Below are 57,671 nucleotides of genomic sequence, written 5' to 3' on the forward strand. Positions count from 1 at the left end.
ACAAGGGCTTCAACACCATTTCTACCAACTATCGCAGGCATACTAAGTGAAATTCCATAAATTCCAAACTGTCCATCAAGGTAACTTGATACTGGAAGAATAGATTTTTCATCTCTGACAATGGCTTCGCATATACGCTTTACACTCATTGCTATTCCATAGTATGTTGCGCCTTTTCTATTTATGATTTCATATGCACTATTCTTAACCTGCTCTGCGATATCCTGCATTGCCTTTTCGTGGTTATAAAAACCTCTCATTTCACAGCACTGACTAAGTGGGATACCGGAAACATTTGCTGAGCTCCAGGCAGCTATCTCGCTGTCGCCATGCTCACCGATTATGAATGCGTGTATGCTTCGGCTGTCAATTTCTAAGTGCTCGCCAAGAAGGTATTTAAGTCTTGCTGTATCAAGTACTGTTCCTGAGCCGAATACTCTGCTCTTTGGAAGTCCTGATAATCTCTGTGCAACTGTTGTTAAGATATCAACTGGATTAGCTACAACTAAGATTACACCTTCTACATTTCTCTTTGCGATTTCGGGCATAATCTGGCCAAATATCGCAACATTCTTCTTTACAAGATCAAGTCTTGTTTCACCTGGCTTCTGATTAGCGCCAGCTGATATTATGATTATTGAGGCATCAACGATATCATCGTAGTCGCCTGCATATATTTTCATTGGTTTAGAAAATGGAAGTCCATGCGCGATATCAAGCGCTTCACCTTCCGCTTTTTCCTTGTTTGCATCAATAAGCACCATCTCTGAAAATAATCCACTTTCCATAATTGAAAAGCATGATGCTGCCCCAACAAAACCACAACCAATCATTGCTACTTTTCTAATATTCATATTTCTTCTCCTTTTAATCACGTATAAATTTTTAATTACATAAGTTATTATATCACAAAAAAGCATGTGAAAATTCAAACTGTAATTCTCACATGCTTTACATTCATCTATTATCTAATTCGAAGTCCAACAATCCTATAAACTCTCATGGAATGTTCTACTAATAACATCCATCTGCTGTTCCTTAGTTAAGTTAATAAACTTAACAGCGTAACCTGATACACGAATTGTGAAGTTAGCATACTTAGGATCATCAGGATTCTTCATAATATCAAGAAGTGTTTCCTTATCGAATACGTTAACATTTAAGTGATGAGCACCCTGGTCGAAGTAACCATCAAGTACATTAACAAGGTTGTTAACTCTTTCTTCTTCATCATGACCAAGTGCACTTGGATTCATAGACTGAGTATTTGAAATACCATCAAGAGCCCATGAATATGGAATCTTAGCAACTGAGTTAAGTGATGCTAAAAGACCACTTGTTTCTGCACCGTAACTTGGGTTTGCACCAGGTGCAAGTGGTGTCCAAGCTCTACGTCCATCAGGCATGTTACCTGTGTACTTACCATAAACAACGTTAGATGTAATAGTAAGAAGTGAAGTTGTAGGCTCAGAATTTCTATATGTATGACGCTTCTTAATATCCTTTAAGAATGTATTTAATACCCAGATACCGATGTTATCTGCTCTATCATCATCGTTACCATATTTAGGGAAATCGCCTTCAGTTTCAAAGTCAACTGCAAGACCTTCGCTATCACGGATAACTTTAACCTTAGCATACTTAATAGCTGAAAGTGAATCAATAACATGTGAGAAACCAGCAATACCTGTAGCAAATGTTCTTCTTACATTTGTATCAATAAGAGCCATTTCTGCTGCCTCATAGTAATACTTATCATGCATATAATGAATTAAGTTAAGTACATTTACATAGATTCCAGCAAGCCAATCCATCATGTCTGTAAATCTATCAACTACTTCATTATAATCAAGATATTCTGATGTAATTGGTCTAGTAGCAGGACCTACCTGTAAGTGTGACTTAACATCCACGCCACCGTTGATAGCGTATAATAAACACTTAGCAAGGTTTGCTCTAGCACCGAAGAACTGTATTTCTTTACCTGTCTGAGTAGCTGATACACAGCAGCAAATGCTGTAATCATCGCCCCAGATTGGCTTCATAATATCATCATTTTCGTACTGAATTGAACTTGTCTTAACAGAAATTCTTGAAGCATATCTCTTAAAGCCTTCTGGAAGCTGTGAAGAATAAAGAACTGTTAAGTTTGGTTCAGGTGATGGTCCCATGTTTTCAAGTGTATGTAAGAATCTGAAACAGTTCTTAGTAACAAGTGGACGTCCATCCATACCAATACCAGCAACTTCAAGTGTAGCCCAAACTGGGTCACCTGAGAAAAGTTCATTATATGACTGAATTCTTGCAAATTTAACCATTCTAAGTTTAAGAACAAGGTGATCAATTAATTCCTGTGCCTGCTTTTCAGTAATAACACCCTTCTTTAAATCTCTTTCAATATATATATCAAGGAAAGTACTAATACGTCCAATTGACATTGCAGCACCATTCTGTGTTTTAATAGCTGCAAGATATCCAAAGTATAACCACTGAACTGCTTCCTTAGCTGTAGCTGCTGGTCTACTAATATCAATACCATAAGCCATAGCCATAGTCTTCATACCTTCAAGAGCACGAATCTGTTCAGCAAGTTCTTCTCTCTGACGAATAACTTCATCTGTCATTGTTCCATCGCCACAGTTTCTCTTATCTTCTTTCTTCCATTCAATAAGCTGATCAATACCATAAAGAGCAACTCTTCTGTAGTCACCTACGATACGTCCTCTTCCGTATGTATCAGGAAGACCTGTAACAATATGACTCTTTCTAACAGCTCTCATTTCCTCTGTATATGCATCATAAACTGCCTGATTGTGAGTTTTATGATACTCAGTAAATACCTTATGAAGGTTCTTATTTGGTTCATAACCATACATCTTAATAGCTTCTTCAGCCATTCTTATACCACCATATGGCATAAACGCACGCTTAAGTGGCTTGTCTGTCTGAAGACCAACAATCTGTTCTAAATCCTTAAGTGCATCATCAATGTAGCCCGGACCATATGAAGTAAGACTAGAAACTACATCTACTTCCTCTTCAAGAACACCACCATTATCTCTTTCAGCTTTCTGAAGAACCTGAACCTTATTCCAAAGTCTATTAGTAGCATCTGTAGCATCTTCAAGAAAACTTTCATCACCTGTATAAGGTGTGTAGTTATAAGTAATAAACTCTCTTACATTACACTCTTCTTTCCAAAGTCTCCCCGTGAAACCTTCCCACTCTTCATAGTTAAGAACTACTTCTTTTTGCATCGTGCATCCTCCTTCATCGATACATGTCATTTGACATATTTTCCTCTAAGTTTTTCCTCATAAACCCGGGTATACGGGTTCAAATATTTATAAATGTTTAAAAAACATAACTAGCACTTTTTAAATCTATTTTGCTTTTCCGTCTCAAATTATAATCACATCACAAATTATAATCTTTGATTTAAATCAAGTTTTGCATATTTATTTTGATAGTAATTATCATCTATTTTCACAATTATTGATTCAAATCAAGTTTCGCAGCATAACTTTCTTGATTCAAATCAATAATAAATCACTCAATTTCTAACTATCTATCTCTTTCTTCCAATACATGTATTACTTCTTTGGAATTTAAAATCTCATCTATTCTTTCTCTTACAAAATCAGGTTTAATTACAACATTCTTTATGTCCTCTACCGAAACCCATGCAAGTTCCTCACCTTGATCTGTAATCTTCTTGCAATTCTTTATATCCTCGGGTGTAACCTTCATAACATAATAAAACTCTAAAACATGACAATCCTTAGCATCCATTATGCCTCCAACTCCCTTAAAGAAGTTTTCACAAACAACTGCTAGATGATCTGCTTTTAATTTCATGCCTGTTTCTTCAAAGATTTCTCTTTCTATACACTGCACTGAAGTTTCACCAAGTGTAACTCCACCGCCAACCATATAATAGTATCCACCCATAAATTCACTCTTAACAAAAAGCATTTTGCCATCACAAATAACAAATCCTCCTGTCCTATATCTAAACCAGTTATTCTCTTTAGTAAAACCACAATCGTATGACATAATGCCTCCTCCAAGATATTAATATTTCTCGACCCAATACAAATATCTATAATATATAATTTTTTAACCTTTATCTACTGACATAACAACTGAATCTTCTTATAATCAATTATTTCTAATTTACCCTTGCCAGCTCGTTTAATTAAACCTTCTCTTTCTAACTGTTTAAGCTTTCTACTTACGGTTTCCATACGAAGATTAATACTTGCAGCAATATCATCAAGTGTAAGTTCAAGATAATCCGTAGTTCTACGCTGCTCGCTATAAACTAAGAATCCTGCAAGTCTTGCAAGTGGATCTTCCATGGCAAGATAAATATTTCTAGCATTTGCATCATGAAGTTTTTGGCTTAATAAAACTATAACCTTCTTAGCGAAATGCTTCTTTCTAAGCATTTTCTCAAAATCCTCATTACTTATCTTGTAATACTTTCCCTTTGTAAGCCAAACGCCAGTATATGGATAAGTACTATTATTAAGCAAAAAACTTTCCCATAAAAACTCATGCTCCGAAAAGATACCAACTATACGCTCCCTGCCATTAGCATCGTATCTAGTAAGTTTTATACTGCCCTCATCAATTAAATATACACCTTCAACCTGATCGCCTTCATGAAATAGTGCGCTATTCTTTCTAGCCTTCTTATATATGGAATTTTCAAGAAGGGAAACTAATTCCTCACTATCACCGAATCCGGCAATATTCATGGTATTATATGCATTCATATCATTCACCTCGCAAGTGTTCTACTTGCATAAATCATTTCCATCCTGTCATAACTGCTAAAACAGTCCCTCATCCTAAATAACAAATCAAAACAAAACATTAAAACAAACAAACCATAATATGAAAAACAAAATACACCCCTACTTAGGGGTGTATTTGTAATAATCTAGAATAATCCAGAAATCTTTCCATTCTCATCTACGTCTATCTTAACTGCTGCTGGTACTTTTGGAAGTCCTGGCATTGTCATTATATCCCCTGTAAGTGCAACTATAAAACCTGCTCCTGCTGAAACCTTAAGATTTCTAACTGTAATTTCGAAATCCTTAGGTGCACCAAGCTTAGTCTGATCGTCTGTAAGAGAATACTGAGTTTTAGCTACACAGATTGGCATATTACCAAATCCCTGAGCAGTAAGCTGATCAGCCTGTTTCTTAGCCTGTGGTGTTAAAACCACACCCTTACCACCGTATACTCTCTTAACGATTGTATCAATCTTCTCCTCGATACTACCTTCAAGCTCATATGAGAAACTAAAGTCATTAGGTTCCTCAACTAAACGAAGTACTTCCTTAGCAAGAGTAATTCCGCCTTCGCCACCCTTAGCCCAAACTTCTGAAAGTGCAACATTAACACCTAACTCTTTACACTTATCTTCAACAAGTTTAAGTTCAGCTTCAGTATCTGTTGGGAATCTATTAATAGCCACAACACAAGGAAGTTTATATACATTTTTAATATTATCTACATGTTTAAGTAAGTTTGGAAGACCCTTTTCAAGTGCTTCAAGATTTTCAGCACCAAGATCTGCCTTAGCAACACCGCCGTTATACTTAAGTGCACGAACTGTTGCAACCACAACAACTGCATTTGGCTTAAGGTCTGCCATACGACACTTAATATCTAAGAACTTTTCAGCTCCAAGGTCAGCGCCGAAACCAGCCTCTGTAATAGCGATGTCTGCAAGCTTCATGGCCATCTTTGTAGCTGTAACTGAGTTACATCCATGTGCAATATTAGCAAATGGTCCGCCATGAATAATAGCTGGAGTATGTTCAAGTGTCTGAACAAGATTTGGCTTAAGTGCATCCTTAAGTAAAGCTGTCATAGCACCTTCTGCATGAAGGTCACCAGCTGTTACTGGCTTTTGTGTAGCAACTGGACCATAAGTATAACCGATAACCATACGGCTAAGTCTTTCCTTAAGGTCTGTGATGTCATTAGCTAAACAAAGAACTGCCATAACTTCTGATGCAACTGTGATATCATAACCATCCTCACGTGGAGTACCGTTAACTCTACCACCTAAACCATCTGTTACAAAACGAAGCTGTCTGTCGTTCATGTCAACACAGCGCTTCCATGTAATCTTTCTAGGATCTATATTAAGTTCATTACCTTGGTAAATGTGATTATCAATCATTGCTGCAAGTAAGTTGTTAGCAGCACCAATAGCATGGAAATCACCTGTAAAATGTAAGTTAATGTCTTCCATTGGAACAACCTGTGCATATCCGCCACCTGCTGCGCCACCCTTTACACCAAACACTGGTCCAAGTGATGGTTCACGAAGTGCAACACAAACATTCTCTCCAAGTCTTGAAAGTCCATCTGCAAGACCAATTGTAGTTGTTGTCTTACCTTCACCTGCTGGAGTTGGGTTAATAGCTGTAACTAATACAAGCTTTCCATTACCTCTGTTCGACTCCTTAAGAAGTGAATAATCAATCTTAGCCTTGTACTTACCGTACTGCTCTAAATACTTCTCATCAATGCCTGCTGTCTTTGCAACTTCTGTAATAGGTTGCATTTCTACTTCCTGTGCAATTTCGATATCACTTTTAAACTCCATTACATACCTCCGTTTACAACATATAGTGCTGTATGAATAACTATACCACTATATGGTGTTTTTTTCTACCGTTTTTTAAAAATAAAACTGTCTATTTTTTATCAATATATTAAAGGCTTTATTTTAAGCCATTTAATCAGTCACTTGTATATTATACTTGATTTTAATCAAATATCAAAGTTTAAATATATATAAATTTTCTATCATATATCATAGTTATACAGAATATTCAACATATCATCTATTATTGATCAATTTTTCTATATCTGCCTGTATAAGTCCTAGTTCTTCAATCATCTTAAAACCATGATACATGTTTGTATCAAGTCTTATTGGATGATGGGCATCCGTACCTAATACTACTTCTGCTCCCAGATCCGCTGCTATTTCCCAAAACTGTCTAATTGGATAGTTTAAGTTACTAGCTTCATCAGGATGAAGTGCAGTTTTACATATACCACTAACATTTAATTCAAGTGGTACATTGCATCCAACTGCAGTTTCTATAATGAACTTTGACATTGCGTATACTTCATCGTTCCAAGAAGGCATTTGCTGACCAAATAAATCTGGATGATTAACATATAAGAAATGTCCACTTTCAATTACATCCACAATGCTATTGGTATAACTTTTCATCATATCAGTATCCATGCTCTGTCCATGAACGCCTCGAAGACCACCTTCATATGGATAAACGTGAACGCTACCGGTTAAATACTCTATACCCTTTTCTCCTAAAAGAAAATCTCTATAATAACTATCAAATTCTTTAAAATAATCACATTCAAAACCTGTATATAGCTTAAGAGTTGGATAATCAATTCTTGCCTGATTAATGCTTGAAATATAGTCATCTAACTCACTAAAATCCATTCGAATACCAGGAATCGGCTCGTTATCTGGAAATGGATTGTGATCTGTAAATCCTAATGTATCAAACCCACGCTCTATTGCTCTTTCACAATAATCATACACATCACCCGTTGCATGATTACATCTATATGTATGAGTATGGAAATTTTTAAGATGTCCTCTATATGAATCTGGCAATTCAGGATTTCTTCTATAAAAATCATCATTATAATCAAAATCAAACAAATCGGCATCTTTAGGCTTATTTAATGTATTTATATACTTAGTCTTGTCCATATTTTTCTCCTGTCCTATTACATTAACCCTTCCCTAAATCCAAAACATCTTACTTCCCCATATAACGCATAAAAGATGGGAGAAAAATCTCCCATCTAATTAATACTTAATTTTTACAGCGATAGTATCTTTCCACTTAAAACCTTCTGTAAAGTCAAGTACAAATACCTGATCGCCTACTTTATATCCAAATTTAAATCCATAATAATCACTTCTTGTATCATCAACCTGTAATCTACCATGTAAGAATTTCATCTTTTCATTAGGTTCATAACCTGTAACAAATCCCTGTTTCCACACAAATCTGCCATCTTTGATAAACTTGATTCTTCTCATGTACATAAATACAATTGCTGCTGCTGAACCAATCACGATTGCAATCATAACAATTCTAAAAATTAATGCTACATGATTATTATTCCACATTGCTTCTAATATTCCTAATATGAAATATACAACTAAAAGCATCAAGCATCCAACAATTGATAATCGTTTAAATGCTAAATCTTTCTTAATAATCTTTTTCTCTTCCTCACCCATTAATTCGCCTTCTAACCAGCTATCCATGTGCGACCTCCTTAATTCCTATAATCCTTTTTTCTTTTTCTTTCTCTTATATAAACGCATTCAACAACTCTATTATAATACTTTATTAAAATAAATCAAGTTTATGTAACATTTTATTTTCCATCCATAAAATGAGTCCAATATTGAGACTCTACTTCAGGATATCCATATTTTTCTTTACCATCTTTTATGGCCTTAATTAAGAACGCCATGTTTCTTGCAAGATTTCTCATAGTCTGAAGGCCCTCTAGATCTTTCTTTACATCTTCAGCACTAAATCCATGAACCTGATTCCAATATGTACTTGCAGCTATCGGCATTCCACTTATTGGAAAATATTTATTTAAAACATCAAAAGTTGCTGTATTTCCTCCTCTTCTACAACTAACAACTGATGCTCCAACTTTCATTTGCTTAGAAAAATTCGTACTATAAAAAAGTCTATCCAAAAATGAAAGAAGTGTTCCATTAGGTGAGCCATAATATACAGGGCTTCCAATAACTAGTCCATCAGCTGCTTCAAACTTAACAGCAACTTCATTAACTAAATCATCAAAAACACATTTGCCCCTTTCTCCACAAGTATTACAGGATATACATCCTCTAATTTCTTTATTTCCAACATGCAATATTTCAGTTTCAATACCTTCCTTGTTAAGCTCATTTGCCACTTCCAAAAGAGCTGTATATGTACAACCATTTGAATGCGGACTACCATTAATCAATAATACTTTACTCATTTTACATACCTCCGTATCTTCTTACCTCTCGTTTAAACCTAATATTCATTATATAATACTATATCAAATAAAAAAAGGAGCTAATTAACTCCTTTTTAACAATTACAATGAGCCACTTTGCTAAATGCAAAGCGACTCATCTTAAAGCATGCAAGGTTTAATCCTCTCCTCTCGATGCTCTTCCAACCTCTGCGCCTGCATCTGTTAAACCTACCAATTGTGAAACAAATGGTGATAACAACACTGAAAGCACATAACTTAATATTAATGTTGGAATCAATAACTTTCCCCAGCTTCCTAACCACATAATCGGTAGTGGTGGCATATCAGCAACTGCTGATGCTGGAGCTTTACTTCGTCCCATAGCAACTCCAAAGAAACTAACCACCAAACTTACTATCAAGGTGTTACCTACTGAGAACGGAATTGCATTAAGAAGAGTAAACTTCATTGCTGGAGGTTTCGCATGAGCCTTTTGGGCAAGAGCTCTTCCCATTTTACCAAGTGGTAAACACAATGCAACGATAATACCCACGGTAACTGATAATAAGATATTTGATATGTACATCATTGGAACTGGCACAGACTTCATTGCCTTTGGATTTCCTTTCAATACGAGATATGCTGAAAGCGCTCCCATCGCTGCCGACATAATAATCGACATAACGAGCCCCATAGTACGTTCCTTCTTTTTCATATCTTTAACCTTCCTTTCGACTCTTGGTTCTTCACAATTAACCAATATTCTACAATCAGATTTTGGATATGTGCAACACGGATGTATATACCCTGTTAGCTTGTCATATTGTCTTCTTTTTTCAACCTTCTCCGGTATAAACACATCACCCAAAACAAGTTTCGATCTGCAAAAACCACATTCACCGCTTCTACACTTACTAGGCGCCTTTATTCCTGCGCGTTCCATAGCAACAAGAAGTGACTCTGTGGCCTTTGCATCTACAACCCTTTCCTTCCCGTCGTTAGTTACAACAGTTAACTTATATATACTTTCTTTAAATTCATTTATGAACTCGCTATCACGTTCTCCAAGTTCATATTCCCCATAAGCATCATATCTTATATATTTTTTCGCTATATTAAGTTTTATTAATTCTCCGTCTAGATAATCATACATAGCCTGACTTCCGCATACAAACACGGAATATTTTCCGTCGGCATTGTTAGTATCATTTTGATACTTTCTAATTATGTCAGCGGTTATAAACCCATGTTCAAATCCATCTTTTTCTTCATCCGACAGCACGTAAAAAACTTTAACTTTCCCATTACTTCTTTTTGAAAGTTCATCAAGTTTTTCTTTTAACAATATATTTTCACTATTCCTACTTCCATAGATTATAGTTAAATTAAAATCTTCCGTTCCATCACATATAGCTTCTGCCATAGAAACAAATGGTGAAATACCGCTACCACCTGCAAGACCATATACAAACTCTGCATCCCTAAGGCCCTCATAATAAAAGAAACCTTCAGGTCCAGATATTTCTAAACTATCGCCAACCTTTAATTCTTCGTTAATGTATTTGCTAGCGAATCCATCCGCCTTTGTTTTTACAAGTATTCTATATTTACCTTCAAAAGCTTCTCTTGGAGATGAGCATATTGAATAAGGCCTTGTTAAAACTGAACCATCTATTTTTAAAAACAAGCTTACGTACTGACCCGCTCTAAAATAAGCAAGTTTTTTAGTTCCTAAATCAGGGTTTGCACAAAGTGTATATATCTTTGCATCCGCCAAATCCTCAATGTCTGTTATTTTCACATGCTGTACTTTCGGATGCAAATTCTTTGCAAGAACATTTGCATTATATTCATACTTTGGCATGGAATCTGCCGCTTCACTAATTACCTTTTGTCTTTTAGATACAATATCTTTAACTTCAACGTCCGGTACATCATTTAAGTACTTATTTTCCATTTACACGCCACCTCCCATAACATATCCAAGCACCTGATAACCTACCCTGTTACCAGATGTATATGTTGGAAGGAATCCTGATAACATCTCTCCATGTGCACCTACAAAAAATAGTCCCGGAACCGTTCTTTCACTTCCCGCCGAAAGCATTCTTGAAGACATTCCATCCCATCTTTCAGAAACATAACCATATACAGAACCCTGTGGAGATTGCATATATCTAGCAAATGTCACAGGACTTGCTATTTCAATCTCTTCAATATGTTCACGAACATTAAAGCCCATAATACTTTCAAGTCGATCAATCATTTCACTTGCAACTTTTTCCTTAGTTCTTACATAATCTTCTTCGCTTATATTTGCCCATACATCCTTGGTATAAGACTTTGTAAGAATCATAATTGTTGTTCCCTTAGGTGAACAATCCGGAATTGCAATATTAGGACAACACACATCTATGGCATATTCATCACCATCAAAACTTCCCGCACTTTTATATAAAGCCTGTGTGTCCTTAGTTGTACTAATAAATATTGTATAATCCTTAATTCCAACTTCTTCAGGTGGAATATCCAGTCCTAAATAAACACTAAATGCTCTAAATCCATATTCACGTGCATTTGCTTTTTGTAGCTCTAGTTTTGGAATAAGCGATTTATCGTCTAGCATCTTTGAATAAACAACTTCAGGAAATGCATTCGATACAACGGCTGTTGCCTTAAATACTCTTCCATCATCAACTTCCACGCCACATACTGCACCATCTTTAGTTAAAACTTTTGTTACTTCCGTATCAAACAAAAATCTTGCTCCAAGTTCACATGCACGATTCATTATAGCTACTGATAGCTGATGAGATCTCATCTTTGGTATATGAGCCCCCTGTACAAAGAATCCGTAAATCATCAATATATATCTACTTGCATCTATTGTATAAATATCCGCTCCCTGATATGGCCAGTATGCAGACATTATATCAATGCACTTTTCACTCATGTTTATATATTTAAAAAACTCTCCCGTTGACATCGACATTATCTTAAGAAAGTTTGAATGTTCATTTTTTAAAACCTCAGGATCTGGATTTCCCCTTGATTTTCCTATATATTCCAAGCCTTTAGTAATATCATCGTACGCCAAAAAAAACTTTTCAAAAGCCTCTGAATCTTCAGGGCATACCTCATTCATATACTTTATAACTTTTTCTTTTCCATGTGGAATTGTTACATCGAGCGAACGCTCTTTGTCTTTTTCGATAATAAATCGGAATGCATCCTTTATGGTAACCATATCTACCTTAATTCCAAGTTCATCAAAAATCCGTCCCAAGTCTCCACGCATCTCACCTTCACCAAGATCTGGCATCTCATGCAAGGAAGCTTCAAACTCAAACCTCCCTCTTACGAAACTTGATGCAGCTCCACCAGGAAGATTATGTTTTTCGATAACCAAGGTTCTAAGACCCATTTTAGACGCTCGACAAGCCGCCATAAGTCCTCCATTACCAGCACCTATGACTAAAAGATCGTACTTGTCCTCCAAAAAACCACCCCCATTAGTCAAATATTTATACTTTCCCCTCAATATATAAATATTCTCACGACTTTTGGAGTTATTGCTAACTCATATATATAAAACCTTCATCTATTCTTCTTTTTTTCTTTTTTCGTGTAGCACTTAAAATATAAGGTTACTAGGTTTCAACACTAGTAACCTCCCCATTATTTTTTATACAAAGAAATAACCCCATCTTATTTCGATGTAATCTTAAAGTAAATAGTATAATATTTAATATGCGTTAACTATTACTATGAATATTGTACCATTTATTTTTCATAATTCCAACTACTTTTTTTCACAAAGTAAAAATAGTTTTCAAATCTCCTAAAAAACGCTTAAATTATAACCTTTAATTATCATTTTATCCATTTGACAACCCTTAGCAAATGCACTAAAATATTATTATTACGATTCGACGTAAAATATTTATAAACAAATTAAGAAAAGAGGTTAAAAACATGAATGATAATGAAAGAAAACCCCTTGTAACTAACATCTTCACAGCAGATCCATCTGCTCATGTATTTGATGGTAAAATTTACATCTATCCATCACACGATATGGATATCGATCACGAAGAAGATGATGACGGCGAACAGTACTGCATGGAGGATTATCACATCCTTTCAATGGACACTATCGATGGTCCTTGTAAAGATAATGGTTTAGCTCTTCATCAGGATGATATTCCTTGGGTTGGAAGACAGCTTTGGGCTCCAGATGCTGTTAAAGTTAATGGTAAATACTACCTTGTATTCCCTGCAAAGGATAAAGATGATGTATTCCGTATTGGTGTTGCAGAATCAGATTCACCTGTTGGCCCATTTAAACCACAGGATAATTACATCGAAGGAAGTTACAGTATTGATCCAGCAGTTTTACTTGATGATGACGGAAGAATCTACTGCTACAATGGTGGCCTTTGGGGAGGTCAGTTAGAAATGTGGCAGTCAGGAAGCTTTAATCCTGATGAACATCGTCCAGAAGGCGATGAAAAAGCTCTCGGCCCACTATTTGCTGAGTTTAAGCAGGATATGACAGGATTCGTTGCTGCACCTAAGATGATTGACATCTTAGACGAAAACGGCGAACCAATCAAAGCTGGCGATGAAGATAGAAGATATTTCGAAGGCCCTTGGATGCATAAATTCAATGGTAAGTACTATCTTTCATACTCAACTGGTACAACACACTATCTCTGCTACGCAGAAGGTGATAAGCCAGATGGTCCTTTCACATATAAAGGAAGAATCATGGAGCCAGTTATCGGATGGACAACACATCATTCAATCGTAGAAATTAACGGCGAGTGGTATTTATTCTATCATGATAGTGAATTCTCAGGCGGTGCATCTAACAAGAGATCAGTTAAGTATACAAAACTTAACATTGCAGAAGATGGAACAATTGAAACAATCCATCCATATGATCACCAGAAATAATATATAAGAAAACACCAGCCTAAATAGGCTGGTGTTTATTATATTACAAGCAAAAAATAATCTAACATATCCAAAATTTATTTCCTTCTTCACTTAAAAACCTAACTAAAAACTCATCAAAATCACTTGAAATTATTTCCCAATCAGATGGCAATTCTTCAAAATAACAATCAAGAATATCATAACCATATTCTTTTTTTCTGAATCCCAAATAATTATCCTCGCCTATAATTTTAGCAAAAATAATAATATCATCATCCCAATCTTCTTCATATGTATTTTTAGAATACTTCGTATATTTTTCTATCTCATCTAATCCCAACAATTTCAAGCCATCTATATTATCATAATTAAACAACTCTATCCCATCAGAAAAACACAATAAATCAACATACTGTCTAGGAAGCAAATCTATCAAACCATACTCTTTATCACTTATTTTAATACCATCTTTTTTAGTATTATATGTTATTATTTCATTTCCATTCGAATCTTTTATTTTTAACTCACAATTATTTTTTCCTTCAAATAATTTTATTAATAATTTTATCGATTTCATATTACATTTCCTTTCATGGATATGATCTCCACCAATTAGTAAAAGGTTGATGCTCCTCCGGTTGAACCAATGGTACTAAATTATCAAATGCATTTGTTCCACCTTTTGATAAAGGTTTTATATGATGAATATTAACATTTCCTTCCGGCCATTCTCTTCCTTGTCTTATCCACCACTCTTTAAATTCTTTTTTATATGCACTCGTAAACTTAACTCTCATCGTTTTTGAATTATTTGGAGTATATGGACCTTCCGGGAATGGAACCTCACCATAATCCTTTACGACTATTCTAGGATATTCTACGCCTTTTGAATTTAAAATTCTCTTTTCACCATTATTAGCATCAAAAATATCCTCTTCATTTGCAAATTCTCCTTTTGGCGATTTCTTGTCCACACTAACTAATCCTTCTTCATTAGCGAGCATTACTTCTCTAATTCTACCACTATTTCTAGCAACACAATCAACAACACCTTTAGCTCCAAGCATTACACCTGATACCATAAACATATCAGCTGCGCCGTTTAGCATACTATTTATAAATTCAGTTTTATCAAAATGGCCAGTTACTAATGAACTTACTCCATATATGGCTCCATTAAATATAGCTCCACTTATTGCACTCTTTGCCATTGTTGTGGCTACATATGTTGCTCCAACTCCTGTTGTTATGGCTATTGCTGCTCCAATTACACCAATTCCTACCTTTGCCCACGTAGGTAATCCTTCCACTTTTTCTGTAACATAATTAACTGTTTTAACAATAGGATCTACTATTGGTTTTACAACATTAGCAACCTTATCTGCAACATCGCTTATCTTTCCAACTAGCTCTGCAGCTTTTTTAAAGAATCTATTATTAGTTATTTCACAAGTAAAACTTCTTCCATCTCTATCAACATATGTTAATGGATTATCACCTGCATAAATGTAGCTGTTAACTCTACTTGGTTCATCAATACTTCCTACAACAGGATCTTTACTTATAAATCTCTTATCTATTGTACTATAGAATCTCTCGTATGCATACCATGTTGTATATTTATTATATCCTGTTTCATCTCCCAAGTCTTTTGATTCAGAATCACCATATACAGTACTACTTATCTTTTCATCCTGTAATGACTTTAATTCATCTGAATATACATATGAAGTATACGATGGTAGAATATCTGATGTTTTTAATTCTTCTGCTAGAATATCATCACTTTCTTTAATATCAATGTCTTCAACATTACCGAAGGATCCATATGATACTTCACCTGCTGTATTTCCAGATAAATCAAGTGCTTTTAATACACTACCCTTAGAATCTGTTATTAAAGTGTATTCAGTTGAATATTTATCAGAATTATTATCGCCATCTTCCTTTACAACTGTTTTTCCAAACAAACTAGTTGTTTTCTTGATAGTTTTTGTATTTATTTCTCCATCAACATTTAAAGAAACAGAAATTTTCTTATCGCCTTCATATACATAATTGCTATCTATCTTATATTGTTTATCAGTAGATGTAATTGTATTTTCGTCCGAATATTTCAATATTGATAAAATATTTTTTTCGTAGTAATAATCATCCTCATCTGTTGATGATACTGAAATTTCACTACTCAATACTGTTGGATTAGCATTAGTATAATCATATAAATATTGTTCATCTTTTATATAATTTTTTGTTTCTATATCCGATTTAACATATCCTAATGGATTATTTTTATACTTATAATCAGTTTTTCTACTTGATGTTTTTTCTATAAGTAATCCTAATGCATTATATAAATAAGTATTATCAATTTTTTCAGTAGTTTCTATATCAGTCTTATTACCTTTATCATTATTCTTAATATCCAATAATACATATGAACTAGTAAGTTTTCCGTCTGCATTATAACTATATGTCTTATTATAACTATCTGATTTTTCTGATAATAAATCACCTAATACATCATAATTATATTCAATTGTTTTTTTATTATTTGTACCAGTCTTTGAACTGCTTGTGGATTCTACTCGATTATTTAATCTATCACCATTATCATATGAGTATTCTACAACCTTGTTTCCTTTGGTTTCTTTAACAAGATTACTGTTAGTATCATATTGATACTTAGTTGTTGTTTTTTTATCTCCTTTTTCTGTTGTTTCAGTAGTTAATCTTCCATTTTTATCATAAGAATATTCAGTCTTTTTACTTGAAGAACCTTTATATTCTTCTTTAGATATTAGGTTATTTATAGTATCATATTTTAATGATTCTCTTAAGGCATCGCCTTCATATATTTTTATTAATCTACCTAATTTATCATATTCATACTTTTCATTTATATGGTTTGACTTTTTGGAGATTACCTCGTCAAATGAATTATACTCATATTCAAACTTGTCATTTAATGTTTTTATAGTTTTAATTTTGCCATTATTATATTCATAGCTTACTTTATCTCCATTTGGATAAACTACAGAAGTATTATTATTGTCTTTATCATAACCATACTTAACTGTTTTATTTCCATCACAAACAGAAACAATATTCGATAATGCATCTCGTGTGATGTTTACAGTATTATTCTTTGAATTTACATCGCTTGAAAATTCAATTAATTCATTATTATTATCATAAGAATAATTATAATTTTCTATATGTTTTCCTGTAATGATTGTTTTTCTAATATTGTTTCCATTTAAATCATAAGCATACGAAACACTACCAATGTCATTATTCTCTTTTGTAACATTTCCAAAGCAATCATAAGTATATTCTTTTTTATTTCCAAGTTCATCTGTTTCTAAAACTAAATTTTTGCATCCATCATATGTATACTTAATTGAACCATTATTTTTTATAATCTCACTTAGATTATCATTACAATCGTAAGAGTATTTAATTGAATTACCCATAGGTTCTGTAACTTTTATCAAATTACCCCTATAGTCATAATCATACTTTGTTTCATTATTTTTCGAATCTACTTTTGATGTTACTTTATCGAAAATATTATATTCATATTTTTCTGTTGATGCATCTGGATATGTAATCTTTATACATCTATCAAGATTATCATATTCATAAGATATGATTCTATTACCATCTTCCTTCTCATCAACTTCAATTTTCTTCGTAATATTATTATTTTCATCATATGAATATTCAGTAATACTTCCATTTGAATCTGTAACTTTTATAAGATTATTATTTTTGTCATAATCATATGATTCGTCAATCATACCTGATGATTTTTTTATCTTAAGATTATTGAACGCATCATAAGTAAACTCCGTATAATTACCGAGTGCATCTGTAATCTTTTTCGTATTATCTTTATCATTATATTCACATTTTGTTACATTACCATTTCCATCAGTGTACGAAACAAGATTTCCATATAAATCATAATCATATAAATATACTATTTTTGTGTTTTCTAATATAGCATCATCTATATCACCAGATCCTTCATCATCAGAATCATTTTCATCATCTGATGAATTAGTTTTATTTGATTTTTTAACTACTTTTCCGTCATAACTTATACATTTTTCAATTACGTTATTATCTACATCATATGTGTAACTAATCACTTTACCTGTACTGTATTTTTCCTTAGTTACATTGCCTCTTCCGTCATATTCATAAAAATACTTATTACCATTAGAATCTACCTTACGGATGACTCTTCCATTAACATCATATGTATACTTTATTTTATCCTTATATTCACCATTTATTTTTGTATAATCTGTTTCTGTTAAATTACCAAGTATATCATATGTATTTTTATATTTTTCAATCTTATTAGTATCACCATCTGCATCTTCGATGCTTTCTGTTAAAATTCTTCCAAGCTCATCTCTGGTATACTTAATTATATTTTCATTTGTTGTAACTGTTATAAGATTTCCAACAGAATCATATTCATAGTTTTCTTTCTTTCCTTCTGGATATGTTTTTTCTGTAACTCTTCCAGCATAATCATATGAATATCCATATTCGCGGTCACCATTTGTTTCCTTAATGAGTCTATCTTCTTTATCATACTCATATAAACAAACATTACCTTTTCTATCTTTTGTAGATGTAAGGTTTGAATTATCATCATATGTATATTCTACATATGTATCATCACAATAAATGATCTTAATTAAATTACCAACTTTATCATATTCATAAGTAGTTTTATTATTATGTTCATCTATATAAGACTTTACATTTCCTCTAAAGTCATATGTATATTCTTTTACGTGTTTTTCTGTTTTAAGATTTTCTCCGTCAAGATGTATCTTTGTGGCTGTTTCTTTCTTAACATTTCCATTTAAATCATATACATATGAATATGTCTTATCACCAGTTTTAGATTCAATAAGATTATTATTTTCATCATATGTGTTATATGTAGCTATGTTGTTTTCATCTATATAAACCGTAAGATTTCCATTAGCATCATATTCATATTTTTTAATGTTACCATTACCATCTTTTTCAGTTTTTATTCTTCCAACTTTATCGTATGAATATTCTTCTACATATGAATTTCCATTAGCATCCTCAATTAGATTTCCATCCTTATCAAGGTATTTTTTTGAAACAACGTTGCCATCAACATCATATTCATACTCTACCGTTAACCCTTGTGGATTGATTTCTTTTGATAATCTATTAGATTTATCATATGCATATTTCCATTTATTTTTATTCTCATCTGATTTAGATACCACATTACCATATGCATCGTATGATAACTCTACAATGCTCTCATCTGGATTAGTTGTTTTAACTAAATTTCCATAATCATCATATTCATATTTTGTTTTATTTCCAAGCTTACTAGTGTAAATAGTAGCATCACCAGCCACATTTAACTTCATGCTTTCTGTATTATCTCGTTTATCCTTAACATCAGTTACTTTACCATTCTTATCGAGTGTATATTCAATAGATTTTCCATATTCATCTTTTATCTCTTTTAAAACTCCTCGATAATCATATGTGTAATTAACACTTTCACCTTCGTTATTTGTACTAGATATAACATTTCCAAGTGCATCATAACTAAAGGATGTTATAAATCCTTCGCCATCCTTTATGTTCTTTATTCTTCCATCAGAATAATACTTGATTGTTTTAAGTGTATTTCCATCAACAATTTCACTTAGTAGTCTATTGCTACTATCATATTTATATAATGTTTTATACACATCTTTAGTATTCTCTGTATCTACAACTTTCTTCTCTGTTAATAGATTATTATCGTCATACGAATATTCTGTTTTTACACCATTTCTATCAGTTGAACTCATAAGTAAATAATCTTCGCTAGTATCATAAACAAATGATTCTGACGTTTTATCAGCATAAGCCACTTTACATATATCCTGTCGACTATTATATGCTATAACCCTTTTATTCTTATTATCCATATTATCGTTCTCTACGATAATTACAGGAAGTCCATCTGAATTATATTCATATGTTGTCTTGCTTCTTATATTTTCATCAACTTTTTCTAAATCACTAACAACCTGTTTTAAGTCATTATATTTAATCTCTCTCTTGCAATTTTTAAATCCAATCTGAGTATTTACCTTGTTAATCTCATCATAGATATATGAAAAAGTACCTTTTCCATTTACGACCTGACTTTTAACTCTTCTTTTATTGTCATATGAATTCTTAATTACAACATTTCCATTATAATCAGTTATAGTTTTAAGAAGCATTACTTTATCATTATTTTTAGTTGAATCACCAATAGTGAATTTTGATACTGACACTCCATTAACTACACTTTCTGATTTAGCATATTCTTTCTTATCACTGTTTTCTTCTGTATTATCTGTATCTTCATCTAATTCAATATATTCATATTTTTCCAAATCACCATTTGGATTCTTTTCAGAAATTAGATTATTATTCTCATATGCATACTCTATTTTTATGGTTTTACCATCTTTTGTAAAACATATTTCTGATATTCTGTCTATAACATAATTCCAAAATACTTCTATTTTTCCAGTATCGTTACTAATCTCCTTAAGAAGGCCTCCATCATATACAAGTTTTGTTTCAAATCCTTCAGAATCCTTAATGCTTATTAGTTTTTTATTACTGTTAAAAGTATAGACTACCCCCTTGTCATTCATAAGGATTTTATCTATTTTATCATTCTTCTTAATTACTTCTAAAGTTGAACCCTCTTTTGAGATATATTTTCCTTCGTCTAGTCCATTAAACTTCTTTTCATCATCAACTTTTCCATTTTTATCAAAAACATCATAATCATATGAACCATTTGATATTTTTTCAAAATTATATAATCTTCCATCTGGACATCTTATCTGAATACATGATTTTCTAGAGTCATTAGAATACTCATTATTATCAGTATTAACATTGCTGCCGTTCATTACAATCGGCAAATCTTCTATACCATAATCTTCAATCACATAGTCATAATTATGTCTCCATCCTCTACCAAAACTTTCATTATAATCATCCTGTGAATTATAAAATCTCTTAAAGTCTAAATATCTATATCCTGAAATTTTTAAATCATCAAATTCAGATTCAAAAGAACCTGTTAAAAGATTGATAGGATCACCACCAAATACATCCATGGAATTCTTTCTTGTGGCTTCTTCTATGTTCGCCGAATCTTTAGCTGTTGTTATAACACTAAAATATACATCCATAGATGCAGTGCTACCTTCTAATATTTTTAATCCATATGATGCAAGCTCTGTAATTACATCTTCTTCTTTTTCATTTAAAAAAGTAACTTGTGTCTTATATGTTACCCCAATAAATTCACCCGGTTTTAATTCATCAACATGTGCATTATCCACAGGCATACCTAATGGTAATGGAGTATCCGTAATATTATCTATGTCATCTACTTTCCCTATTGACAACAATCCTTTACCGTAAGTTGTATTTCCCGGTGATAACTGTATTTCTTCATCAATTGCAAAATTAAGATCATAAATACTTTTAGGAGATTTATTAAAATAATTAAATCTTATTGTATATGATCCTCCTGTTGCAGCCGTCTTTTCAAGTTCTATCAAAACACCAAGAGCTGACTGCATATAAACATTAACATATTCTTTTGACTGGAATAAATACTTAAATTCATAGTCAGCTATTTCAATTTCATTATCTTTTTCATCTGTCGATGTTTCATCTTTCTTATGCATCTTTCCTGTTACTTCTGCATTTATAAGATAACTTCCATCAATATCACCTCTTACATACCAAACTGTAGAAGCACTATTTTTAGTATCAATATCACCCAATGACTTATTTTTATCATTTCCACCATTGTTCATCTTTGCAAGAGATAATCCGTCTGGCAATTTAATTTCAGCATTAACATCTTTAGCGATCTCAACCTCTGAATTATTTACAACCATAAGTTCAACTTCAAACATGTCTTTAAGCCATGTATTAGTTCCTCTTATAATCATAAAGTATAAATTATGATTATATTCATCCACCCCCGGCTCTATACTAAAATCACCATATTTTGACCTATAATTACCCTCAACATCTATAACTTCATAATCTTTATTTACGAAGAATGAAAAACTCTCAGCCTTAACTGGACCTTTTATTTCAACAAATGTTAAATCTAATTCGTATTTTACAATTTGTCTATTTGATTCATCTTCAATATCAATACCAGCATTTTTTATTTCATCAAGTGTTAATTCTTTAACCTTAATATCACCTTTTATTGTGTCTCGAGTGCTTAAATAAATTACTGCTTTACCATTTTCCTTGCATACTGCTGATGTTGTTCTTAAATAATATCCATCAGCAGCCGCTGTTATATTTACTTTTCGATTTGGTGTAGTTAAAAACTCACAAATACCAATTGCAGAATTTTTCTCAGCAATTTTTTTATTATCCTCATCTGTAATATAAATATATGAATTTGGTATATATTCATCAGTATCTGTTGACTTAACCTCAACAGTAACAGAAACAAGGCCATCTCCACTTACATTTATTTCCAAGGTCTCTGTACTTGTTTTTCCGTCTTTATCCTTGACTGTTAATGTAACCATTCTCATTCCTGCTGATGTATATCTGTGCTTTACTGTTATACCATTAGCATAGTTTCCATCTCCATCACTACCTTCCCCAAAATCCCATGAATAACTAACAATTCCTGTATCATCAGTTGATTCACTTGCAGAGAATTCAATTTCTTCATATGCATTAATTTTATTTGCTTCCTTATCGATATTTATTTTCGCTACAGGAGCTTTATTTAATCTACCAACATTTATATTTAATTCTCTATCTTCATCTACTTCAAATTCTAATGTCTTTACATTTTTAATATTATAATCTGCAGGAAGTGATAAACATTTTAATGCATAATTGCCTTTTATCAACTTACCAACAAAAATCTTTCCGTCATCATCCGAAGCACCTGTGGTTGTTATGTATTTATATTTATTTCCTTCAATTTGTTTCCACAATTCAAAAACTGCGCCTGAAACATTTTTATTTGAATCATCAATTACTTTTAATGAAACATTACTATACTCGCTACACAAATATACTCTGTTTTCATCTGCAATAATATCTTTATTCTTTTCATCACTTACAGAAATAACATACCATACTCCATTATTAACAGCTTCATAAGACAAACCTTCTTTACCATCATAGTAAACAAAGTTATATTCCTCTATACTAATATCACTTTCAAAACCAATATTAATTTTATTTTTTGAATTATTATGATATTTAAATTCATCTTTAACCGTAATACTTTTATTATTTCCAAGCAATATATGAACATTATCATCATCTTCAAAGTGAATATTTTCCTTTAAAGTCAATTCACCATTACTATATATATCATCTCCATACTTTACCTTATTTAACTGTTTATTACTCGTATATAAACTTGCATTATTTCCTTTAAAACTAACATCATCAAGCTCAACGTATCCCTCATTATAAATAGCTGCACCTTTAGATGCATAATTATTCATCATATCCAAACAATTTGCATATAATTTTCCATTAGATGATACATTAATGCCTCTTTCACAACCATCAATTATATTTCTATCGGTTTCTATTTTCCCAAAGTATTCATCATCATATTCACCATTTTTTTCAAAATAAACACTACCAGAATTTACCTTAATACCATATGAAGGTTTACTTTCTTCTTTGCATTTATTTCCAATTTTCACACCATAGAAATATACATCTCCATTATCTACACTAACATTTCCACCGGTTCCATTTCTTGGTCCCCATGAACAATATCCACCTGTAATTTCACTATTATATATTTTTGATTCACCTTTACCAATAATATGAACTGCTGCAGAATTATACGGACATTGTGATCCTTCAATTTTACAATTATTCATATATAATCTTTCTGCTCTAATCAAACCACCACAATATACATACCCAAGATAGGTTTGTACATTATCCATTACAAGTATTCCAGATGACTTCACCAATCCACCAGAATTAAATGAAGATTGTGAATAAATTTCAGAAAAATATCCACCTGTAATATATGAAGTATTACTTGCATTTATGAAAGCTTTATCATTATTGCAATACAAATCACTAATTTTACTTCCGGTAAAATCCAATCTACCTCCATTGACATTTATTACTGGATTTTTCTTAAATACAAAACCTTTAATAATACCATTAGTGTATGAAAAATCACCTTCACAATTAATATTATATCTTTTCTCTGGTAAAGTACTTCGAACAGTATTATCCTTTTCATCTTTATAATATCCATCCATAGTAAAACCATCTAAAGTTAAACTAGCATCCTTTTCAACATTAAATAAATTAGCATTTGATGTTCCATCTTTATCTGGATTAAAATCACCATCTATAATAAATTTCTGTTTTTCATCCGATTCTATACTTTCTATAATTTCACCATTATCAGTTATTACTCCTGATTTGATAATTACTTTTTCACCATTTTTGATATCAATACCTTTAGTTAGTTTCAACTCACCACTAACTAATACTTCGATATTTTTATCACCTTTTTCTCTGGCTTCTTCAAGTACATCATAAATTGTTTCATATTTTTCTCCACAATAAAAAAAGTTTTTGCCATTATTTAATTCATCAGCAAAAACTTGTAAATCAAAAGATGTAAATAAAAGTGCACTTGATAAAAGTACAGCTACAAATCTCTTACCTATACCTAACTTCTTATTATTCTTAAAGTTTCCAATAATACGTCTCATTATTATGTAATTCCTTTCCATACGCAATTCTATCCGACATTTTATCACATTATAGCTATTAATACAATAAACATACCTTTACACAAACAAAAAAGTTCTAAGCTACATTTAACTTAGAACTTCTTTTATAATCATCTTTCCTATAACATCTATATCCTATGCTTTAATATCTTTCTTATTATACTTCACATAACCCACAACAATTCCAATAACCATAATTATCATACTAGGTATCAAATATTCTATCTTAAGTGCTTTATCATTTATTATGTCAGAGCCTTCCGTATAACCAAATGGTGTAAAGTATTTAAATACTTTTGCATCCTTTGAAATATTAGCTACAATATTAAGGAAATACATCATTGAAGCTATTCCTATGCCGATACCTATTCCTGATTTACTTAAGAACGCTGATATGCCAAAACATATACCTGCTATTTCAAACTGCATCAATAAGTATGCCAAATGGAATAATAATACCAACTTCCAATTTATGCTTTCACCTATTAACACTACAGAAATTGCAGAACAAGCAAAAACAATTGCATTTAAAATTATAATAATCGCAAAAACACTCATTAATTTTTCTGTTACTATTTTAGTTCTTGATACTGGATGTGTTAACAAAAATTCCGCTGTTCTATCTTTTTCTTCTTTTAAAAGTGATGTTACCGCCGTAATAGCTGCGAAAAATGCACCGCCTATTGCTAATATATTACCACCTTCAACAGCATAGAATCCTATTAATGTTCCAAAGTTTAATTTATCCATACCAAATGCAGAAGTAAAGCTTCCCATGGATGAAAAAATTTCATTTACATCATCCATCTCAGACTTCATGCTTGGGTACATAAATACGCACATTGCAATTAATAATCCTATCGAAAAACTCCATATAAGTATTGCTAATTTTTGCGATTTTATCTCCTGTTTTAATATCGTCATAATCCATACCTCATGTTTTCTATTAACCATTTACTATTCATAGTATTCCATAAATATCTCTTCTAAACTAGGTTCAGTTATTGATACATCAACCATGTTCTTTTTAGCTAATTCCCTAATAAGCTCATTAACTTCGCCTCTATATAAGTATTCTGAAATCTCTTCTTTTGTTTTTACAACAACTTTTTTAGTTCCTGTTTGTTCAAGATTTTCAACTTTATCAGACATTATGATTTTTCCATCTTTAATGAATGCAGCTGTCTTACAGTTACTTTGAACTTCCGAAAGAACATGAGAAGATAAAAATATAGTTGCTCCTCTTTTATTCTCTTCATTTAAGATATTAAAGAATTCTCTTTGCATTAATGGATCAAGTCCAGATGTAGGTTCATCAAGAATCAACAAATTTGGACTATGACTTATTGCTGTAATAATTCCAACTTTCTTTCTATTTCCAAGAGATAATTCAGAAACCTTTTTATCTAAATCAACTCCTAGCCTTTCTGATAACGAGCGTGCTTTTTCATATTTTTTTATGCCTCGTAAATCAAGCGAATATTTTATTACATCCCATACTTTCATTCCATTATAAAAGTTAATTTCAGAAGGAAGATATCCTGTATTCTTTAATATCTTTTCTTTTTCATTTTCTATATCAAACCCAAGGACTTTTGCACTTCCCGCTGTCGGCTTAATAAGTCCTAAAAGCGTTCTAATGGTAGTTGATTTTCCAGCTCCATTTGGTCCGATAAATCCGAAGAAATCACTTTCTAAAACTTTAAGTTCAAGTTCATTAATCCCTCGATTATTTCCATATGTTTTTGTTAATTTATTTGTTTCAATTACATTCATAGTTTCTCCTACTTAAGGTATAATCCTCTCCAAAACTCTATAATCTTCTTATAATCACTAACCATTTTATCAACATCTAGATTATCTAACTGCTGCATACGCCATAGATACCCTTCCGATGCTAAATACATATCTTGATACATCATGTTTAAATCAAGCCCATCTTTAAACTTATTTTTATCAAGGATTGGTAAGATACTATTCGTATCCATTTCAGTGTATGGTTCAATAATTTTTCTAACTTCCTTTGCAACGTCAGGATCCTTTTCATAGTATGCCTTTATGGAAAAATTCCCCATATCCGGGTACTTCCTCATCATGTTGGCCTTAACAAGCAAACCATTGTACATAATATCGAAAATATCATCTCCAGAATATACATTAGTTTCCATCAAAGCATTCCTAGTTTCCTCCTCAGCCGTTTTTAATAAAAACAAATACAATTCCTTTTTATTTTTAAAATAAAAAAATAATAAAGATTTACTTATCCCTGCTTCCTCAGCTATTTCACCAACGGGACTTTTCTTATACGAATTCTTAGCAAATACCTTAAATCCTGCATTTATAATTCTATTCCGTTTTTTTTCAGGAAGCGAATAAAATTTTTCATTCATGAGCCCCTCCGTATATACGCGTTTTTCTCATTGACCAGTCTGGTTAATTCTAATTATAATCCATTGACCGTTTTTGTGAAGACCCTAAATTACATATTTATAAATTTACAAAAAAACTGTGGATATCTGATTAAAGGCGACTAAATCATAATACCCACAGTCTATAATTATTCTTAATATAAAATCTACTAAACTATTCTTAGTGTGATAATCTCCAGAAACCACCATCATGTGGAATCTTTACTTTTCCATCAACTAACTTCTTTTCAAAATATTCCTGTAATTTTGCCTTATTATCTTCAACAAATTTCTTATCACGAAGTAATTTTTCTAAATCAACAAAAATGTTTTCAACGTCATCAATTCCAGAGAATGTAAATGTACATGGAACAATTCGTTCGTCTATTTTTTCAAAATACTTACTAAGTACACTTACACACTCATCATGAACTTTCTGTTCTTCTTTTACAACTGCATCAATAACATTTGTCTTAATTCCAACTTCATTAAATACCTCGTACCAAAAATCAAAATGCGTCATTGGGACATTACCATAAGCATTAAGTGAAAAGTATCCATTGTCATCTAAGACTGCTGCAGCATGAGCAATAAAACTTTCCTTATCCTTAATATCATCAATCATATAATGTGCAAGAATCATAGAATACTTTTCATTCTTCTCAATACCTTGCCAAGTAGCTTCCTCTTCTAAGTTTTCAAACTTAAGATCAATTTCTGTATTCTTAGCTAAATCATTCTTATTACTCTCTATAAATTTATCAAAATCATCGGCCCAGCTGCCTGGAATATCATACGCATCAACCTTAACATCTTCTGGTATGTCCTTCCAGTTATTTCTCCAAATCTTAGAAAAACCACATCCCAAATCAAGAACTCTTTCGCCCTTGTTAACTTCTACATATCTATAAAGTTTTACGTACCAATCAATATCATCCTTTGTGTGATCCAAAGCAAAGAAATGTCCTGAATCCTTGTTCTGATCCACCTGCATACTCTTTAAAATATCAGATACATCATCCCAATCTGGTTCCCCATCCGTTCTTGCAAGAACAGCTTTTATTCTTGTAACTGATTTTTCAAGTTCATATCTTTTGGCTTCCATTAATTCAATCTGATTATTAAGAGATGCCAAAATATCCTCACTATTATCATTTAAGATATGATCCTTGATTTCCTCTAAAGAATATCCAATCTGCTTAAGTGCAATAATTTTCTCTAAAACAAGAAGTGCTTCCTTATCATATAATCTGTAATTTCCTTCTGAATATTCTGAAGGTTTTAATAGCCCCTTCTCATCATAAAGTCTAATTGCTTTCTGTGAAACTCCTGCTTTCTTTGCAATTTCACCTGATGTCATTTTTTCATTTTCTTTCATGTTCTTATCCTCCAATTTCTGAATATTTTTGTTTCCTTGAACGTTCATATATTCATCTTAAAGGATTCCCCAAGGGAAGAGTCAACAACTTTATAAAAATTTAATTTAAATTATATTGCATGAAATTTCCGTTATGTTTAAATCCAAATGCAGTATATAACTTAACTCCCATATCTGACGCAGTAATGTGAACCGCACCACATCCGTACTCTCTTGCTTCTTCAACCACTCTTCGAAGCAACTCTTTACCAATACCACATCTTCTATAATCAGGGTCTGTAAACATACTTGATAAGAGTCCAATTCTTCCATTAGGACAGCCAAAATATGGTGGCTTTTCAACAAATGACATTCCACTTGTTCCAATTATTTTATCGCCATCTAATGCAAGCCATGACACAAAGGTGCCATCTCCCATATGTCTATTGTAGTAATCCTTAAGGCTTGGCACTAAATCAATATCCTCTGTAGCACCTTCCTCTCTAAGCTGAGTTATTCTCATATTTATAAATATATCCAAATCATTTTCTTCTAATTTTCTATATGTTATATTCATTTTCGCTCCTTTTCTTAGGTCCCAATACATCTTTTAAGGTTCATTTTTCTTATTAAATTTACGTTCTTTTACGAATAATTTTAACAAAACCTAATTTATTTTGCAATTTTGCAATTTTCTTACATTTTTGTGACTTTTTTTCGTTCTAAAGCGTTTATAATATAGATAGGAAATAAATGAGTTAGCCAACACTTACATATTTTCTTGTAAAATCGACGAAAAATAGCCTATTTTTGCTATTTTCAACAAAAAAATAATGTGCTATAATTTCAGTCGGATAAAAAAATAGTATTTTATATACATGGAAAAATTATATAAAAAAGAAAGGAAAAATAAAAATGATTTATTCAAAAATCAAAAACAAAACCAAGCTGATAACAAGTCCTATGTTGATTGCGATGTTAACTTTAAGTTTATCAGCCCCTGCATTTGCTGATACTCAACCTACACCAGCAAGTGACAAAACAAACACTACAAATACTACAGTTAACACCGATAATAAGAAAGATGCTACAGACTCTGTAGAAGAGAAGAAAGTTTCTGTTCCAAATTATAAGGAAGTGGCACTTAAAGCTAATAATAAAAAGAACGTTTCTGTTTATTCTGGAACAAAGATTAAACTTTTACCTTCATATCCAGAAAAACTTAGAAAGAAAAAATTCATATACAGATCTTCTAATCCAGAAGTTGCAACTGTTTCAAGAAGAGGATTAGTTAAGACAAACAAAAAGGGAAGAGCTAATATTACTCTTATTCTTAGAGGAAGAAAGAACAGAGTTCCATATAAAGCAAAATTTAAATGTAAAGTAATAATTAAGCAAAGCGTTACTTCAATTAATGTACCTAAGACAGAAGCTCATTACTATGTTGGAAAGAAATATAATTTAAAAGCTAATGTTTTCCCTGCTTTCCATCAGGAAAAAATTCTTTGGAAAACATCTGATAAAAGCAAGATTTCAGTCAAAAGAAAAACTGGCGTGATTAAAGTTAAAGCGCCTGGCGATGTAACCATTACAGCTTATTCAACTAAAACAAACAAGGAATTCAACCTTCAACTTAAAGCTGAAGAGGTTCCTGATGTAAAATTTGACGAAGGTAAAACAGTTACAATCGATCAATTTACTGGAATACAATTACATTTAAGATTTATCAACTTACCTACTCAGGGTGTTACATATAAATCAATGGATCCATCAATCGCCACAGTAACTAATACAGGATATGTTAAATCTAATAGATGTGGTGAGGCTTACATTACAGCTACTACAGCTGATAAAAAGAAAATTGTTCCTATCAAAGTAGTTTGCAAGAACTCAACAGGATTCTTATCAACTGCTGCAATTGCAAACTTTGAAGGAATTGATGAATGTACTAATCTTATGATTGTTGCTCATCCTGATGACGAAGCTCTTTGGGGTGGTGCACATCTTAAAGAAGGTAAATGGTTTATCTTATGTTTAACTAACCAGTATACATTAAGAAAAACTGAGTACAGACAGATGCTTGAAAAAGCTAACGCCAAAGGAGCAATCCTTGATTATCCTGATATCTTCTATGAAACAACTGGTAAGTGGAAAATTTCAAACTGGAACAGTGTAAGAGAAGGTGTTTATAAGGATGTTAAAACAATTATTGGATATAAAAAGTGGGATCAAATCATAACTCACAGTCCAAGTGGTGAAACAGGACATACACAGCATAAGGTAACAAATGCTGAAGTTACTAAAGCATGTAAAGAACTAAATACATTTAATAATCTTTGGTACTTTGGAACTTTCTATCGTGTAGGATGTATTCCTGCCGACTTACCAAAACTTACACCTGAAGAAATCGAATTTAAAGAAGCCCTTGTAAATACATATTGGCATGAGATGGCTTCAATCGATAAATATTGGAGACAAATGATTCCATATGAAAACTGGGTAATGGCAAAAGACTATAAATAATCATATATATATTAAAAGGGGCAGTGTGAAATTCACACTGCCCTTTACTTATACTTTTTTATTCTTTTACTTCTTCACTAATTATTTCTTTCTTATCTTTTTTTCTCTTATTATCAAATAATAAATATATCAAAATAGCCACACCAATTAGTGAAATAATTAATCCAAGCTTTAATCCTGGAGTAAAATAATTCATTTCAATATCATGTTTACCAGCCTTTAACTTAAGTCCTGTATACATTCCATTTATTTCAAATGCTTCGACTTTTTCGCCATCAACCTTAGCACTCCATCCTTTTGAATAAGGAATTGCCAAACACAAGATTTTATCCTCTTTTAAATCAACTGAACATGATAATTTATCATTCTTGATTTTTAAGTCTTTAACTTTAACTCTTAAATCATCAATCTGTGATTTATAAGTATTCATAGGATTACATACTATACTTAAATCCTCGAAATCATATACACCTGGAGCCATCATATAAAACAAACTTGTAGTCACAGGTTCATCACTATAACCCAAATTACATACTGCAGAATCACATCCTGGATATATGTAATACTTTGTACAGAATTTAAGTCCTGCATATAAATCATTAATGTTACCTCCAAGCCAGAATGTATCTGTTCCTGGATTTACTTCAATATTCGCTTTTTCATCATCAGGTAATGCTTCTACCTCTTCTTTTATTTCCTTTAACCTATCTTTATCAAGCAACGTATAGTCAATATTTTTCATAACAAGATAAGTTTCACTATTAGGCAATCCTTCATAATTAAGTCTTAGGAAAACACCACCCCATTTTATGATTATTTTATCATCTTCAATAGCAATGTTTTTAGCTCCACTATTGGCCACTTGCTCAAGTATTTGCTGCTTATTAAGAACAACTTTGGAATCTAAATTTACCTTACCTGATTTTAAATTAAGATCTGATGTATCTACATCTAAGTCCATAACTGCTGCCTGTTGTATGGCTTCTTCCCTGTCATACTCTGACATTCTTTCCCATTCATTTAAACCGATTGTTTTATTATAACCATAAACCATAGGTAAATAATTATCAGTTTTATATATACTCTGTCTTTCTTCCTGGCCATTCTCTTTATAATTTATAACCTCATCAGTTTTTGTAAATCCATATGGAACAGACTTCAAATCACCGCCAAGATCATTAGCTATAAAATATTTAACTCCAGCAAGATTTAGCATTCCAGTTCTTCTTGAAAGCCCATATGTCCATGCTGCTGTAAAAGTATCAGCATTTCCCAGTTTTTCCATAGTGTCTGAGAAATTCCCCTGAGTAATACTGTAATAAGAAGATACTGTTGGTATATCATTAATCAATCCATAGTTAGATGTATTATCACACATACATTCAACTCTATATAGCGATTTATCTTCTTCCTTAATTTTATTAATTGCTTTTATGTTAGTTTCATTATATGCCTCATCCGCTTTTACAAACTGAGATTCTGCAACCTTATCTTCCCAGTATAAGAACGACATCATCTTCACTCCAACTTCTACAATAAGCAAAAGTGATAAAGATACATATAAGATTTTTCCAGCTTTTAATCTTACTAACTTTGCAAGTAATACAACTGCGCATCCTACAGCAACAACCCTTATACTATATTTACCATTAAGTGGAAGGAACTCTGATTTAAGTACCAAAACAATTCCCAAAATTTCAAACGTCATAGGTAGTATCAAATGTCTTAACTTTATATCATCCCATAGTTCAATACACCTTACACTTCCCATCGCAATAACAAATGTTAATAAGAACCCCCATCTGTTAGCCACATATGAAAACCCTGTCATTCCAAATCCAACCATTGGAAATGTTAATCCCACAACGCTTAATATAAAGAATATTCGATATGGAGTACACTTCTTATTCTTCACTGTTAGCAATGCTAAGAATAGAATCATAAATGTTGAAACATATCCTAAATTTGTTTGTCCTTCCAATGTCCCCAATGCAACTGAATTTAATGGAAGCCACTCATAATATCCCTTAGAATAGAAAAGTGATGGAAATACTCTTGTTCCACTTCTCGAAGTCGCTAAAAAGCTACATACGACCGGAATAAAAATAACACAGGCACAAGCAATACCTAAAAGATAAAATAATATACTTCTTTTAATAGCCTGCAAATATTCCATAACTATATTTTCACTATATAAATCCTTCACTCTCCAAATTGCATAAATAAATATAGCAATTGATATAATGTAAAAGAAATAAAAATTACTTACAAGAGCAATCGTAACCATTATTGTAAATAATAGCGATTTTTCTTTCTTTAAAATTTTATCAATACCAACGAAAATAATCGGAAGATAAATCATTGGATTTATAAATAGTGGATGTTTAACACCATATACTAATACATAGCCTGAAAATACGTATACAAGCGAACCAAAAGTTACTGCTTTATAATCTTCCTTTTTATAAAAAGCATATGCAGCAAATGCCATTCCTGCCAAATACATTCTTAATACAATTAATGCATCATAGACATACTCTATATCTCTTGTTGGAACTAATCCTGCAATTAAATCTAATGGGTCACCCATACAATAATAATTCATTGTTCCTATAATATCACTACCTAAGCCAATCCTAATATCCCACATGTTTAAATGAAAAATCCCTTTTGAAAAACCATTTACTGTTTCTCTAATATACTTTCCCAAATAAACAAGTGCTGGATAGTGTTGATTTACACCATCTATATTCCAAATAAATGATGTTTTTGCAACTATCCAAGGAGTACATGCTGATAGTAAAGCAAGCGCAAACAAAATCGTGTAAATAATCACAAAACGCCTGAAAGGATGTATCTTTCGTACTACATTATCTTCAGCCTTTTTTCCTTTAGTTTCTACATTACCATTTTCTTTTATTTCAATTACTTCTGAGGTTTTGTTTATATTCTGCAAAATCTCATCCTCCAACCAATTATATGTACTGGAATTCATGTCCGTCTTATAAGTGCCACATTAGTACGGGATAATCTCCCAAAAATCCATCTTAATAAATGTTTTCTATTTTGTCAACGTACAACATAAAATAAAAACCCAAATAGCAATAACTCTAATTACTATTTGAGTTTTTAGGTATATATTATTTCAGTATCGAAATAGCATCACTAATTGTTTTTTCTAGTGCTTCTCTTCCATACTTGTCAACTTCAGATTTATTTTTTGCTCCGTGGGTTAAACATCCTGCGCCACCTATGCATCCACCAATGCATGCCATTCCTTCAATGAAATAAGCATCCAAAACGCCTTTTTCTTTTTTCATATCATTATAATATGATGCATATTGATTACTATATCTTAAAATTCCAAGTCTATATTCATCTTTTAAAAAATTATTTACAACTCGGTAATCGTTGGTCTCGTTGTAAAATAATTCTATTTCTTTGTTCTGCGAAATTCTATTTGAAAACCTAGCAAATGCTGTAGCAACATAACTAGCTCTTGGAACGGAATATCATATCAATCACGGTTATTTATATATTTGAATTTGGTTGTATTAATGAAAAAGTATTTTAGGGAACACTCCTTGAAATGCTTTTTTATGTATCTTCGTAATCGGTAACTTATCTACTTTTTTGACATCTAAACAACACACTCAGGCACTTTTACTCCTTAACTTTAGACATCAATACTACAGTCTGTTACGCCACTAATCCGCCACATTTACATTTTGAGTAGTCCTATTTAACTTTCCTCTTGGATTATTTTCTTTACCGCCTTATCAAAATCTGATTCAATAGGCTGGGTTCGGTTGAATATTTCATATTCAGCATTGACCTTATCCATTGCCTGCTTATGAGATATTCTTCCGTTATCCTTAAGAATCTTGTACTGACGGAATTCAAGAAAAGCATTTACGCTCTTTTCAAACTCTTCCATCGTGAATACATTCTCACGCTCAATCAGATCCTCGATATAATCAAAATATCCTGTGACCGCACGTTCCAGCCTGCGAATCTGCTTCTCCTCCAGATAATTCTTTGCAATCGAAACATCTGATTTCAGTATTCTGCCATCCGGAGCATTCTTCCAGGTTGTAAGTCCCATATGCTCTTTCTCATGATCTGCTGATTCATATACTATCTCTGCAGCGGTATGATCTGTGATCGCATAATGAAACTTGTTCTGTATCGTTGCATAAAAATGATAAGCCACTTCGGAATCCTTCGTGTAATCAATACTACACTCAGCAAAAATATCTGTAATCTGCTGCCAGATACGCCGTTCGCTGGCTCGGATCGAACGAACACGCTCCAACAACTCGCGGAAGTAATCTTTTCCGAAAGCAGTTTTCCCTTGCTTCAGGCGGTCGTCATCCAGAACAAAGCCTTTTGTCATATATTCTTTAAGAACGGTAGTTGCCCAGATGCGAAATTTTGTTGCTTTAATTGAATTTACACGATATCCAACAGAAATAATTGCGTCCAGATTATAGAAAATCGGCGTTCTCTTTACATCTCTGTTTCCTTCTCTTTGAACTATTTCCATTTTGGAAATAGTTGCCTCCCTCACCAATTCACCTTCATCGTATATATTCGAAAGGTGCTTCGATATGTCAGGCACTTTGACTCCAAACAGCTCTGCCATCGCCTTCTGTGTTATCCAAATACTCTCGTCTTTAATGTATGCATCAACAGAAACATCTCCTTCATCCGAATGATAGAGAACCATTTCCATCTGCTTATCAAAATCTCTCATAGAAGGTTATCCTCCTTCCCTTTCACCAATTCCTCATACTTCAACTGGTAAGCAATAAGTCTGGGAATGTATTCCGGTGGTGTTCTCCTTCCCGCTTCCCAGTCTTCCAAAGTGCGAACAGGGATCCCCGTATGCTCTGAAAAGTCTTTACGTGACATCCCTGTGTTTTCTCGTAGTTCTTTTATAGTTTTTGCAGTATCCATATTGTCACCTCGCATTGCGTGTTTATAGGGACAGTATACCACATTTTTAAGTTTTTCGCAATGCGTGGTTTTTATATTGTTTTTTCTTCGTCTTTAATTCTGTAATATTCTTCCGCATCGATACCTATCTGCACAAAATCCTTCGCATTTCTGACCCGTTCAATCAACGCGATGGTCTCCACATCGTTTTCGTTGATTAACCACTTATTTTATAATCGTAGTGAACAAGCGTCTATTGCTTTACTATCGCATACATTTTCATATCAACGATGTTACCGTTCTTATATGCATTACTTTTAAGTATCCCCTCGCAAACAAACCCGGCTTTTTCAAGCACCCGGCAGGAAGCTGAATTATAAGCAAACGGCTCTGCATAGATCCTGATAATGTCTGTGTTTTCAAATACAAAGTCACATGCCAGTTTCACTGCTTCTGTCATATACCCGTTGCCCCAGTATTTCTCACCAATGTAATACCCCATTTCCGCTGTACGAAAATGAATGTTATCCTGACGAAATACTCCAATGCTCCCGATAACCTTCCCATCCAATGTTATCGCAAATGCAAATGTTTTATCCTTATCAGCCGACAACATCGCCCTTATAAAATCCTCTGCATTATCTTCCGTATAAGGATAAGGCAACCCATCTCGCAGATTGTTCATAATATTCATATTATTCAAGTTTTCAGCAAGTTCTGTTTTATCTTTGATTTTCCATAACCGTATTTTTATATTCATTAATCTTTCCTTTCCAAATACTATTTCGAATAATCGGATTGACTTTTTTCCTTTACCATAGTATTATTCTTGTAAAAGAAATGGGTTTTTTGTCGTGTACAGCCTTACGGCTCAATCGGGTTGCTCGTTTCTTTTTTTATGTCTAAAATATCATACAAGTATAGTTTTTTATCTTCGGAATGTCTTACAATTAACGATGCATGAAACACATTATATCTTTCTATCTCTCCAGTTTCATTGTATACAGGCAATGCAAATCGTGAATCATATCGATACCAACCGTACTTTGCATTTCTCCAATGCTTTTCTTCATTATTTTCTCGAAAATGTTTACCAACAGCTATTTCTATAAGTTCAGGTATTCCCTGTGTAGCATTTGCTTTCGCCTTAGCATTTGCACCTTTAATACTATGAGTATATTTTGAACCAGAATATTCATTCGGCAAATCAGATCCAATATAAATAACATCTCCTGTTGCAGCAATCGTATAGAATTCCCCCACATACTCTTTTAAATACTCTCTAACATCTTTCCAATCTATGGAACGTTTTCCCTTAAACCTTATATCATTAATAATAACGATGTTGTTCCCGTCAACATCCTTTATAACCGATACACTCCTCTTACCTTTTACTTCCTCTTTTGCAGAAAAAATCCCCTCAAATTTAATCTGATATGCTAATAACCTCGGAATATACTCCGGCGGTGTTCTTCTTCCTGCCTCCCAATCTTCCAATGTACGAACAGGGATGCCCGTATGTTCTGAAAACTCTTTACGTGACATCCCTGTGCTTTCTCGTAATTCTTTTATAGTTTTTGCAGTATCCATAGCACCACCTCGCATTGCGTGTTTATAGGGACAGCATACCACATTTTTAAGTTTTTCGCAATGCGTGGTTTTTATATTATTTTTTCTTCGTCTTTAATTCTGTAATATTCTTCCGCATCGATACCTATCTGCACAAAATCCTTCGCATTTCTGTCTCGTTCAATCAACGCGATGGTTTCCACATGCACCGTATGAGGGAACATGTCAACTGGTCTAACTTTCTTTAACGTAAAACCTAACTCCGTTAATATCTTAATGTCTCTTGCAAGTGTTGCACTATCACAACTTACATATACAAGTCTTTTTGGATTCATTGTAGCAATAGTTTCAAGAAGCGTTTTATCACATCCCTTTCTTGGTGGATCAACCACAACCACGTCCGGGCATTTGCCCTTTGAATCGCTATTTATAACCGCTGGAACAACATCTTCCGCTGCCCCAACATAAAATTTCGTATTTTCTATATTGTTAATTTTAGCATTTTCCCTAGCATCATCTATGGCTTCTGGTACTATTTCAACACCATATACAAAGCCTGCTTTTTTCGCATAGAAAAGCGACATAGTACCAATACCACAGTACATATCCCACACAACATCACCTTCATTAACATCTGCATACTCCCTTGCAATAGAATAAAGCTTAGATGTCTGAACCATGTTAACCTGATAGAAAGATTTTGGCGAAATCTTAAATTTCAAATCCTCAATATAATCTATTACATAACCCTTACCCGAAAGAATGATAACATCATCACCAAGTATAACGTTATTCTTACTCTTGTTTACATTTAAAGACACCTCATCTATATCGCAGGTATCCTTAAGTCTTCTTACAAGAATATCACTCTTAGGTAATTTATTTCCGTTTATAATAAGACATACCATAATGCCTTCCTTGGCATTTCTAATAAGCACATGTCTAACAAGCCCTTCATAGGTCGTTTCGTTATATGGCTTAATGTGATATTCCTCCATAAACGAAACAATCTCTTCCATGATTTCTTTATTAATTTCAGGTGCTAATCTACAATCTGAAGTACTAATAATATCATGTGTCCTTCCTGCATAAAAACCATAAATAATCGAGCCTTCCTTATCAATTCCAACTGGATACTGAGTCTTATTTCTATATCTATAAGGCTCCTCCATACCAACAATCGGCTCCATAATAAAATCCTTCACCCCGCTGATTCTTTCTATGTTATTTTTAACTTTATTTGCCTTAAACTCTAACTGTTTCTTATACTTAAGAGCCATAAGTTGGCAACCACCACACCTTTTGGCGTTCTTACATTTTGGTTCCACTCTATCTTCTGATGCTTCAATAATTCTTTCAAGCCTAGCAAATCCAAAGTTTTTATTTACCTTGGTAATTCTTACATCACATAAATCCCCAGGTATACTATCCTTAATAAATAGAGCATAGCCGTCGACCTTAGCTATGCCCATTCCTTCACTACCTAAATCTTCAATTCTAACCGTAATTATATCGTTCTTCCTTAAATCCATTGATAAATCCTTATAGTTTTCTTATAATTTATTTCTATATTTCACTTGTTTTTCTTATATTTGAATCAAGCAATCTGTTAAATCCAAGCCAACCTTTATCATCTGTTGCAGCAAATAATTCTTTCATAGTTTCAAGTTTAGCATCTGTATTATCTGCAAAATTAAGTGCCACTGCTTCTATAAGTGCTGGTTTCTTAGGTGAACCATATTCAAGTTCACCATGATGAGCCAAAATACAATGCATAAGTTCATTCTTAATATTCTTAGGAAAATCAGGTATGCTATCTGCTATTTTTCCAACAATCTGAGCACCCATTACGATATGTCCTAACAACTGACCTTCATCTGTGTAGTCATTGGCTGGGAATGAATCTATTTCTTTTAACTTTCCAATATCATGTAGCATCGCCGCACTAATTAATAAATCATAATTTAATATCGGATACTGCTTTGTATAATATTCGCAAAGTTTTGTTACCGATAATGTATGTTCTAAAAGACCTCCTATAAATGCATGATGTACTGATTTTGCAGCTGAATGTTTTGAACACGCATCGATTGTATTCTCAGTAAATATCTTATTTAAAAGTTCAGATAAATATTCATTCTTTACTGATGCGATAAAGCTTCTAAGTTCATTCTTCATCTCCTCAGGATCTCTTTCTGATACTGGGAAGTAATCAGCCTTATCATATTCATCTTCTTCAACTTTTCTAAGTCTCTTTACATTAAGCTGAAGTTGTCCATTAAAACTTGTAACATCACCAACAACAAGTACATAATCAAGATTGTCGCAATCCTCTATGCCTTCACTTCCCGGATCCCAGATTTTTGCATCTATTGTTCCTGTTTTGTCCTGAAAAATAACGTTCTCGTACTCCTTGCCATTCTTCGTTACAGCAGCATTTCTCTGTTTGCATAAATATACGTCATTAACTCTGTCGCCTTCTTTTAATGTCCCTATGTATCTCAACTTAATATCTCCTTAATCTTACCCTATTTATTTTATTTTACACGTCAGATCATAATCCTCGTATTTATCATCTTTTAATCTCTTAACTATTATGTGTACAGTATTTTTACTCTTAGTTTTCTTTAAAGCCTTACTAATATCTTTTGGTCTTGTGATTTTATGAGAATTAACCTTTAATATAATATCTCCTCTCATAACTCCAGCACGATATGCAAGTCCATCACTTATTACTTCATTAACAAATACACCATACTCGACTTCACCATTAAACTTAGCTAAACCTTCTTTACTTAAGGCCTCGCTCTTAACGCCGATGTCATATCTGCTACTTTCACCTTTTTTATATGTATCATATTTTGTTCTAACTATTGGTGCATAGAATATATATACCACGGCTCCAACAACAACCACCATCATGAATAATATAAATAACCATAAAAAACCAACCCCAGTTTTCCTATCTCGACTTCTATGCTCAGCAGCCAATGCATGGATATCTTTATTTTTATCCATATCTTTATCAGCACCCATAAGCTGCTCATTAGGTTTACTCATCATCCATCCCCCTGGCTAAATTATTTTACCATTTACATATTTAAAACCATTGTAAATAGTTGATATCTCTCTAATTATAGTTTAAAATAGACCTAATTACAAGTATTAGCAATAACTAAATAATAGGGATACAAAAAGATGACTACTGATAATATTTTTATTAATGATAAATGTTTGGAAACTCTTGAATATAACAAGATAATCGAGATACTTATAACTAAGGCCAGCTCTAATGCCGGCCGTGAACTTTGTAAAAAGCTTTTACCTAGTTCTGATAAAAAAGTTATCGATAAATCAATTGAAGAAACTGATGCTGCTCTTTCATATCTATGGAAATCCAGCAGCATTTCTTTTAGTGGACTAAAGGATGTTACAAAGTCCGTTCTCTTGCTCGAAAAAAGCGGAAGTCTTAATGCTGGAGAATTACTTGATATTTCTTCTCTTTTATATACGACCAAAGGTGTATGCGAGTATTTTTCAAACGAAGATGGTATAATAGATAACGAGGGTCCATTAAAAACTTATACTGAGAATTTAAACCCCCTTAATTCAATAAAAAGAGAAATAGACAGATGCATCATTTCAGAGGATGAAATCGCTGATGATGCTTCTTCAACGCTTAAAAGTATTAGAAGACATATTCATACAACAGGCGATAAGATTCATTCCACTTTATCAGGCATCATAAAAAAAGATGCTGCTAATGGATATTTACAGGATAACATTATCACTATGCGTTCTAACAGATATTGTGTTCCAGTAAAGGCAGAACATAAGAAAAATGTTCCTGGTATGATTCATGATCAGTCTTCTAAAGGTTCCACTCTTTTCGTTGAACCTATGGAAGTTGTTAAATTAAATAATGAACTTAGCGAGCTATACTCAAAGGAGCAGGAAGAAATCGCCGCCATATTACAATCTCTTAGTAATATGGTTGCCACAAGTTCAAGAGAAATTCTTAATGATTATAATGCACTTAAATATTTAGACTTCGTATTTGCTAAAGCAAAATTCGCTAAAGATAGCAAGTGTAGCAAGCCTATATTTAACGATAAAAGATACATTAATTTGAAACAGGCTAGACATCCTCTTCTTAATAAAGATAAGGTTGTTCCTGTTGATGTTCACATTGGTGATGATTTTAATTTATTAATTATCACCGGACCTAACACAGGCGGTAAGACTGTTACACTTAAAACAGTTGGTCTTTTATCCCTTATGGGACAGGCTGGTCTTTTCATCCCAGCTGATGAAGGCTCAAATTTAGGTGTATTCCACAACTTTTTCGCTGACATTGGTGATGAACAGAGCATTGAACAAAGTCTTAGTACTTTCTCTGCTCATATGACCAATATTGTTAAGATACTTGAATCAGCAGATTCAGACAGCCTTGTTCTTTTCGATGAACTTTGTTCAGGAACAGACCCTACGGAAGGTGCCGCTCTTGGAATTTCAATATTAAATTTCTTACATAATCTTGATGTAAGAACTCTTGCAACTACACATTATAGCGAGTTAAAATTATATGCACTCGAAACAGAGGGTGTTTGTAACGGTAGTTGTGAATTTGATGTTGCAACGCTTAGCCCAACTTACAAGCTATTAATCGGTGTACCTGGAAAGAGTAATGCATTTGCTATATCTAAAAAACTTGGTCTTCCAGATTTCATAATTGATGATGCGAAGAGCAAGATTAGTGAAAGCAACATAGCTTTTGAAGATATTCTTGACGAGCTTGACAAAAACCGCGTTGAGATCGAAAAGGCAAGAGCTGAGATTACTGAAAATCGTACCCAAACAGATAACATCAAGGCTGAATACGAAAAGAAATTAAAAGCTTTAGAAGAACGTAAAGAAAAGGAAATTGCAAAGGCTAAAGAAGAGGCTAATAAAATCATTGAAGAAGCTAAGGCCTATGCGGATAGTACCATTAAGGAACTTAGGAAGGATGCTTCGGTTGGTGATACCAAGAACATGGATAGAACCAGAAATAAATTAAATGAGCATCTTAAGAAAAATAAAACCAACTCTTCTATTGCAAAGAGCAAACAGTCTAAGACTTATAAAGCTTCCGATTTCCACATTGGGGATAAGGTTAAGGTTCTTACAATGGGAGCTGATGGTATAGTTAGTTCACTTCCAAACCCTAAGGGTGACTTGTATGTTCAGATGGGTATCCTTAGAAGCTTAATTAATATCAGGGATTTAGAAATCGTGGATGAACCTGATATTATCGGCGCTCCTATTAAATACAACAAGAGTGGAAGTGGAAAAATCAAGATGAGCAAGGCTCTTAGCGTTTCGTCAGAGATTAATTTGCTCGGCAAAACTGTCGATGAGGCAATCGGCCTTCTAGATAAATATTTGGATGATGCATACCTTGCACACCTAGCAAGTGTACGTGTTGTGCACGGTAAGGGAACTGGTGCTTTAAGAACAGGAATCACTAACTACCTTAAGAAATCATCCTATGTAAAAGAATTCCATCGTGGTCTTCCAGAAGAAGGTGGCGACGGAGTTACAATCGTAGAATTTAAATAATTTTATTTATTCGTTAATATTTGTTATAATATGTTATATAGTTTTTTAGATTTATTACTACGGAGGGATGTAAATGATTAATCAGAAAGTACTTATCGTCGATGACGACGAGAACATTGCAGAGCTTATCGCTCTTTATTTAAACAAAGAGTGTTTCGACACAAAAATTTCAGCCGATGGTCGAACAGGGGTTGAAGATTTTAAAACTTGGAATCCTGATTTAGTTTTACTTGATATCATGCTTCCAGTTATGGACGGTTATCAGGTTTGTAGAGAGATTCGTTCTCTTTCACAGGTTCCAATTATTATGCTTTCAGCTAAAGGTGAAGTTTTCGACAAGGTTTTAGGTCTTGAGCTTGGTGCTGATGACTACCTTGCAAAACCATTTGATACAAAGGAACTTGTAGCCAGAGTTAAAGCCAATCTAAGACGTAAAAAGATTGAGGATATTAACAATCCTGCAGATGATGATGCTAAAATCGTTGCATTTCCTGATCTCGAGGTTAACCTCACAAACTACTCCGTTAAATATAAAGGAGAGTTCGTAGAAATGGCTCCTAAGGAAATTGAACTTTTATATTTCCTTGCTTCAAGTCCAAATAAGGTATTTACACGTGAACAGCTCCTTGATAATATTTGGGGTTATGACTTCATCGGTGATACAAGAACAGTTGATGTTCACGTTAAGAGAGTTAGAGAGAAAATTAATGACCATGAACACTGGGCTATTAACACTGTCTGGGGTGTAGGTTATAAATTTGAAACGAGGTAAATCTAAATCATGAAGCAACCTATCATGCTTAAGTTGTTGATTTCCTACATTATTTTTGCTTTTACGGGATTTGGTATCATTATTACCATTACAACGACTCTTTCCTATAGGTATTTTCAAACTGCCGAAGAAAAGTCCATGTACCAAACCGCTAACCGTATAGCGAACGAGTATGACGTCAACAAGTTTCATTCCATTTACGACTATGAAAAAATAAAAAGTACTGTTACTAACATGGCTCCATCCGATAATTATGTATGGGTATTAGACCTTGATGCTAATTTGGTCTTCACCTCGGATACATCTAAGAATGCCGTTACTAAGGGTACTATTGATAGTTTTAATATTGATGACTTTAACGGAAACGTTAGTACAAAGAATAAATTCAATTCATATTTTAATAATGAAATGTTTACAGTTATCTGTTCTGTAACAGATAATGAAAATTACAATACTTGTGGTTATATTTTAATTCACAAAGCTACATCATCTATTACTGAAAAAAGTTCAGGAATAGTTGACCTTACTATAATAACAGGTATTGTTCTTCTCATTCTTTCATTCTTACCTATGTTCATTGTAATATTATTTGTTTACAATCCTCTTAGGAAGATTAATGCTGCTGCGAAAGAATTTGCTAAGGGTAATTTCAAGGTTAACTCTATCGAAGTTAACTCACACGATGAATTAGCAGAACTTGCTTCCTCCCTTAACACTATGGCTTCACAGCTTGCTGAAAGAGAAGAATATCAACGTAAGTTTATTTCTAACGTATCGCACGACTTTAGATCACCTCTTACATCTATTAAGGGATACATTGAGGCGATGCTTGATGGTACTATTCCTAATGAAAAGTATGAGAAGTACTTAAATGTCGTTCTTACTGAAACTAACAGACTTACAAAGCTTGCTGCAGGTCTTATCGACCTTAGTGCAGTTGATAGTGATGACATTGTTCTTTTCCAGACTATATTTGATCTTAACTCAATTATCTTCGATACAGTAAGTTTATTTGAAGTACAATGTCAGAAGAAGGGCGTCTTAATCGACCTTGATTTTGATAGTGAAATTTATGAAGTATACGCTGATAAAGATAAGATATCTCAGGTTTTCTCAAATCTTATTGATAACGCTATCAAGTTCAGCGATAATGATTCAATTATATATGTTCATGTATATGACAAAGGTGCTAAAGTATTTGTATCTGTAAAGGATACAGGTGTTGGTATTGCACCAGATTCCATCGGACGTATCTTCGACAGATTTTATAAGAGTGACACTTCACGTGGACGTGTTAAGAATAGTTCTGGTATTGGTCTTTCAATCGTTAAAGAAATTGTTCAGGCACACGGCGAAGACATTGAAGTTTATAGTGAACTTAATAAAGGCACTGAGTTCATATTCTCAGTTCCTAAGAAGGGAGCTAATGTTAAATAATTTTGATTTCAAACATATAAAAACGGCTTAGGATAATTCCTAAGCCGTTTGTTTTTGAGATTACTCTCTTTATTATTCTGCTGAGATAGCTCCTGTAGGACATACGCCTTCGCATGCTCCACAATCGATACAATCAGCGCTTACTTCAAACTTTGTATCGCCTTCAGCGATTGCTGAAACTGGACATTCTGCTGCGCAAGCTCCACAGCTGATGCATTCATCTGAAATTACATGTGCCATTATTGTATTCCTCCTTTACATTGATAAAAATATCTTTAATATTTTCGCTAAATATACTATACACTAATTGATATTTTTTTTCAATAAGATTTTCAATAAATATTTGCTTCTAGTTATATAAAACAACTATATAAACAAGCCTTGATATTATATAAATATCAAGGCTTTTATTGTATCATTATTATTCAGTTCCTTCTCTTCTAACCTCATGATTAGCGAATCTTGTATAATCAGGTAACCACGCAAGTTCTATTGATCCAACCGGACCGTTTCTCTGCTTAGCTATAATAATATCAGCAATTCCTCTTCTATCCGTATCCTTCTTGTAGTAATCCTCACGATATATAAACATTACTACGTCGGCATCCTGCTCGATGGCTCCGGATTCACGAAGGTCAGATAACATAGGCTTTTTATCTTCTCTACTTTCAACTGCTCGAGAGAGCTGTGAAAGTGCAATTACAGGTACATTAAGCTCTCTTGCAAGACCCTTAAGTGCACGTGAGATTTCAGATACTTCGTTCTGACGTCCCTCTCTGCTATTACCTGTCATAAGCTGTAAGTAGTCAATGATTATAATTCCAATATCATAATCCAATTTATACTTTCTACATTTTGTTCTAAGTTCATTAATTGAAATCGAACTTGTATCATCTATAATTAACTTTGTTTTTGCTATGGTATCTGCACTCTGAGCAAGTCTTCCCCACTCATCATTTGTTAGATTACCATTTCTAAGTTTCTTAGAGTCAACCATCGCATCCTGTGATAGGAAACGCGTCATAAGCTGCTCTTTTGACATTTCCAAACTGAATATAACAGCTCCAAGATGTTCTTTAACTACAACATGATGAGCAATATTTAGAACAAATGCTGTCTTACCCATTGATGGTCTTGCAGCAACAAGTATAAGATCGGAATTCTGGAATCCACTTGTCTTATAATCAAGATCTGTAAATCCACTAGGAACACCAGTAACACTACCCTCTGCCTTAGATGCAGCATTAATACGTTCCATAGTATCAATTACTACCTGTCTAATTGGAACATAGTCACCCTTATCTCTAGTCTGAATAAGCTTCATCATACGACTTTCAACATTGTTCATTAATACATCTATGCCACTTGTTCCGCTGTAACTTTCATTCATCATCTCCTGACTAGCCTTAATAACATTACGTCTAAGTGCGCTTTCCTTAACTATCTGCGCATATACACGTGCATTTGCTGAGACAGGAACACTCTCTAATATATTTCTAATGAAATCAATACTTGTAACTTCATCTGGTACGCCTTTTTCTTTTAGTCTGCTTGCAACAGTAACAATGTCAATTGCTGTCTTTTCATCATTAAGCTCCTGCATTACATCATATATCTGTCCAAGTTGCTTGTTATAAAAATCAGCAGAATACACTATGCTTTCAACATCGCCTAATACCTGCTCATCCTTTAATATTGCACCAATAAGAGCTTTCTCTGCATTTGTATCATGAGGAATCACTAAACCATTTATATTATCATTATCGCTCATATAATTCCTCCTTAATAATAGTTCTTATCATATCATCAACCTTTAGATTTCAATCTTATTATTTTGTTGAAACATTAACCTTAAGTGTAGCAGTTACTTCTGGATGAAGTTTAACTCCTACATCATATACACCAGGTGTCTTTATGCTTTCTGCTAAAACAAGTTTCTTCTTATCAATATCTAAGTTAAGCTGTTCTTTAGCTTCTTTTTCTATTTCCTTAGTTGAAACTGAACCAAATATCTTTCCACCTTCGCCACTCTTTAAGAATAACTTTAATGTGTACTGTCCAATTTCTTCTGCTTTCTTCTTAGCTTCTTCAAGTCTCTGTGCAGCAAGTTTTTCATCATTAGCCTTCTGAAGTTTTAAATCATTAATATTTTTAGCCGTTGCTTCAACGCCAAGTTTTTTCTTTATAATGCAATTTCTTGCATATCCATCACTAAGAGTAACTCTTTCGCCTTTTTTACCAACATTCTTTACATCTTCTAATAATATAACTTCCATTCTATAAATCTCCTTGCTCTTTCATCTCGCGAATAGTATTTTTCAATAATTCAATCGCACCATAAATATTATCACCATCTAACTGTGCACCTGCGATATTTGAATGACCTCCACCGCCTAATCTTTCCATGATAAGCTGAACATTAACTGTATCAATTGATCTTGCACTAATATAAATCTGATTATTATATGGTGTAAGAACAAATGCTGCCTTAATGCCTCTGATATTAAGAAGTTCGTTCGCTGATTGTGCTCCAACAACTGTTGGACTAAGTACTGACTTAGCTTCACAACATGTAATAGCAAAATCCCCTAAATATACTTCAGCATTTTCAATAGCCTTAGCCTTTGCCTTATAATCTTCCATATCATCACGAAGAAGCATACGAACACGTGTAACATCAGCGCCTCTTCTACGAAGGAATGCTGCTGCCTCGAAAGTACGTACCCCAGTTCTATTAGTAAAGTTATTTGTATCAATCATGATACCCGCATAAAGAGCATCAACTTCTTCCTGTGTAAGAACAACTTCGTCATTAATATACTGTAAAATTTCTGAAACCATTTCACTCGCACTCGAAGCAAATGGTTCAATATATGATAATACTGCATTTTCAATTGTCTCAGGATTTCTTCTATGATGATCAAGCACTACTATATTAGAAGCCTTTTCAAGAAGCTCTGGACAATCCGTATAACTTGGTCTGTTAACATCTACGACAATCACTACAGTATTTGGATTAACAAGGGAAAGAGCCTGTTCTGAATTTACAAACAAATCTTCCTCATATCCATTCTCAACTGTAAATCTCTCATACATAGGCTGCATTGAATGTGTAACATCATTAATAACAATCTTTGCTGTTTTATTAAGAGATTTAATACATCTATAAATACCAATTGATGAGCCAAATGAATCAACATCACCAATCTTATGTCCCATAATAAGTACATTATCCTTACTAAGAATGATTTCTCTTAAAGCAAGTGCCTTAACTCTAGCTTTAACTCTAGTCTGCTTTTCGACAGACTTAGACTTTCCACCAAAGAAATCAACCTTCTCAGTACTTTTAACTACAACCTGGTCGCCACCTCGACCAAGAGCCATATCCATAGCCATACGAGAATATTCAAAATTTTTAATATATGATTTCTCACCAAATCCAATGCCGGCACTAAGTGTAACTGCTATTGAATTACCAAAGTTAACAGACTTAACTTCCTCAAGGAGAGTAAATCTTTCATTCATAAGCATTTCTAAATATCTGTATTTAAAAATAACTAAGTATTTATCTTTTTCAAGTTTTTTAATAACACCATCAATTCGTGTAAAATATCTAGTTACCACTCTATCTATCATGGCTGATAAAAGAGATCTTCTAACTTCTTCGATATTTTCCATAACTTCATCATAGTTATCAATGTTAATCTGACAAGCGACCATTCTTTCATTAACATTATCCTGAATCAACTGCTTTGTTTCAGTAACATCAAAGAAATAGGCTGCTATTAAATGTTGATTTCCCTCAAGACTTTCAACAACTTTTGAATGCTTATATACATCCTCAATATCAAATCTATTAAACTCAGCCCTATAACTTAAGTCATTATAATTAAACTCGCAAACATACATTTCTTCAGCATTTTTAGCTTTTGAAATTTCAATCAAAGGGAAAAACATAGTTATGTTTTTTCCAACCACATTATCCTTCGCTAAAAGATTTTCCATTTCCTTATTAGTCCAAAGGATTCTTCCCATATCATCCAATAATACATATGGAATAGATAAACTATGCATCATTTGTCTTTGCGTTAGATTATATTCCGATGCGAAATTAATCAACTCACTCATGATTCTGGTTTTATTAACCCTTAATAAAATAAAGGCTATAAATAAATAGATTGCGTCAGCGAAAAAAGAAAACATTCCCGCAGTCTTATCCATAGCAAATATCATAGCAGAAGTTGCTAATAAAAATATACCAAGAATAAATGGCCATTTTAGGAATCTGTTTATATGTCCTTTTAGTCTGACTCTGTCCTTTTTACCCATCACATATCTCCTTAAATACTTAGGTATCACACCATAAAAATTAAATCATTTACAATATGACATAGATACTTACAATAATACATTTTACCACATTTATGCAAAATATAAAAGAGGTTCCCACTTTGTGGAAACCTCTTGATATATACATTAATTATTATTCTACTGTATATGGCATAAGAGCAACGTGACGAGCTCTCTTAATAGCTACTGTTAAAGCTCTCTGATGCTTTGCGCATGTACCTGTAACTCTTCTAGGAAGAATTTTACCTCTTTCTGAAGTATATCTCTTAAGCTTATTAACATCTTTGTAGCTGATTTCTTTATCTTCACCGCAGAATACACAAACCTTTTTTCTTCTACGAATAGGTCTTCTCTTTGCAGGTGCTTCGCTCTTATCGCCTTTTTCATTCTTATTATATGGCATAACCTGACCTCCTTCTGGTCTATATAAACTTATAAACTCAATTTAATTAAAATGGCAATCCATCATCTTCCACACTGTCTGGAATATCTAAAAATCCATCATTAGCACCCTGGTTACCACCTCCAGCAACTGCTGCTGGTGCAGATGAATAATCTGAAAAACCGTTATTTTCACTAGCTGCCTTGCTTTCAGCAAATTCTACGTTTTCAGCAACAACATCTGTTGTGTATACTTTCTGACCATCCTTATTTGTATAAGAACCTGTCTGAATTCTACCTGAAAGAGTAAGCTTAGTTCCTTTATTAACATATTTCTCTACAAACTCAGCAGTCTTTCCAAAAGCAACACATGAGATAAAATCAGCATTCTGATCATCACCGTTTCTTCTGAATCTTCTATCAACTGCGAGTGTAAATCTAGCGATCGCCATTTGTGAATCACCCTGTGTAGAATATCTAACGTCAGGGTCTCTTGTTAAACGCCCCATTAATACTACGTTATTCATTGTATACCTCTTCTTTATCCTATCTTACTGTTCGTCTAAACTTACGCATAAGAATCTAAGAATGTTTTCCTGGATACGAAGCTTGTCTTCGATCTGAGCAGGAACATCTGGAGCAGATTCAAATTTAACGAAGTAATAGTAAGCTTCACTCATCTTCTGGATTTCGTAAGCAAGTTTCTTCTTGCCCCATTCCTCAACTTCAGTAACAGTACCACCAAAACGTGTAACGTACTCTTTTACCTTGTCGATAGTTTTAGCTCTGTCTTCGTCTTCAAGTTTTGAACTAACAATAACTGCAAATTCATACTTATTCATGCTTTTTACCTCCTTTTGGTCTCTGGCCCTTGATCTTTTCAAGAGCAAGGATTAGCGCTAAACATAGCGCCACGAATAGACATTTTATCATACTATTCCTAATTATTCAAGTGTTTTTTTCAATTTGGCCGATTTCTCAACCATCTTTCTAGGCACCATTATACTATGCTCACAACCTAGACACTTAAGTCTAAAGTCCGCACCAACTCTTAAAACCTCCCATTCATTACTTCCGCATGGATGAGGTTTCTTCATAACAATAATGTCTCCAACTCCAAATTGCATCTTTAACTCCCTAGTTCATCAAATCATGGAAATCGCTTCCTTCAGTCATGAACTCATTAACACCGACACGTTTTTCATTTCTAACATTTTCAACAACATCAGAAATAAGATCCTTAACTGTTCTAGGATCCTTAACGCTAACCACATCAAGTTCTGGTGCACTAATGTCTGATGAACAGATATGGATTGTACCAACCTTAAATAATCTCTGTCCAAGTGTCTGGTGAAGAGAAACATCTCTTATTCTATATAATCTTATTTCTTCTTCATCTGTAGATAATATTCCGCTTTTCTTTATGAATTTTTCTTCTGTTAATGTATACCTTGTAAATGATAAAGGTAACCCAAATATAGTTCTTTTTTTATCCGACCATAACTGTGCCATAGCCATACCTCCTTTAACCCTGAGTTGGTTACTAACCTTACATAATAATATACTAAAAAACCAGAATCCTTTCAATAGGGATTCTGGTTACAAGAGGCGACAGCCAGATTTGAACTGGCGATCAGGGTGTTGCAGACCCGTGCCTTACCGCTTGGCTATGTCGCCATAAGCTTTACGCTAGTGACTCCAAGGGGATTTGAACCCCTGTTACCGCCGTGAAAGGGCGGTGTCTTAACCGCTTGACCATGGAGCCATGATTGCGACTCCCTGCTTATCCATTCACAAACAAAAAATCGCAACACTACGAATACAACGTTGAAATTTTAACATCATTCTTTTGTTTTGTCAACAACTTTATTAAAAAACTTATAAAAAATAAAGTATTAACATCATAAGGAAGTTGTTTTCGTAAATAGTACTTAATATTTTGTTGTTATTTATGGCTTCAAATATCGGTTCCATTTTTCCTGTTCCCGAAAGCGCAGTAATAACAACACAGAAGATTAATATTAATATATAACCTTCAAATAGTCCTATAATAACTCCAAGCGTACGGTCTAACGACTCAACCGCTGGTAATTTAGACAACACTCTTGTTAATCCCACAAATAAAATCATCAAAGCATGAATAACAATAAACACTATAGCAAATGATATAATTTGCATCATCTCTTTTACAAGATAAGCCTTTACATAGTCCTCAAAATTATCCACCTTTAATTCTTTATATTCTTCTTCAGTATTATTCTCTTTTATTTTTTTAGTAATAGTTTTTGGAAGTGGCATATTCTCTATAATCTTCTGCTGTCCTTCTATGCCAGTATGCTCTATTCCATTTTGTTTATCTAATTTAAGATTATCATCAACATATTCGCTTACTTTTTTCTCAACAACATCATGTATTACAGTATTATTAAACTTACTTACCGCTGTCGGATAAACTACAAAAACCAATATTAAAGATGCAAACAAGGATCCAAGCGACAATAAAATCTTAAGTGATCCTCTTATATATCCCATAATAGAAAAAACCAATAAGATTAAAATCATTCCACCAAGTAAATATACTTCCATATCAAACTCCAGTCTACTTAAGCTTTACACATTTTACCTTTTCATTAGTTACTACATAATATGTCCTAAGAGAAATAGGAACAATATCAACAACATCCTCATTAAAACTATGCTTTAACTTTTCCTGTCCAGAGAATGTAATTATTCTGAAATCATTTTTATTATATGTAAAAATACAGTTCTCAACAATTTTTACCTCATCATAAAGATCGTCTATATACTCTGACATAACTTCCTTACCCCTCGTATTATAAACAACAACTCTATTCTTTTCTTTATGTTGATTATCTGTATTCTTTAATACCAATCCAATGTACGAAGATGAATAACATACCTTTTCTATTTCATCAGTAATCTCTGCTTCGAATTCAATAGACGGTTTCTGCTTAATTGAATAAATTGTTATTATATTATCACCTATACAGGCACATACATCATTATTCAAAAACTCAACCGTAGGAACTATAGTCGATGAATACTGATTAAATCCACCAACCATTCTGTCTACTTCGTTCTGTCCAACATCTGAGAAATTATAGAATAGCACCTTCGACTGCATAACACCACCACTTGCATAAAGATAAGATACCGCAAGTTTTGTACCATCCTCAGAAATCGAAAAATCAAGTGGATAACCGTTACTAGCCAGATCCGTCTTGCTTGTTACCAACTGCTTTCCTTCTTTATCAATAAGATCAATATAATTAGTGTGCGCATCCTCTAAAATCATAGCAACAACGCCCTGTTTAGCAACCTCAATCTTTACAATCGGAAAGTTTGATTCTGTTTTATTAACAAGACCTTTATCATCAAAAAGATATATCTCTGTTCCGCCTTGTTCTGCAACAACTACGTAGTCACCACATGTATCAACAATAGGACTCTTCATCTCAAATGCCTGGTTCCAAATTGCTTGTTTTCTATTTAAATAAGATACTCCATCTTCACTATACTTAACAAGCATGTCCCCATAACCAGTATACTTACTGCCAAATCCATTTTGAATTTCAACAGAACTTACCTCTTTAACAGTTTTATAAACGCGGGTTTTTTGGTAAATAAAATTAGAAATCACAACAACTAGTATTATAAGAGCAATTAAGATATATCTTATTCTCTTATTTCTTCTATGCGTTTCTAACTGATCTATAAATTCTTCATCATTAAATTGTTCTTTTTTTCTACTAAAAAAATCTTTAATATTCAAGAACGTCTCTCCTTATTTAAGCCTCTAGTTTCATATCTCCATCATGAATCAACTTTATCTTTCTCATGCCTTCTGCAATAATCAAAGTAATAATTGCAGGAAGAACAAATTCCATCACAACCACTTCTGCAAGCGCCATTGTATTTGACATACTCTTTGTCATGGTCTGATAAGACATGATAGGTCCAACAAGCCCTGATGTACCCATTCCAGATCCAGTAGAATTACTCTTCATCTTTAACACCGCTGCACCAACAGGTCCAAGAATTGCACTTGAAACAATCGGCGGTATCCATATAAACGGATGTCTTAATATATTAGTAATCTGAAGCATGGATGTACCAACACCTTGAGATATCAATCCGCCCACTTTGTTTTCTCTAAAACTAGCTACAGCAAATCCTACCATCTGACAACAACATCCAATTGTCGCTGCACCTGCCGCAAGACCCGAAAGCCCTAGCGAAATACCAATCGCTGCAGAACTAATAGGTAAGGTTAAAACCATACCCATAATAACGGCTACAATAAGTCCTCCAACAATAGGCTGTTTATCAACATTCACGTTGACTAGTTCGCCAACCCAAAGCATAAATCTTGCTATAGGTTTTCCAACCCATATTCCAGCAAGTCCACCACTCATAATTCCTACAAATGGTGTTAATATTATATCTAATTGAGTTTTTCCTGAAACAATATGTCCAAGTTCAATGGCAACATAAGCTGCAACAAATGCACCAAGTGGTTCACCTGGTTTGCCAATTACAAATGCCATAGAAGTATTAACATTAGGGAAAGCACCTATCATGCCAGCAACCGCTGCGCTTACACTAACAAGCGGACTTTCCTGATACTTGCTTGCAACACCCACACCAATACCAGCACCAGTAATAGTTTTAGCAACACTACCAATTAAAATCAAATAATGACTTGGTTTACCGCCGAAAAAACCAGGGCCTAGCAAGTCACCAATCTGACATAGTATTGTTCCCATAATAAGTGTAGCAAAAAGACCTAATGCCATTCCACTTAAACCTTCAATAAAGACTCTATTTAAATACTTCTTTATCATTTCCAGTCTACTCCTATTATTTAATTTTTTTCTCAAGACATACCATACCACATTTTAGGCTTATTTTCCACTAATTTTACTCATATCTTCAATCTGGTATACAGGACGTTCCTTATATTTCTTTTTATTATGTGTTCGCTTTTCTTTTCTTATCAGTTCCTCTATTTTACCCGTAACCACCTCCTTAATTCTTATTCTTCTTTCAGCATACTTTTTGCCATCCGCTTCTATTTCTTCGGATTGCAAATTCTGCGATGTATTATCAACGATGAGATCATCGTAATACGCTTTATTAATGTTTTTTATTCTTAATTCTTCTTCAACACTTTTTACAACTGCGCAAAGGCTTTCAACCGTTACTGATTGTTCCTCTAAAGCTTCCATAAGGCCATACGTCAAAAGAACAGTTGCCTGATCGTCATGATTAATGCTTGGAAGTATTGAACTAATAATCTGCTTAATGCCTTCAGTGAAGTCTCCAATTTCAAAAGGATTATATAAAAACTCAATATATCTTTTTTCTTCATCTATAAAAATCAATTTTTCATCTATAACCACATGATTAATATTCAATAAATATTCTTCCAAACTTTCACACAACTTCTTTATATTCTCAACAAATACCTTCACATGTTCATACTCAATCTTATTAGACTTTATATAATCAGAACATGAGCTCATAGAAAGTGAGTTATAGTATATTTCCAATTCGCTATCCATTCTTTTTACAGTAGTTGTCAAAAGATGCTCTATCTTATTATTCTTAATCATGTTAAGTTCATAATTGTCTTTTATTTTCTCATCAGAATATATAATATAATGTCCACTAAAATCATCATAAAAACTAAAATCCATACGACCACCCATTCTTCATACAAAGTCCTCTAATTATCATTATCAATTTCATCTACAACCCTTTTTAAAACCCTAACCTTATAAACATCATCCTTATTCACATTCCTTTTTATTTTATATGAATACCTATACTTTCCTTTAGCAAACGCCTCTAAAACATCTTTTCCATATCCTTCATATTTCCCTGATACTTCAACACTAACTTTTCTTCCAACCTTACCATTAACATCAATTTCCTTTATAACAAATAATTTATTCTTAAGTTCTTCATTAAGAGCATTTGCTACTTTACCATCACCTTTATCGCACAAGTATTTTTCACAAACTTTTATACAAGTACTTCTAACAACGACAACATCATGCAAATAAAAGGATACATACACAACTCCTGTAATCATAAAAATAAATACACTCATTATTACTGCTGCCTCTAGCGAAGCACTTCCTCTCTCCTTGTCATCCATAATCAGACCTCTTTTCTTTACTTACCGCACCTTGAACACGGCGGCATATCATGAACTTCAGATAATTTCTTTTTATAAACATTTCTATTTAATGAATAACACTCTTTACTCGAGTGATATCTGTTTCCATCTTCAGTAATGTATACAATTGGCGCATCTTCCTTCATGCAGTTCTCACATGGATAATATTTTTCTCCCCACTCATTTCTATAATCATCCACATCATTAAAATCTATTTCTTTAATCTTAATATTTAAATACGAACAATTAATATCACAATGATATACCTTCCCATTTTTAGTTACATAAACATATTTTTCATCTTCTTGTTCATATATATTTTTCCCTGTATATAATCGACTTTTAAAACGCTGTTTTCTTGATATGTCTAAAAGATCTAAAACTGAATAAGGAATTTTATACTTGTACGAAACAACAATATCTAACACCCCTGTATCTTTATCATACGATGAACCACTAACATCTATTCCTGATATTCCACCTTTAATAATATTATCTTTTATAAATCCACTTCCAAGATTCTTAGTTATATTTGCCTTAATCGATAAATCCCTTCCAGCCACATTTGTTTCCGGGGCTAAAAGTGCCTCAATATATCCAATATCTCTAGACGATTCTTTCATCGCTTTATATATATCCATATCAGTAGTAAACATTATAAAAATATAAAAAAATGTAATTATAACAAATAAAAATATTGGAATAACCAAGGCACTTTCTACGGTCAGGTAACCTTCTTCCTCAAAAAAGGAGGAATAAGAAAATGTCCTTCTACACAATTTATCCGACCTACGTGCTAACCTTTTATATTTATTACCTATATCAACTTTTTCAAATTGTAGTTTTCGAAGCATAAAAGAAAGAAGCTGATTATTCATTGATTTTTTATACCTGCGCAGATTGTCATAAAAGGACATTTTCTTATTCCCCCTTTCTTTAATATCCATATTCCGCTTTTCGATTCACAAAAACAGTTCCACCTTCCATAAAGTTTTTAGTTATATCCTTACTGATAAACAAAGGCTTTAATTCATACTTTATATCTACCGAAGCTTTAACAATGCATTGGTTCATTCTAAAATCGTCTTTTTTTTGCTTTGTTCTTTCTTCAATCAAATCCATAGCTCGGTAATACTTAGAGGTTTTACCAGTAGCAAACATTAATATTTCCAAAAATTCCTTATAATTTAGACCATCATGAATTGTTTCTCCTTCACCTTCTGTTTCAACAAAGGAACCATTCATTATAGAACCTATATTT

Annotated in this window: 47 protein-coding genes and 2 tRNA genes (2 of these 49 cut by a window edge); 5 read left to right on the forward strand and 44 right to left on the reverse strand. The window is 33.1% G+C overall.

The genetic code is table 11. From position 1 onward, the window contains the following. The 10 genes from B5D16_RS07025 to B5D16_RS07070 form a co-directional block, all read right to left on the reverse strand. Nucleotides 1-854, reverse strand: partial view of an L-lactate dehydrogenase gene (locus tag B5D16_RS07025; protein WP_078766287.1) — the 5' portion only. 91 nt of this gene lie to the left of the window's left edge; 854 of the gene's 945 nt are visible here — the first part of the coding sequence; the start codon lies at nucleotides 852-854; the stop codon falls past the left edge of the window. A 135-nt stretch (nucleotides 855-989) separates the two neighbouring features. After that, a complete protein-coding gene (gene pflB, locus B5D16_RS07030) occupies nucleotides 990-3,257 on the reverse strand; it encodes a formate C-acetyltransferase (protein WP_078766288.1) in 2,268 nt (755 codons plus the stop codon). 307 nt (nucleotides 3,258-3,564) lie between these two features. Then, on the reverse strand, nucleotides 3,565-4,056 hold the full coding sequence (locus B5D16_RS07035) for an NUDIX domain-containing protein (protein ID WP_078766289.1): 492 nt from the start codon (nucleotides 4,054-4,056) through the stop codon (nucleotides 3,565-3,567). Between the two features lie 74 nt (nucleotides 4,057-4,130). Then, on the reverse strand, nucleotides 4,131-4,781 hold the full coding sequence (locus B5D16_RS07040) for a Crp/Fnr family transcriptional regulator (protein WP_078766290.1): 651 nt from the start codon (nucleotides 4,779-4,781) through the stop codon (nucleotides 4,131-4,133). A 167-nt stretch (nucleotides 4,782-4,948) separates the two neighbouring features. After that, nucleotides 4,949-6,634 carry a formate--tetrahydrofolate ligase gene (locus B5D16_RS07045; protein ID WP_078766291.1) on the reverse strand — a complete coding sequence of 562 codons (1,686 nt, stop codon included), beginning with the start codon at nucleotides 6,632-6,634 and terminating at the stop codon, nucleotides 4,949-4,951. Between the two features lie 237 nt (nucleotides 6,635-6,871). Beyond that, nucleotides 6,872-7,786, reverse strand: a complete 915-nt coding sequence (locus B5D16_RS07050) for a histidinol-phosphatase (RefSeq protein ID WP_078766292.1) — start codon at nucleotides 7,784-7,786, stop codon at nucleotides 6,872-6,874. A 99-nt stretch (nucleotides 7,787-7,885) separates the two neighbouring features. After that, the gene (locus B5D16_RS07055; RefSeq protein WP_078766293.1) at nucleotides 7,886-8,353 is read right to left on the reverse strand and encodes a hypothetical protein; all 468 of its coding nucleotides are present in this window, start codon (nucleotides 8,351-8,353) and stop codon (nucleotides 7,886-7,888) included. 113 nt (nucleotides 8,354-8,466) lie between these two features. After that, the gene (locus tag B5D16_RS07060; protein WP_078766294.1) at nucleotides 8,467-9,093 is read right to left on the reverse strand and encodes a flavodoxin family protein; all 627 of its coding nucleotides are present in this window, start codon (nucleotides 9,091-9,093) and stop codon (nucleotides 8,467-8,469) included. A 157-nt stretch (nucleotides 9,094-9,250) separates the two neighbouring features. Next, the gene (locus tag B5D16_RS07065) at nucleotides 9,251-11,032 is read right to left on the reverse strand and encodes an FAD-binding oxidoreductase (RefSeq protein ID WP_078766295.1); all 1,782 of its coding nucleotides are present in this window, start codon (nucleotides 11,030-11,032) and stop codon (nucleotides 9,251-9,253) included. Then, entirely contained in the window at nucleotides 11,033-12,574 is a 1,542-nt protein-coding gene (locus tag B5D16_RS07070; RefSeq protein ID WP_078766296.1) for a phytoene desaturase family protein, read from the reverse strand. A gap of 476 nt (nucleotides 12,575-13,050) precedes the next feature. Between B5D16_RS07070 and B5D16_RS07075 the strand changes: the two genes are divergently transcribed. Next, nucleotides 13,051-14,034: a glycoside hydrolase family 43 protein gene (locus tag B5D16_RS07075; RefSeq protein ID WP_078766297.1), complete on the forward strand. Its 984-nt coding sequence runs from the start codon at nucleotides 13,051-13,053 to the stop codon at nucleotides 14,032-14,034. A 61-nt stretch (nucleotides 14,035-14,095) separates the two neighbouring features. Here the strand turns inward: B5D16_RS07075 and B5D16_RS07080 are convergent, their stop codons facing one another. From B5D16_RS07080 to B5D16_RS07110, 7 genes are all read right to left on the reverse strand, one after another. Then, nucleotides 14,096-14,593 carry an SMI1/KNR4 family protein gene (locus B5D16_RS07080; RefSeq protein ID WP_078766298.1) on the reverse strand — a complete coding sequence of 166 codons (498 nt, stop codon included), beginning with the start codon at nucleotides 14,591-14,593 and terminating at the stop codon, nucleotides 14,096-14,098. Between the two features lie 13 nt (nucleotides 14,594-14,606). Continuing rightward, complete coding sequence (locus tag B5D16_RS07085; protein WP_159444322.1) at nucleotides 14,607-24,848, reverse strand: PKD domain-containing protein; 10,242 nt, start codon at nucleotides 24,846-24,848, stop codon at nucleotides 14,607-14,609. A gap of 156 nt (nucleotides 24,849-25,004) precedes the next feature. After that, nucleotides 25,005-25,793, reverse strand: coding sequence for an ABC transporter permease subunit (locus B5D16_RS07090; RefSeq protein ID WP_078766300.1), 789 nt, complete (start codon nucleotides 25,791-25,793; stop codon nucleotides 25,005-25,007). Nucleotides 25,794-25,826: 33 nt separating this feature from the next. Continuing rightward, a complete protein-coding gene (locus B5D16_RS07095) occupies nucleotides 25,827-26,645 on the reverse strand; it encodes an ABC transporter ATP-binding protein (RefSeq protein WP_078766301.1) in 819 nt (272 codons plus the stop codon). 8 nt (nucleotides 26,646-26,653) lie between these two features. Further along, nucleotides 26,654-27,259, reverse strand: a complete 606-nt coding sequence (locus B5D16_RS07100; RefSeq protein ID WP_078766302.1) for a TetR/AcrR family transcriptional regulator — start codon at nucleotides 27,257-27,259, stop codon at nucleotides 26,654-26,656. A 199-nt stretch (nucleotides 27,260-27,458) separates the two neighbouring features. Next, complete coding sequence (locus tag B5D16_RS07105) at nucleotides 27,459-28,655, reverse strand: MerR family transcriptional regulator (protein WP_159444323.1); 1,197 nt, start codon at nucleotides 28,653-28,655, stop codon at nucleotides 27,459-27,461. Between the two features lie 100 nt (nucleotides 28,656-28,755). Continuing rightward, entirely contained in the window at nucleotides 28,756-29,211 is a 456-nt protein-coding gene (locus B5D16_RS07110) for a GNAT family N-acetyltransferase (RefSeq protein ID WP_078766304.1), read from the reverse strand. Between the two features lie 398 nt (nucleotides 29,212-29,609). On the opposite strand from B5D16_RS07110, the gene B5D16_RS07115 reads away from it, so the two are divergent. Further along, complete coding sequence (locus tag B5D16_RS07115) at nucleotides 29,610-31,157, forward strand: Ig-like domain-containing protein (protein ID WP_207651109.1); 1,548 nt, start codon at nucleotides 29,610-29,612, stop codon at nucleotides 31,155-31,157. Nucleotides 31,158-31,215: 58 nt separating this feature from the next. Here the strand turns inward: B5D16_RS07115 and B5D16_RS07120 are convergent, their stop codons facing one another. The 9 genes from B5D16_RS07120 to B5D16_RS07160 all read right to left on the reverse strand — a co-directional run bounded on the left by B5D16_RS07120 (nucleotide 31,216) and on the right by B5D16_RS07160 (nucleotide 40,724). Further along, nucleotides 31,216-34,113, reverse strand: a complete 2,898-nt coding sequence (locus B5D16_RS07120; RefSeq protein ID WP_159444324.1) for a YfhO family protein — start codon at nucleotides 34,111-34,113, stop codon at nucleotides 31,216-31,218. 184 nt (nucleotides 34,114-34,297) lie between these two features. Continuing rightward, nucleotides 34,298-34,612 carry a [Fe-Fe] hydrogenase large subunit C-terminal domain-containing protein gene (locus B5D16_RS12815; protein WP_479723674.1) on the reverse strand — a complete coding sequence of 105 codons (315 nt, stop codon included), beginning with the start codon at nucleotides 34,610-34,612 and terminating at the stop codon, nucleotides 34,298-34,300. Nucleotides 34,613-34,899: 287 nt separating this feature from the next. Then, on the reverse strand, nucleotides 34,900-35,913 hold the full coding sequence (locus B5D16_RS07130; RefSeq protein WP_078766307.1) for a virulence RhuM family protein: 1,014 nt from the start codon (nucleotides 35,911-35,913) through the stop codon (nucleotides 34,900-34,902). Further along, a complete protein-coding gene (locus B5D16_RS07135) occupies nucleotides 35,910-36,116 on the reverse strand; it encodes a helix-turn-helix domain-containing protein (protein ID WP_078766308.1) in 207 nt (68 codons plus the stop codon). The genes B5D16_RS07130 and B5D16_RS07135 overlap by 4 nt, the downstream gene beginning before the upstream one ends. A 232-nt stretch (nucleotides 36,117-36,348) precedes the next feature. After that, entirely contained in the window at nucleotides 36,349-36,855 is a 507-nt protein-coding gene (locus B5D16_RS07140; protein ID WP_078766309.1) for a GNAT family N-acetyltransferase, read from the reverse strand. Between the two features lie 104 nt (nucleotides 36,856-36,959). Next, nucleotides 36,960-37,685, reverse strand: a complete 726-nt coding sequence (locus B5D16_RS07145; protein ID WP_078766310.1) for a helix-turn-helix domain-containing protein — start codon at nucleotides 37,683-37,685, stop codon at nucleotides 36,960-36,962. A 71-nt stretch (nucleotides 37,686-37,756) separates the two neighbouring features. Continuing rightward, the gene (rlmD, locus tag B5D16_RS07150; RefSeq protein ID WP_078766311.1) at nucleotides 37,757-39,196 is read right to left on the reverse strand and encodes a 23S rRNA (uracil(1939)-C(5))-methyltransferase RlmD; all 1,440 of its coding nucleotides are present in this window, start codon (nucleotides 39,194-39,196) and stop codon (nucleotides 37,757-37,759) included. Between the two features lie 34 nt (nucleotides 39,197-39,230). Further along, complete coding sequence (locus tag B5D16_RS07155) at nucleotides 39,231-40,169, reverse strand: 3'-5' exoribonuclease YhaM family protein (protein WP_078766312.1); 939 nt, start codon at nucleotides 40,167-40,169, stop codon at nucleotides 39,231-39,233. Nucleotides 40,170-40,196: 27 nt separating this feature from the next. After that, nucleotides 40,197-40,724: a PDZ domain-containing protein gene (locus B5D16_RS07160; RefSeq protein WP_159444325.1), complete on the reverse strand. Its 528-nt coding sequence runs from the start codon at nucleotides 40,722-40,724 to the stop codon at nucleotides 40,197-40,199. A gap of 159 nt (nucleotides 40,725-40,883) precedes the next feature. Here B5D16_RS07160 and B5D16_RS07165 point away from each other — a divergent pair, with 159 nt between their 5' ends. The 3 genes from B5D16_RS07165 to B5D16_RS07175 all read left to right on the forward strand — a co-directional run bounded on the left by B5D16_RS07165 (nucleotide 40,884) and on the right by B5D16_RS07175 (nucleotide 45,474). Further along, complete coding sequence (locus B5D16_RS07165) at nucleotides 40,884-43,265, forward strand: endonuclease MutS2 (protein ID WP_078766373.1); 2,382 nt, start codon at nucleotides 40,884-40,886, stop codon at nucleotides 43,263-43,265. Between the two features lie 73 nt (nucleotides 43,266-43,338). After that, the gene (locus B5D16_RS07170) at nucleotides 43,339-44,037 is read left to right on the forward strand and encodes a response regulator transcription factor (protein ID WP_078766314.1); all 699 of its coding nucleotides are present in this window, start codon (nucleotides 43,339-43,341) and stop codon (nucleotides 44,035-44,037) included. 234 nt (nucleotides 44,038-44,271) lie between these two features. Next, nucleotides 44,272-45,474 carry a sensor histidine kinase gene (locus tag B5D16_RS07175; RefSeq protein ID WP_159444326.1) on the forward strand — a complete coding sequence of 401 codons (1,203 nt, stop codon included), beginning with the start codon at nucleotides 44,272-44,274 and terminating at the stop codon, nucleotides 45,472-45,474. A 72-nt stretch (nucleotides 45,475-45,546) separates the two neighbouring features. Here B5D16_RS07175 and B5D16_RS07180 read toward each other — a convergent pair whose 3' ends face one another. From B5D16_RS07180 to B5D16_RS07265, 18 genes are all read right to left on the reverse strand, one after another. Continuing rightward, the gene (locus tag B5D16_RS07180; RefSeq protein WP_078766316.1) at nucleotides 45,547-45,714 is read right to left on the reverse strand and encodes a DUF362 domain-containing protein; all 168 of its coding nucleotides are present in this window, start codon (nucleotides 45,712-45,714) and stop codon (nucleotides 45,547-45,549) included. 181 nt (nucleotides 45,715-45,895) lie between these two features. Further along, entirely contained in the window at nucleotides 45,896-47,245 is a 1,350-nt protein-coding gene (gene dnaB / locus B5D16_RS07185; RefSeq protein WP_078766317.1) for a replicative DNA helicase, read from the reverse strand. Between the two features lie 58 nt (nucleotides 47,246-47,303). Next, nucleotides 47,304-47,750, reverse strand: coding sequence for a 50S ribosomal protein L9 (rplI, locus tag B5D16_RS07190; protein ID WP_078766318.1), 447 nt, complete (start codon nucleotides 47,748-47,750; stop codon nucleotides 47,304-47,306). A 1-nt stretch (nucleotide 47,751) separates the two neighbouring features. After that, nucleotides 47,752-49,803 (reverse strand): DHH family phosphoesterase, encoded by a 2,052-nt coding sequence (locus B5D16_RS07195; protein WP_078766319.1) that lies wholly within the window; start codon nucleotides 49,801-49,803, stop codon nucleotides 47,752-47,754. A gap of 154 nt (nucleotides 49,804-49,957) precedes the next feature. Next, nucleotides 49,958-50,227 (reverse strand): 30S ribosomal protein S18, encoded by a 270-nt coding sequence (rpsR, locus tag B5D16_RS07200; protein ID WP_078766320.1) that lies wholly within the window; start codon nucleotides 50,225-50,227, stop codon nucleotides 49,958-49,960. 46 nt (nucleotides 50,228-50,273) lie between these two features. Beyond that, nucleotides 50,274-50,732, reverse strand: coding sequence for a single-stranded DNA-binding protein (locus tag B5D16_RS07205; protein WP_078766321.1), 459 nt, complete (start codon nucleotides 50,730-50,732; stop codon nucleotides 50,274-50,276). Between the two features lie 24 nt (nucleotides 50,733-50,756). Next, a complete protein-coding gene (gene rpsF, locus B5D16_RS07210) occupies nucleotides 50,757-51,047 on the reverse strand; it encodes a 30S ribosomal protein S6 (RefSeq protein ID WP_078766322.1) in 291 nt (96 codons plus the stop codon). 102 nt (nucleotides 51,048-51,149) lie between these two features. Further along, complete coding sequence (locus B5D16_RS07215) at nucleotides 51,150-51,332, reverse strand: DUF951 domain-containing protein (RefSeq protein ID WP_078766323.1); 183 nt, start codon at nucleotides 51,330-51,332, stop codon at nucleotides 51,150-51,152. A gap of 10 nt (nucleotides 51,333-51,342) precedes the next feature. Continuing rightward, nucleotides 51,343-51,717: a PH domain-containing protein gene (locus B5D16_RS07220; protein WP_242943012.1), complete on the reverse strand. Its 375-nt coding sequence runs from the start codon at nucleotides 51,715-51,717 to the stop codon at nucleotides 51,343-51,345. Between the two features lie 94 nt (nucleotides 51,718-51,811). Further along, nucleotides 51,812-51,882, reverse strand: a tRNA-Cys gene (locus tag B5D16_RS07225). Between the two features lie 16 nt (nucleotides 51,883-51,898). Next, nucleotides 51,899-51,970, reverse strand: a tRNA-Glu gene (locus B5D16_RS07230). A gap of 113 nt (nucleotides 51,971-52,083) precedes the next feature. Continuing rightward, on the reverse strand, nucleotides 52,084-52,791 hold the full coding sequence (locus tag B5D16_RS07235; protein WP_078766325.1) for a CvpA family protein: 708 nt from the start codon (nucleotides 52,789-52,791) through the stop codon (nucleotides 52,084-52,086). 13 nt (nucleotides 52,792-52,804) lie between these two features. Beyond that, nucleotides 52,805-53,998: a DUF5711 family protein gene (locus tag B5D16_RS07240; protein ID WP_078766326.1), complete on the reverse strand. Its 1,194-nt coding sequence runs from the start codon at nucleotides 53,996-53,998 to the stop codon at nucleotides 52,805-52,807. Between the two features lie 16 nt (nucleotides 53,999-54,014). Beyond that, entirely contained in the window at nucleotides 54,015-55,070 is a 1,056-nt protein-coding gene (locus B5D16_RS07245) for a PTS sugar transporter subunit IIC (RefSeq protein ID WP_078766327.1), read from the reverse strand. Nucleotides 55,071-55,130: 60 nt separating this feature from the next. Continuing rightward, complete coding sequence (locus tag B5D16_RS07250) at nucleotides 55,131-55,925, reverse strand: DUF6382 domain-containing protein (RefSeq protein WP_143405075.1); 795 nt, start codon at nucleotides 55,923-55,925, stop codon at nucleotides 55,131-55,133. Nucleotides 55,926-55,954: 29 nt separating this feature from the next. Further along, nucleotides 55,955-56,389 (reverse strand): TadE family protein, encoded by a 435-nt coding sequence (locus B5D16_RS07255; protein ID WP_078766329.1) that lies wholly within the window; start codon nucleotides 56,387-56,389, stop codon nucleotides 55,955-55,957. 17 nt (nucleotides 56,390-56,406) lie between these two features. Continuing rightward, the gene (locus tag B5D16_RS07260) at nucleotides 56,407-57,051 is read right to left on the reverse strand and encodes a hypothetical protein (RefSeq protein WP_143405076.1); all 645 of its coding nucleotides are present in this window, start codon (nucleotides 57,049-57,051) and stop codon (nucleotides 56,407-56,409) included. 295 nt (nucleotides 57,052-57,346) lie between these two features. Then, nucleotides 57,347-57,671 carry the 3' portion of a DUF5702 domain-containing protein gene (locus B5D16_RS07265; RefSeq protein WP_078766331.1) on the reverse strand. 1,652 nt of this gene lie beyond the right edge of the window, so 325 of the gene's 1,977 nt are visible here — the last part of the coding sequence; the start codon falls outside the window, past its right edge — the gene reads right to left on this strand; its stop codon occupies nucleotides 57,347-57,349.

The sequence above is a fragment of the Eubacterium uniforme genome (genome assembly GCF_900167115.1).
GTDB lineage: Bacteria > Bacillota > Clostridia > Lachnospirales > Lachnospiraceae > Eubacterium_S > Eubacterium_S uniforme.

Bases quoted from the DNA above. Each gene is read 5' to 3' on its own strand.
- pflB (WP_078766288.1), bottom strand. From the start codon at position 3,257: ATGCAAAAAGAAGTAGTTCTTAACTATGAAGAGTGGGAAGGTTTCACG.
- B5D16_RS07035 (WP_078766289.1), bottom strand. From the start codon at position 4,056: ATGTCATACGATTGTGGTTTTACTAAAGAGAATAACTGGTTTAGATAT.
- B5D16_RS07040 (WP_078766290.1), bottom strand. From the start codon at position 4,781: ATGAATGCATATAATACCATGAATATTGCCGGATTCGGTGATAGTGAG.
- B5D16_RS07045 (WP_078766291.1), bottom strand. From the start codon at position 6,634: ATGGAGTTTAAAAGTGATATCGAAATTGCACAGGAAGTAGAAATGCAA.
- B5D16_RS07050 (WP_078766292.1), bottom strand. From the start codon at position 7,786: ATGGACAAGACTAAGTATATAAATACATTAAATAAGCCTAAAGATGCC.
- B5D16_RS07055 (WP_078766293.1), bottom strand. From the start codon at position 8,353: ATGGATAGCTGGTTAGAAGGCGAATTAATGGGTGAGGAAGAGAAAAAG.
- B5D16_RS07060 (WP_078766294.1), bottom strand. From the start codon at position 9,093: ATGAGTAAAGTATTATTGATTAATGGTAGTCCGCATTCAAATGGTTGT.
- B5D16_RS07065 (WP_078766295.1), bottom strand. From the start codon at position 11,032: ATGGAAAATAAGTACTTAAATGATGTACCGGACGTTGAAGTTAAAGAT.
- B5D16_RS07075 (WP_078766297.1), top strand. From the start codon at position 13,051: ATGAATGATAATGAAAGAAAACCCCTTGTAACTAACATCTTCACAGCA.
- B5D16_RS07080 (WP_078766298.1), bottom strand. From the start codon at position 14,593: ATGAAATCGATAAAATTATTAATAAAATTATTTGAAGGAAAAAATAAT.
- B5D16_RS07085 (WP_159444322.1), bottom strand. From the start codon at position 24,848: ATGAGACGTATTATTGGAAACTTTAAGAATAATAAGAAGTTAGGTATA.
- B5D16_RS07090 (WP_078766300.1), bottom strand. From the start codon at position 25,793: ATGACGATATTAAAACAGGAGATAAAATCGCAAAAATTAGCAATACTT.
- B5D16_RS07095 (WP_078766301.1), bottom strand. From the start codon at position 26,645: ATGAATGTAATTGAAACAAATAAATTAACAAAAACATATGGAAATAAT.
- B5D16_RS07100 (WP_078766302.1), bottom strand. From the start codon at position 27,259: ATGAATGAAAAATTTTATTCGCTTCCTGAAAAAAAACGGAATAGAATT.
- B5D16_RS07105 (WP_159444323.1), bottom strand. From the start codon at position 28,655: ATGAAAGAAAATGAAAAAATGACATCAGGTGAAATTGCAAAGAAAGCA.
- B5D16_RS07110 (WP_078766304.1), bottom strand. From the start codon at position 29,211: ATGAATATAACATATAGAAAATTAGAAGAAAATGATTTGGATATATTT.
- B5D16_RS07115 (WP_207651109.1), top strand. From the start codon at position 29,610: ATGTTAACTTTAAGTTTATCAGCCCCTGCATTTGCTGATACTCAACCT.
- B5D16_RS07130 (WP_078766307.1), bottom strand. From the start codon at position 35,913: ATGAGAGATTTTGATAAGCAGATGGAAATGGTTCTCTATCATTCGGAT.
- B5D16_RS07135 (WP_078766308.1), bottom strand. From the start codon at position 36,116: ATGGATACTGCAAAAACTATAAAAGAACTACGAGAAAACACAGGGATG.
- B5D16_RS07140 (WP_078766309.1), bottom strand. From the start codon at position 36,855: ATGAATATAAAAATACGGTTATGGAAAATCAAAGATAAAACAGAACTT.
- B5D16_RS07145 (WP_078766310.1), bottom strand. From the start codon at position 37,685: ATGGATACTGCAAAAACTATAAAAGAATTACGAGAAAGCACAGGGATG.
- rlmD (WP_078766311.1), bottom strand. From the start codon at position 39,196: ATGGATTTAAGGAAGAACGATATAATTACGGTTAGAATTGAAGATTTA.
- B5D16_RS07160 (WP_159444325.1), bottom strand. From the start codon at position 40,724: ATGAGTAAACCTAATGAGCAGCTTATGGGTGCTGATAAAGATATGGAT.
- B5D16_RS07170 (WP_078766314.1), top strand. From the start codon at position 43,339: ATGATTAATCAGAAAGTACTTATCGTCGATGACGACGAGAACATTGCA.
- B5D16_RS07175 (WP_159444326.1), top strand. From the start codon at position 44,272: ATGGCTCCATCCGATAATTATGTATGGGTATTAGACCTTGATGCTAAT.
- B5D16_RS07180 (WP_078766316.1), bottom strand. From the start codon at position 45,714: ATGGCACATGTAATTTCAGATGAATGCATCAGCTGTGGAGCTTGCGCA.
- dnaB (WP_078766317.1), bottom strand. From the start codon at position 47,245: ATGAGCGATAATGATAATATAAATGGTTTAGTGATTCCTCATGATACA.
- rplI (WP_078766318.1), bottom strand. From the start codon at position 47,750: ATGGAAGTTATATTATTAGAAGATGTAAAGAATGTTGGTAAAAAAGGC.
- B5D16_RS07195 (WP_078766319.1), bottom strand. From the start codon at position 49,803: ATGGGTAAAAAGGACAGAGTCAGACTAAAAGGACATATAAACAGATTC.
- rpsR (WP_078766320.1), bottom strand. From the start codon at position 50,227: ATGCCATATAATAAGAATGAAAAAGGCGATAAGAGCGAAGCACCTGCA.
- B5D16_RS07205 (WP_078766321.1), bottom strand. From the start codon at position 50,732: ATGAATAACGTAGTATTAATGGGGCGTTTAACAAGAGACCCTGACGTT.
- rpsF (WP_078766322.1), bottom strand. From the start codon at position 51,047: ATGAATAAGTATGAATTTGCAGTTATTGTTAGTTCAAAACTTGAAGAC.
- B5D16_RS07215 (WP_078766323.1), bottom strand. From the start codon at position 51,332: ATGCAATTTGGAGTTGGAGACATTATTGTTATGAAGAAACCTCATCCA.
- B5D16_RS07220 (WP_242943012.1), bottom strand. From the start codon at position 51,717: ATGGCACAGTTATGGTCGGATAAAAAAAGAACTATATTTGGGTTACCT.
- B5D16_RS07235 (WP_078766325.1), bottom strand. From the start codon at position 52,791: ATGGAAGTATATTTACTTGGTGGAATGATTTTAATCTTATTGGTTTTT.
- B5D16_RS07245 (WP_078766327.1), bottom strand. From the start codon at position 55,070: ATGATAAAGAAGTATTTAAATAGAGTCTTTATTGAAGGTTTAAGTGGA.
- B5D16_RS07250 (WP_143405075.1), bottom strand. From the start codon at position 55,925: ATGGATTTTAGTTTTTATGATGATTTTAGTGGACATTATATTATATAT.
- B5D16_RS07255 (WP_078766329.1), bottom strand. From the start codon at position 56,389: ATGGATGACAAGGAGAGAGGAAGTGCTTCGCTAGAGGCAGCAGTAATA.
- B5D16_RS07260 (WP_143405076.1), bottom strand. From the start codon at position 57,051: ATGGATATATATAAAGCGATGAAAGAATCGTCTAGAGATATTGGATAT.